Origin of the sequence: Staphylococcus sp. GDX8P54P (assembly GCF_017893165.1) — a bacterium.
In the GTDB taxonomy this organism is placed as follows: Bacteria; Bacillota; Bacilli; order Staphylococcales; family Staphylococcaceae; genus Staphylococcus; species Staphylococcus borealis.
Window position 1 is genome coordinate 1 of the sequence record NZ_JAESMM010000027.1, and the last position, 57,671, is coordinate 57,671.

General features: G+C 32.4%; 58 protein-coding genes and 2 pseudogenes (1 of these 60 running past the window's edge). 58 read left to right on the forward strand and 2 right to left on the reverse strand.

Annotation, left to right across the window (positions count from 1 at the left end; all coding sequences use genetic code 11):
• Window positions 1-381 precede the first annotated feature (381 nt).
• From KA909_RS09755 to holA, 33 genes and pseudogenes are all read left to right on the forward strand, one after another.
• Window positions 382-1,521, forward strand: a complete 1,140-nt coding sequence (locus KA909_RS09755) for a cysteine desulfurase family protein (RefSeq protein ID WP_053029559.1) — start codon at window positions 382-384, stop codon at window positions 1,519-1,521.
• Between the two features lie 2 nt (window positions 1,522-1,523).
• The gene (mnmA, locus tag KA909_RS09760) at window positions 1,524-2,636 is read left to right on the forward strand and encodes a tRNA 2-thiouridine(34) synthase MnmA (RefSeq protein WP_053029558.1); all 1,113 of its coding nucleotides are present in this window, start codon (window positions 1,524-1,526) and stop codon (window positions 2,634-2,636) included.
• A gap of 117 nt (window positions 2,637-2,753) precedes the next feature.
• On the forward strand, window positions 2,754-3,425 hold the full coding sequence (locus KA909_RS09765) for a tetratricopeptide repeat protein (protein WP_193839966.1): 672 nt from the start codon (window positions 2,754-2,756) through the stop codon (window positions 3,423-3,425).
• 1 nt (window position 3,426) lies between these two features.
• On the forward strand, window positions 3,427-5,859 hold the full coding sequence (recD2, locus tag KA909_RS09770) for an SF1B family DNA helicase RecD2 (RefSeq protein ID WP_193839263.1): 2,433 nt from the start codon (window positions 3,427-3,429) through the stop codon (window positions 5,857-5,859).
• 298 nt (window positions 5,860-6,157) lie between these two features.
• The gene (alaS, locus tag KA909_RS09775; RefSeq protein ID WP_210130161.1) at window positions 6,158-8,788 is read left to right on the forward strand and encodes an alanine--tRNA ligase; all 2,631 of its coding nucleotides are present in this window, start codon (window positions 6,158-6,160) and stop codon (window positions 8,786-8,788) included.
• 66 nt (window positions 8,789-8,854) lie between these two features.
• On the forward strand, window positions 8,855-9,115 hold the full coding sequence (locus tag KA909_RS09780) for an IreB family regulatory phosphoprotein (RefSeq protein WP_011275600.1): 261 nt from the start codon (window positions 8,855-8,857) through the stop codon (window positions 9,113-9,115).
• A 3-nt stretch (window positions 9,116-9,118) separates the two neighbouring features.
• Window positions 9,119-9,547: a Holliday junction resolvase RuvX gene (gene ruvX / locus KA909_RS09785; protein WP_075108353.1), complete on the forward strand. Its 429-nt coding sequence runs from the start codon at window positions 9,119-9,121 to the stop codon at window positions 9,545-9,547.
• Window positions 9,548-9,560: 13 nt separating this feature from the next.
• Entirely contained in the window at window positions 9,561-9,881 is a 321-nt protein-coding gene (locus KA909_RS09790; protein WP_053029554.1) for a DUF1292 domain-containing protein, read from the forward strand.
• Between the two features lie 415 nt (window positions 9,882-10,296).
• Window positions 10,297-10,932 carry an O-methyltransferase gene (locus KA909_RS09795; RefSeq protein WP_193839265.1) on the forward strand — a complete coding sequence of 212 codons (636 nt, stop codon included), beginning with the start codon at window positions 10,297-10,299 and terminating at the stop codon, window positions 10,930-10,932.
• Window positions 10,933-10,934: 2 nt separating this feature from the next.
• The gene (locus tag KA909_RS09800; RefSeq protein WP_075108355.1) at window positions 10,935-11,858 is read left to right on the forward strand and encodes a peptidase U32 family protein; all 924 of its coding nucleotides are present in this window, start codon (window positions 10,935-10,937) and stop codon (window positions 11,856-11,858) included.
• A 15-nt stretch (window positions 11,859-11,873) separates the two neighbouring features.
• Window positions 11,874-13,142 carry a peptidase U32 family protein gene (locus KA909_RS09805; protein WP_193839266.1) on the forward strand — a complete coding sequence of 423 codons (1,269 nt, stop codon included), beginning with the start codon at window positions 11,874-11,876 and terminating at the stop codon, window positions 13,140-13,142.
• Entirely contained in the window at window positions 13,142-13,765 is a 624-nt protein-coding gene (udk, locus tag KA909_RS09810; RefSeq protein ID WP_011275606.1) for a uridine kinase, read from the forward strand. The genes KA909_RS09805 and udk overlap by 1 nt, the downstream gene beginning before the upstream one ends.
• 86 nt (window positions 13,766-13,851) lie before the next feature.
• Complete coding sequence (gene greA / locus KA909_RS09815) at window positions 13,852-14,328, forward strand: transcription elongation factor GreA (RefSeq protein ID WP_053029550.1); 477 nt, start codon at window positions 13,852-13,854, stop codon at window positions 14,326-14,328.
• A 619-nt stretch (window positions 14,329-14,947) separates the two neighbouring features.
• On the forward strand, window positions 14,948-15,676 hold the full coding sequence (gene pxpB / locus KA909_RS09820) for a 5-oxoprolinase subunit PxpB (protein ID WP_193839267.1): 729 nt from the start codon (window positions 14,948-14,950) through the stop codon (window positions 15,674-15,676).
• Window positions 15,666-16,667 carry a 5-oxoprolinase subunit C family protein gene (locus KA909_RS09825; RefSeq protein ID WP_193839268.1) on the forward strand — a complete coding sequence of 334 codons (1,002 nt, stop codon included), beginning with the start codon at window positions 15,666-15,668 and terminating at the stop codon, window positions 16,665-16,667. The genes pxpB and KA909_RS09825 overlap by 11 nt, the downstream gene beginning before the upstream one ends.
• Window positions 16,668-16,674: 7 nt before the next feature.
• A pseudogene (locus tag KA909_RS13855) lies at window positions 16,675-16,795 on the forward strand (acetyl-CoA carboxylase biotin carboxyl carrier protein subunit); the annotation flags it as partial.
• A gap of 98 nt (window positions 16,796-16,893) precedes the next feature.
• A pseudogene (locus tag KA909_RS13860) lies at window positions 16,894-17,124 on the forward strand (acetyl-CoA carboxylase biotin carboxyl carrier protein); the annotation flags it as partial.
• Window positions 17,125-17,138: 14 nt separating this feature from the next.
• On the forward strand, window positions 17,139-18,500 hold the full coding sequence (locus KA909_RS09835; RefSeq protein WP_210130162.1) for an acetyl-CoA carboxylase biotin carboxylase subunit: 1,362 nt from the start codon (window positions 17,139-17,141) through the stop codon (window positions 18,498-18,500).
• Window positions 18,500-19,252, forward strand: a complete 753-nt coding sequence (gene pxpA, locus KA909_RS09840) for a 5-oxoprolinase subunit PxpA (protein WP_075108360.1) — start codon at window positions 18,500-18,502, stop codon at window positions 19,250-19,252. Before KA909_RS09835 ends, pxpA begins: the two co-directional genes overlap by 1 nt.
• A 12-nt stretch (window positions 19,253-19,264) precedes the next feature.
• A complete protein-coding gene (locus tag KA909_RS09845; protein WP_075108361.1) occupies window positions 19,265-20,521 on the forward strand; it encodes an NRAMP family divalent metal transporter in 1,257 nt (418 codons plus the stop codon).
• Between the two features lie 363 nt (window positions 20,522-20,884).
• On the forward strand, window positions 20,885-21,571 hold the full coding sequence (mtnN, locus tag KA909_RS09850; protein ID WP_193839270.1) for a 5'-methylthioadenosine/S-adenosylhomocysteine nucleosidase: 687 nt from the start codon (window positions 20,885-20,887) through the stop codon (window positions 21,569-21,571).
• A gap of 23 nt (window positions 21,572-21,594) precedes the next feature.
• Window positions 21,595-22,122 carry a YqeG family HAD IIIA-type phosphatase gene (locus KA909_RS09855; RefSeq protein WP_053029542.1) on the forward strand — a complete coding sequence of 176 codons (528 nt, stop codon included), beginning with the start codon at window positions 21,595-21,597 and terminating at the stop codon, window positions 22,120-22,122.
• Window positions 22,123-23,223, forward strand: a complete 1,101-nt coding sequence (gene yqeH, locus KA909_RS09860) for a ribosome biogenesis GTPase YqeH (protein WP_075108364.1) — start codon at window positions 22,123-22,125, stop codon at window positions 23,221-23,223.
• 12 nt (window positions 23,224-23,235) lie between these two features.
• Window positions 23,236-24,042, forward strand: coding sequence for a shikimate dehydrogenase (gene aroE, locus KA909_RS09865; RefSeq protein WP_193839271.1), 807 nt, complete (start codon window positions 23,236-23,238; stop codon window positions 24,040-24,042).
• A 1-nt stretch (window position 24,043) separates the two neighbouring features.
• A complete protein-coding gene (gene yhbY / locus KA909_RS09870) occupies window positions 24,044-24,334 on the forward strand; it encodes a ribosome assembly RNA-binding protein YhbY (protein WP_016930857.1) in 291 nt (96 codons plus the stop codon).
• Entirely contained in the window at window positions 24,335-24,913 is a 579-nt protein-coding gene (locus KA909_RS09875; protein ID WP_075108366.1) for a nicotinate-nucleotide adenylyltransferase, read from the forward strand.
• On the forward strand, window positions 24,903-25,487 hold the full coding sequence (gene yqeK, locus KA909_RS09880) for a bis(5'-nucleosyl)-tetraphosphatase (symmetrical) YqeK (RefSeq protein WP_193839273.1): 585 nt from the start codon (window positions 24,903-24,905) through the stop codon (window positions 25,485-25,487). Before KA909_RS09875 ends, yqeK begins: the two co-directional genes overlap by 11 nt.
• Window positions 25,488-25,841, forward strand: coding sequence for a ribosome silencing factor (rsfS, locus tag KA909_RS09885; protein WP_053029538.1), 354 nt, complete (start codon window positions 25,488-25,490; stop codon window positions 25,839-25,841).
• On the forward strand, window positions 25,842-26,567 hold the full coding sequence (locus KA909_RS09890; protein ID WP_075108369.1) for a class I SAM-dependent DNA methyltransferase: 726 nt from the start codon (window positions 25,842-25,844) through the stop codon (window positions 26,565-26,567). It abuts the gene before it with no gap.
• 52 nt (window positions 26,568-26,619) lie between these two features.
• Window positions 26,620-27,324, forward strand: a complete 705-nt coding sequence (locus tag KA909_RS09895; RefSeq protein ID WP_193839274.1) for a helix-hairpin-helix domain-containing protein — start codon at window positions 26,620-26,622, stop codon at window positions 27,322-27,324.
• A gap of 70 nt (window positions 27,325-27,394) precedes the next feature.
• A complete protein-coding gene (locus KA909_RS09900) occupies window positions 27,395-27,853 on the forward strand; it encodes a ComE operon protein 2 (protein WP_075108371.1) in 459 nt (152 codons plus the stop codon).
• A 117-nt stretch (window positions 27,854-27,970) separates the two neighbouring features.
• Window positions 27,971-30,043 carry a DNA internalization-related competence protein ComEC/Rec2 gene (locus KA909_RS09905; protein WP_245339375.1) on the forward strand — a complete coding sequence of 691 codons (2,073 nt, stop codon included), beginning with the start codon at window positions 27,971-27,973 and terminating at the stop codon, window positions 30,041-30,043.
• Between the two features lie 69 nt (window positions 30,044-30,112).
• Window positions 30,113-31,087, forward strand: a complete 975-nt coding sequence (gene holA / locus KA909_RS09910) for a DNA polymerase III subunit delta (RefSeq protein ID WP_075108373.1) — start codon at window positions 30,113-30,115, stop codon at window positions 31,085-31,087.
• 73 nt (window positions 31,088-31,160) lie between these two features.
• On the opposite strand, the gene rpsT is transcribed toward holA, so the two are convergent.
• A complete protein-coding gene (rpsT, locus tag KA909_RS09915; RefSeq protein ID WP_053029533.1) occupies window positions 31,161-31,412 on the reverse strand; it encodes a 30S ribosomal protein S20 in 252 nt (83 codons plus the stop codon).
• A 335-nt stretch (window positions 31,413-31,747) separates the two neighbouring features.
• On the opposite strand from rpsT, the gene lepA reads away from it, so the two are divergent.
• The 19 genes from lepA (at window position 31,748) to recO (ending at window position 49,797) form a co-directional block, all read left to right on the forward strand.
• Window positions 31,748-33,571 carry a translation elongation factor 4 gene (lepA, locus tag KA909_RS09920; protein ID WP_070854947.1) on the forward strand — a complete coding sequence of 608 codons (1,824 nt, stop codon included), beginning with the start codon at window positions 31,748-31,750 and terminating at the stop codon, window positions 33,569-33,571.
• 132 nt (window positions 33,572-33,703) lie between these two features.
• The gene (gene hemW, locus KA909_RS09925) at window positions 33,704-34,825 is read left to right on the forward strand and encodes a radical SAM family heme chaperone HemW (protein WP_193839276.1); all 1,122 of its coding nucleotides are present in this window, start codon (window positions 33,704-33,706) and stop codon (window positions 34,823-34,825) included.
• 101 nt (window positions 34,826-34,926) lie between these two features.
• Window positions 34,927-35,904, forward strand: coding sequence for a heat-inducible transcriptional repressor HrcA (hrcA, locus tag KA909_RS09930; RefSeq protein WP_075108699.1), 978 nt, complete (start codon window positions 34,927-34,929; stop codon window positions 35,902-35,904).
• Between the two features lie 31 nt (window positions 35,905-35,935).
• A complete protein-coding gene (gene grpE, locus KA909_RS09935) occupies window positions 35,936-36,562 on the forward strand; it encodes a nucleotide exchange factor GrpE (protein WP_053029529.1) in 627 nt (208 codons plus the stop codon).
• A 50-nt stretch (window positions 36,563-36,612) separates the two neighbouring features.
• Complete coding sequence (gene dnaK / locus KA909_RS09940) at window positions 36,613-38,448, forward strand: molecular chaperone DnaK (RefSeq protein ID WP_053029528.1); 1,836 nt, start codon at window positions 36,613-36,615, stop codon at window positions 38,446-38,448.
• Window positions 38,449-38,599: 151 nt separating this feature from the next.
• On the forward strand, window positions 38,600-39,733 hold the full coding sequence (dnaJ, locus tag KA909_RS09945) for a molecular chaperone DnaJ (RefSeq protein WP_193839277.1): 1,134 nt from the start codon (window positions 38,600-38,602) through the stop codon (window positions 39,731-39,733).
• A gap of 4 nt (window positions 39,734-39,737) precedes the next feature.
• Window positions 39,738-40,676 carry a 50S ribosomal protein L11 methyltransferase gene (gene prmA, locus KA909_RS09950; RefSeq protein ID WP_193839278.1) on the forward strand — a complete coding sequence of 313 codons (939 nt, stop codon included), beginning with the start codon at window positions 39,738-39,740 and terminating at the stop codon, window positions 40,674-40,676.
• A 1-nt stretch (window position 40,677) separates the two neighbouring features.
• Window positions 40,678-41,430: a 16S rRNA (uracil(1498)-N(3))-methyltransferase gene (locus KA909_RS09955; protein WP_053029525.1), complete on the forward strand. Its 753-nt coding sequence runs from the start codon at window positions 40,678-40,680 to the stop codon at window positions 41,428-41,430.
• A gap of 5 nt (window positions 41,431-41,435) precedes the next feature.
• Window positions 41,436-42,782 carry a tRNA (N(6)-L-threonylcarbamoyladenosine(37)-C(2))-methylthiotransferase MtaB gene (mtaB, locus tag KA909_RS09960; protein ID WP_210130164.1) on the forward strand — a complete coding sequence of 449 codons (1,347 nt, stop codon included), beginning with the start codon at window positions 41,436-41,438 and terminating at the stop codon, window positions 42,780-42,782.
• Window positions 42,783-42,911: 129 nt separating this feature from the next.
• On the forward strand, window positions 42,912-43,088 hold the full coding sequence (gene rpsU, locus KA909_RS09965) for a 30S ribosomal protein S21 (RefSeq protein WP_000048060.1): 177 nt from the start codon (window positions 42,912-42,914) through the stop codon (window positions 43,086-43,088).
• A 196-nt stretch (window positions 43,089-43,284) separates the two neighbouring features.
• Window positions 43,285-43,956: an NfeD family protein gene (locus KA909_RS09970; RefSeq protein WP_398577052.1), complete on the forward strand. Its 672-nt coding sequence runs from the start codon at window positions 43,285-43,287 to the stop codon at window positions 43,954-43,956.
• Window positions 43,957-43,968: 12 nt separating this feature from the next.
• Window positions 43,969-44,955 carry a flotillin-like protein FloA gene (floA, locus tag KA909_RS09975; RefSeq protein ID WP_053029522.1) on the forward strand — a complete coding sequence of 329 codons (987 nt, stop codon included), beginning with the start codon at window positions 43,969-43,971 and terminating at the stop codon, window positions 44,953-44,955.
• A gap of 18 nt (window positions 44,956-44,973) precedes the next feature.
• Window positions 44,974-45,663 carry a hypothetical protein gene (locus KA909_RS09980; RefSeq protein ID WP_075108705.1) on the forward strand — a complete coding sequence of 230 codons (690 nt, stop codon included), beginning with the start codon at window positions 44,974-44,976 and terminating at the stop codon, window positions 45,661-45,663.
• 278 nt (window positions 45,664-45,941) lie between these two features.
• Window positions 45,942-46,889 carry a PhoH family protein gene (locus tag KA909_RS09985; protein WP_193839281.1) on the forward strand — a complete coding sequence of 316 codons (948 nt, stop codon included), beginning with the start codon at window positions 45,942-45,944 and terminating at the stop codon, window positions 46,887-46,889.
• Entirely contained in the window at window positions 46,890-47,351 is a 462-nt protein-coding gene (ybeY, locus tag KA909_RS09990) for an rRNA maturation RNase YbeY (RefSeq protein WP_070854954.1), read from the forward strand.
• Window positions 47,347-47,691 carry a diacylglycerol kinase family protein gene (locus KA909_RS09995; protein WP_053029518.1) on the forward strand — a complete coding sequence of 115 codons (345 nt, stop codon included), beginning with the start codon at window positions 47,347-47,349 and terminating at the stop codon, window positions 47,689-47,691. Before ybeY ends, KA909_RS09995 begins: the two co-directional genes overlap by 5 nt.
• Window positions 47,692-47,710: 19 nt before the next feature.
• On the forward strand, window positions 47,711-48,115 hold the full coding sequence (gene cdd / locus KA909_RS10000; RefSeq protein ID WP_070854955.1) for a cytidine deaminase: 405 nt from the start codon (window positions 47,711-47,713) through the stop codon (window positions 48,113-48,115).
• Window positions 48,116-49,015 (forward strand): GTPase Era, encoded by a 900-nt coding sequence (gene era / locus KA909_RS10005; RefSeq protein ID WP_210130165.1) that lies wholly within the window; start codon window positions 48,116-48,118, stop codon window positions 49,013-49,015.
• Window positions 49,016-49,044: 29 nt separating this feature from the next.
• Window positions 49,045-49,797: a DNA repair protein RecO gene (gene recO / locus KA909_RS10010; RefSeq protein ID WP_075108708.1), complete on the forward strand. Its 753-nt coding sequence runs from the start codon at window positions 49,045-49,047 to the stop codon at window positions 49,795-49,797.
• Window positions 49,798-49,875: 78 nt separating this feature from the next.
• On the opposite strand, the gene KA909_RS10015 is transcribed toward recO, so the two are convergent.
• Window positions 49,876-51,267 (reverse strand): glycine--tRNA ligase, encoded by a 1,392-nt coding sequence (locus tag KA909_RS10015; protein WP_210130166.1) that lies wholly within the window; start codon window positions 51,265-51,267, stop codon window positions 49,876-49,878.
• 338 nt (window positions 51,268-51,605) lie between these two features.
• Between KA909_RS10015 and ccpN the strand changes: the two genes are divergently transcribed.
• From ccpN to KA909_RS10045, 6 genes are all read left to right on the forward strand, one after another.
• The gene (gene ccpN, locus KA909_RS10020) at window positions 51,606-52,229 is read left to right on the forward strand and encodes a transcriptional regulator CcpN (protein WP_193839968.1); all 624 of its coding nucleotides are present in this window, start codon (window positions 51,606-51,608) and stop codon (window positions 52,227-52,229) included.
• Window positions 52,230-52,240: 11 nt separating this feature from the next.
• On the forward strand, window positions 52,241-53,056 hold the full coding sequence (locus KA909_RS10025; protein ID WP_210130167.1) for a pyruvate, water dikinase regulatory protein: 816 nt from the start codon (window positions 52,241-52,243) through the stop codon (window positions 53,054-53,056).
• Window positions 53,057-53,115: 59 nt separating this feature from the next.
• Complete coding sequence (gene dnaG / locus KA909_RS10030) at window positions 53,116-54,921, forward strand: DNA primase (RefSeq protein WP_210130168.1); 1,806 nt, start codon at window positions 53,116-53,118, stop codon at window positions 54,919-54,921.
• Between the two features lie 307 nt (window positions 54,922-55,228).
• The gene (gene rpoD / locus KA909_RS10035) at window positions 55,229-56,335 is read left to right on the forward strand and encodes an RNA polymerase sigma factor RpoD (protein ID WP_053029511.1); all 1,107 of its coding nucleotides are present in this window, start codon (window positions 55,229-55,231) and stop codon (window positions 56,333-56,335) included.
• Between the two features lie 188 nt (window positions 56,336-56,523).
• The gene (locus KA909_RS10040; RefSeq protein WP_193839286.1) at window positions 56,524-57,213 is read left to right on the forward strand and encodes a tRNA (adenine(22)-N(1))-methyltransferase; all 690 of its coding nucleotides are present in this window, start codon (window positions 56,524-56,526) and stop codon (window positions 57,211-57,213) included.
• On the forward strand, window positions 57,203-57,671 hold the beginning of the coding sequence (locus tag KA909_RS10045; RefSeq protein ID WP_075108713.1) for a Nif3-like dinuclear metal center hexameric protein. The gene runs 632 nt beyond the window's last position; only the first 469 of its 1,101 coding nucleotides appear in the window; its start codon is at window positions 57,203-57,205; its stop codon lies beyond the right edge, outside the window. Before KA909_RS10040 ends, KA909_RS10045 begins: the two co-directional genes overlap by 11 nt.

Genomic DNA, 57,671 nt, shown 5'->3' on the forward strand with positions numbered 1-57,671 from the left:
TGACTGAACTGAAAAGGCGCTTAAAGCAAACTTTTCTCACTTCCAGTTATCCTTGCTTACGAGGCCCCAGCAAAGAGAATTTCACTAAGAAATTCTACAAGCAAAGCAAGCTGGGAGTGGACGACGAATTTAAAAGAATTCTGTCCCACTCCCATCTCACTTTATATATTTATAACGTGAATAGATAAAAATGTTGCGTCTATTCGTATTATTAATTCCATTTTTACAAATTTATTATTGAATGGGTTAAATTTGTTTCTAATTGAATGTTAAAATGAAAATTAATAGAACGTTATATGTTTATAAACAACTATATAGAAAAAATTGTTTACAGGTGCTATTATAGGAACATTGATAATATTGTGAGGAGTGTACTTAATAATGGAAGTATATGCAGATTATGCTGCAACTACACCGGTCAAACCAGAGGTTGTAGAAGAAATGATGGCAATTTACAAGTCACATTTCGGAAATCCATCATCTATTCATTCAATTGGAAGAGACGCACGTCGTTATTTAGATGAATCAAGAAGAACAGTTGCTAACTTACTAAATGCAAAGCCAAGTGAAGTTATATTTACAAGTGGCGCTACTGAATCAAATAATACTGCTATCAAAGGGTTAGTCTATGCCAATCAGCATCTTGGAAATCACATTATCACTACTAAAATCGAGCATCATTCAGTTCTACACGTCTTTGAACAATTAGAAAAAGAAGGCTTTGATGTGACTTATCTAGATGTCGATGATACAGGTACAGTGGATTTAGATCAACTTAAAGAAGCATTAACGAGTGATACAATCTTAGTTTCGATAATGTTTGTTAATAATGAAGTTGGAACTGTAGAACCAATGTATGATATTGAAGATATCGTTAGCGAATCGAATGCTTTGTTGCATGTTGACGCTGTTCAAGCAATTGGACATTTAGATGTCAGCTTTGAAGATTTTAAAATGGATACTTTGAGTTTAACGGCGCATAAATTTGGTGGTCCAAAAGGCGTGGGTGTACTATTAGTTAGAGACCAAACACCAATTGTGTATTCACAGTTAGGTGGGGAACAAGAAACTAAAAGACGTGCCGGTACAGAAAATGTGGCACAAATTGTAGGCTTAACTAAAGCGTTAGCACTAGCAAATGATAATAGAGATCAAAATAATTTACATTTAATGCAGTTAAAGGAATTATTTCTAGTTAGTTTGCAAGAACGAGCAATACCGTTTGAGGTCAATGGTTCAATGGTAGACACAACTGGTCATATACTCAATTTGTATTTCCCATTTATAGATGTGGAAACGATGTTAACACTTCTGGATTTAGCAAATATTTATGTATCGTCGGGTTCAGCTTGTACAGCTGGCTCAACTACACCTTCACATGTTCTAGCAGCAATGTATGAAGATGAAGAGCGTGCGAAACACTCTGTAAGATTTAGTTTTAACGAATTAACAACTGAACAAGAAATTAAATATATCGTTGCTGAAATTCATAAAATATATCATAAATTTAAGGAGGAATAAATGTGTCAAACAAAGATATACGTGTAGTTGTTGGTATGTCTGGTGGAGTTGATAGTTCAGTCACTGCCCATGTTTTAAAAGAACAAGGGTATGATGTTATTGGAATATTTATGAAAAACTGGGACGACACTGATGAGAATGGTGTTTGTACAGCAACTGAAGATTATAATGATGTCATCGCAGTATGTAATCAAATTGGTATCCCATATTATGCAGTTAATTTTGAACAGGAATATTGGGATAAAGTCTTCACTTATTTCCTAGATGAATATAAAAAAGGACGTACACCTAATCCGGATGTTATGTGTAATAAAGAAATTAAATTTAAAGCATTTTTAGAGCATGCACTTAAATTAGGCGCTGATTATGTCGCAACTGGACATTATGCAAGAATACGTCGTCATGACGATGGTCATGTGGAAATGTTAAGAGGTATTGATAATAATAAAGATCAAACCTATTTCTTAAATCAATTGTCACAACAACAATTATCAAAAGTGATGTTCCCAATTGGTGATATTGAGAAAAAAGAAGTTCGAAAAATTGCTGAAGAACAAGATTTAGCAACGGCTAAGAAGAAAGACTCAACTGGCATATGTTTTATTGGAGAACGTAATTTTAAAACATTCCTATCACAATATTTACCGGCTCAATCTGGAGAAATGCGTACATTGGATGGAGAAAAGAAAGGTATGCATAGTGGATTAATGTATTACACTATTGGTCAAAGACATGGTCTTGGAATTGGCGGAGACGGTGATCCATGGTTTGTAGTTGGCAAGAATTTAAAAGATAATATTTTATATGTTGAACAAGGTTTCCATCATGATGCACTCTATAGTGATTATCTTATTGCATCTGATTTCTCATTCGTTAATCCAGTTGATTTAGAAAATGGATTTGAATGTACTGCTAAATTTAGATATCGCCAAAAAGATACCAAAGTGTTTGTTAAACGTGAAAGTCAGGATGCCTTACGTGTAACATTTGATGAACCAGTACGTGCGATAACGCCAGGACAAGCGGTTGTATTTTACGATGAGGAAGTTTGTTTAGGTGGCGCAACAATCGATGATGTATTTAAAACAACAGGTCAATTGAGTTATGTTGTTTAATTAAAAAAACAAAGGGTGGAGTGTAATGAAATCATCTAAGATTTCACATACTACTCCATCTTTATTTTTACGTTTAAATCAATACAAACGATGATTAAAGAATTGGGTGAAAATATGATAACGAAACAAGAAACCATTTATAAATGGATTCAGGACGGTCAACTTGAAGATGCATTAAAAGCACTATTCGAAAACATAGAAGAAGAACCGAATACAATTGAAAATTATATTAATGCAGGAATCGTACTCGCTGACGTTAATGAAGTGGAAAAGGCTGAAAGATTTTTCCAAAGAGCACTTGCAATTGATGATAAAAATGGACCTGTATATTATAATTTAGCTAATCTATACTATGATCAAGGTAAATACCGCGATGCCATTAAGCTATATCAATTAGCATCTAAATACGATATGGATAAAATAGATACGAATTACATGATTGGGATGTCATTTAATCAATTAGATGCACCTAAAGAATCATTACCTTTCTTTATGACTGCAGCAGAATTAGAACCTAATCGTGATGCTGAAGTTCAATTTCAATATGGGTTAGCATTATGTCATTTAGAAATGTTTGAACAAGCTATTCAACAATTAAAGTTAGTGCTATCAATAAACTCACAACATGTAGATGCACTATATAATCTTGGTTTAGCTATATATATGCATACAGAAGATGTTGAATTAGCTATATCATATTTTGATAAGGCTATATCTATTGATCCAGAACACCTATTAAGCCAACATGCTAAGAAGACCTTTGAAGCAATAAAGAACGAGGAGGAGTAATATGTCAGACCCTACACTATTTGATTATTCAATGATTAAAGGTACTGTAGATGCTATTTTATTTCAGAATAATGATAATTTTTATACAGTGATAAAAGTGGATACAATTGAAACAAATGAATCATTTGGTAATTTACCAACTGTTGTAGGGTTCTTTCCAAATATTGTTGAAGGAGACGTATACACTTTTAAAGGTCAAGTTGTAGAGCATCCACGTTACGGTAAGCAACTGAAGGCTGATACGTTTGAGAAAGAAGTACCACAAACTAAAGATGCAATCATTACATATCTATCGAGTGATTTGTTTAAAGGTATAGGAAAAAAGACTGCTCAAAATATAGTGAACACGCTTGGTGAAAATGCGATCAATGATATTATGTCTGATGCATCTGTTTTAGAAAAAGTTTCCAATTTACCTAAAAAGAAACAAAAGCAGATTGCTGATCAAATCAATGCCAATCAAGAGTCCGAAAAAATTATGATTCGACTACATGATTTAGGCTTTGGACCTAAATTATCAATGGCGATTTATCAATTTTATCAATCTGACACCCTTCAAGTACTTGAGAATAATCCATATCAACTCGTATATGATGTTAAAGGAATTGGTTTTCAAAAGGCTGATATTTTAGCGCGAAATAATGGGATTGCCTTTAATGATCAAGAAAGATTAAAAGCTGGATTGTTATATACACTTGAAGAAGAATGCATTAAGCAAGGTCACACATATTTATCAAATGACTATATCATCGACGTAACGCAACAAATTCTAAGTAACAAACAGCAAGGTGAGGCCATAGAGCAACAACAATTAGAAGATGTTCTACAAAATTTATCAGAAGAAAGCAAATTAATTCTTGATAATCATCGTGTTGCTATTCCTAGTTTATATTATTCTGAATTGAAAAGTGTTCAAAATTTATATCGCATTCAAACCTATAAGAACAAGTTAAAAGAAATAGAACAATCTGATTTACAATTGCATATAGGGGAAATAGAAGATAGCAATAATGTCAATTATGCACCATCGCAAAAAGAAGCTTTGCAAACTGCTATTAATTCTAAAATTATGCTATTGACAGGAGGCCCTGGTACAGGAAAGACAACGGTAATCAAAGGAATTGTTGAATTATATGCTGAAATACATGGCCTATCGTTAAATTATTCTGATTATCAAGATGATGATTATCCAGTCGTTTTAGCTGCACCAACTGGTCGTGCATCTAAGCGTTTACAAGAGTCAACAGGACTTGAAGCGATGACAATACATCGCTTAATTGGGTGGAATCAGGATACTCAACCTGAAGATATATTAGATAATGAAATAAAAGCTAAACTTATCATTATTGACGAAATGTCGATGGTGGATACTTGGTTATTTCATCAGTTTCTAAGTGCAGTGCCATTAGATGCACAGGTGGTATTTGTTGGTGACGAAGATCAATTGCCATCAGTTGGACCAGGGCAAGTATTTAAAGATCTAATCGATTCTAAAGCAATTCCACGTGTAAATTTAACTGAAGTTTACCGTCAACAAGATGGCTCTAGTATCATTGATTTAGCACACCGAATGAAGCATGGGGAACCTATCGATATTTCACAACGTTATCATGATAGAAGTTTTATTAATTGTGGCGTAGAACAAATACCTTCAGTTGTTGAGAAAGTAGTATCAAGTGCTGTAAATAAAGGGTATGACATGAGTGATATTCAGGTGTTAGCACCGATGTATAAAGGTAGTGCAGGTATAAAACGATTAAATCAAGTGTTGCAGGATATATTAAACCCTAAGGAAGATGATACGCGCGAAATAGAGTTCGGTGATATCAAATTTCGTAAAGGGGATAAAGTATTACAATTAGTCAATCGACCTAACGATAATATATTTAATGGTGATATTGGTGTTATAGTTGGAATCTTTTGGGCAAAAGAAAATGCACTTAACAAAGATGTGCTTGTAGTAGACTTTGAGGGGAATGAAATCACCTTCACAAGACAGGATTTACTTGAATTAACACATGCTTATTGTACATCTATCCATAAATCACAGGGTTCTGAATTTCCGATAGTCATCATGCCAATTGTAAAGCAGTATTTTAGAATGTTGCAGAGACCTATTTTGTATACAGGACTCACTAGGGCAAAACAATCACTTGTTTTACTCGGTGATCCTAAGGCATTCGATATAGGTTTAAACACCCAAGGTCAAATACGTCAGACGCAACTTTGCCAATTAATTTTAAGCTATTTTGAAATTGATAATAATCATGCTAACCGTCATCAAAATAATGATAATTCATCAATAGATACAGATGAAAAGTTGAATTTAGAAGTAGAGGAAAAAGAAATTATTTTAAGCGAATCTACAATATATCAAATTAATCCAATGATTAATATGGGTGATGTATCCCCATACGATTTTGCTGAGCGTTGACATTTAGCTTGAAAATACTTAAAATAATCTTAAGTTCGCATGAAGATGAGTAGACAATACATACTTATATAGAGATGTACTGGTTGGTGTAAAGTGCAATGTATATTGTTGAACGCTACTTCATGTTATTTTCATATTGAATTTGAGTGATAATTGTCTTCTGCCTAACGATATTTTATCGGTTAAGGGTAGACCATTTATAACTAGGGTGGTACCGCGAGAACGTTCGTCCCTTTTTTGAGGATGAACGTTTTTTGTTTTATTTTCTTAATAAATTGGTGAAATAGGAGTGTAAATAATGAAAAATTTAAAGGCTAGTGAAATTCGTCAAAAATATATTGATTTCTTTGTTGAAAAAGGACATATGGTTGAACCTTCAGCACCATTAGTACCGATTGATGATGATTCATTATTATGGATTAATTCTGGTGTAGCAACGTTAAAAAAATATTTTGATGGCAGAGAAACACCTAGAAAGCCTAGAATTGTTAATTCTCAAAAAGCAATCAGAACCAACGATATCGAAAATGTTGGATTTACTGCAAGACATCATACATTTTTTGAAATGCTAGGTAACTTTTCAATCGGCGATTATTTCAAAAAAGAAGCTATTCATTTTGCATGGGAGTTTTTAACAAGTGAAAAATGGATGGGAATGGAACCAGAAAAATTATATGTCACTATTCATCCAGAAGATACAGAAGCTTATCGTATTTGGAATGAAGAAATTGGCTTAGAAGAAAGTCGCATTATCAGAATTGAGGGTAACTTCTGGGATATTGGTGAAGGTCCTTCTGGTCCAAATACTGAAATTTTCTATGACCGTGGAGACGAATATGGACAAGATGATCCAGCCGAAGAAATGTATCCAGGTGGAGAAAATGAAAGATATTTAGAAGTATGGAATTTAGTCTTTAGTGAATTTAATCATAATAAAGACAATACGTATACACCACTTCCAAATAAAAATATTGATACTGGTATGGGTCTTGAACGTATGGCATCAGTGTCTCAAAATGTACGTACTAATTACGAAACAGACTTATTCATGCCAATTATTAATGAAGTTGAAAATGTCGCTGGCAAAACGTATTTAGAAAATAGTGAGCATGATATAGCATTTAAAGTCATCGCAGACCATATTCGTACGATTGCATTTGCAATAGCTGATGGTGCATTACCTGCAAACGAAGGAAGAGGCTATGTATTACGTCGACTTCTACGTAGAGCGGTTCGATTCAGTCAAACATTAGACATTAATGAACCGTTTATGTATAAATTGGTTGATATTGTTGCAGACATTATGGAACCTTATTACCCTAATGTTAAAGAAAAAGCAGATTTTATTAAACGTGTAATTAAATCTGAAGAAGAACGTTTCCACGAAACACTTCAAGAAGGTTTAGCAATTTTAAATAATTTACTAGCTAAAGCCAAAGATTCAACAAACGAAATTAACGGATCAGATGCTTTTAAATTATATGATACGTATGGTTTCCCAATTGAATTAACTGAAGAATTAGCTAGTCAAGAAGGCATTTCTGTAGATATGGCTACATTTGAAGTAGAAATGGAACAACAACGTACACGAGCTCGAGAAGCACGTCAAAGTTCACAATCAATGCAAATTCAAAGTGAAGTGCTCAAAAATATTACTACAAATAGTAAATTCGTTGGCTATGAAACGACAGATTATCAAACAACATTAACAGATTTAATTTATAATGGTGAATCAGTTGAAAGTGCTGAGCCTGGAGAAACAGTTTACTTCATTTTGGAAGAAACACCATTTTATGCAGTTAGTGGTGGACAAGTAGCGGATAAAGGAACCGTAGGCAATGAAAACTTTGAAATAGAAGTAACCGAAGTAACTAAAGCACCTAATGGTCAAAATTTACATCAAGGTGTAGTCCAATTCGGCCAAGTTACTATTAATAGTAATGTAGATGCAAGTGTAAATAGAGATGAAAGAAAAGATATTCAAAAAAATCACAGTGCCACTCACTTACTTCACGCTGCTTTAAAAGAGGTACTAGGAGAACATGTTAACCAAGCTGGTTCTTTAGTCGAAAGTGAACGATTACGCTTTGACTTCTCACATTTTGGTCCTATGAGTCAAGAAGAAATAGATCGTGTTGAGAGACGTGTTAACGAAGAAATTTGGAGAGGTATTTCAGTTAATATTCAAGAAATGCCAATTGATGAAGCTAAACAAATGGGTGCTATGGCTTTATTCGGTGAAAAATACGGTGATATTGTACGCGTTGTAAATATGGCGCCATTTTCAATAGAACTATGTGGTGGTATTCACGTAAGTAACACTGCTGAAATTGGTCTTTTCAAAATTGTTAGCGAGTCAGGAACAGGTGCGGGTGTTAGACGTATTGAAGCATTGACTGGTAAGTCAGCATTCCTTTATTTAGAGAATATTCAAACGAAATTTAATGCTGTTAAAGATCAAGTTAAAGTAAAATCTGACAATCAAGTTTTTGATAAAATTGTACAATTACAAGAAGAAGAAAAACAACTTCATAAACAATTAGAGCAACGCAACAAAGAAATTACAGCACTTAAGATGGGTAATATTGAGGAACAAATTGAAGATATAAATGGATTTAAAGTATTAGCTACAGAAGTCGAGGTATCAAATGCTAAAGAAATCAGACAAACAATGGATGATTTTAAATCTAAACAACAAGATGCTATCATTATCTTAGCAAGTAATTTAGGAGATAAAGTGTCATTAATCGCAACTGTACCTAAAGAACAAACTGACAGCATCAAAGCTGGGGATATTATTAAAAATATGGCACCTATCGTTGGTGGTAAAGGTGGCGGTCGCCCTGATATGGCTCAAGGTGGCGGTACGCAACCTGAAAATATCTCAGAAGCATTACGCTTTATTAAAGATTACATTAAAAAACTATAACTTTGTAATCAACTAGTGTAAAATTGGTGTATGTAAGATAAACCGTTATAGAGGAGTGTCGCACCTATGGATAATATTGATAAAACTATGAAGTTTGACTATGAAGAAATTCCTAAAGATAATGTCGAAACTGTGTTAAATAATGTACACCGAACATTAGAAGAACGTGGTTACAATGCTGTCAATCAAATCGTTGGGTATTTACTCTCTGGAGATCCAGCCTATATACCTCGTCAAAATGATGCTAGAAATCAGATTCGACACATTGATCGTGACGTTATTATGGAAGAACTCGTTTCAAATTACTTAAAAGAGAACAAGAAATAGTCCATGTTAACGCATAAAATTTTAGGTTTAGATGTAGGTAGTAAAACAGTTGGCATTGCTATTAGCGATTTAATGGGTTGGACTGCCCAAGGATTGGACACTCTAAGAATTAACGAGGAACAAGAAGATTTCGGTATAGATCAATTAGTAGCTATCATTAAAGAACATCATGTTGGTTCTGTAGTGATTGGTTTACCAAAGAATATGAATAATTCTATTGGCTTTCGTGGAGAAGCTTCGTTAAAATATAAGGAGTTGCTTCAAGAAAGCTTACCTGATATAGAGATTATAATGTGGGATGAACGATTAAGTACTATGGCAGCAGAGCGTTCATTACTTGAAGCAGATGTTTCAAGACAAAAAAGAAAAAAAGTAATTGATAAAATGGCAGCAGTATTTATATTGCAAGGCTATTTAGACTCAATCCAATAAAGGAGATATAAAGATGACTGAACATAATCATGACCATAACCATGACGTAGAATTAGATATTAGCAATGAAGAAGAATTATTAACTTTATTTGATGAAAATGGTAATGAAGTTTTATATCGAAAAATGTTAGAATTTTACCATCCAGAATTCAAAAAGGAATATGTTATCTTAGCAGAAGAGGGCGCACAATCAGACGACGATGATATGATTGAACTTATTCCAATGATAAATGAACCTGATGAATCAGGCGATGGTGGTAAATTAGTACCTATCGAAACAGATGAAGAATGGGACATGATTGAAGAAGTAGTAAATACAAATATGGAAGAGTAAATGATGCATTCATTCTTCACATTTATAGATGAATGGAAGTTAAATAGTCAATTCGTAATTATGAATTGAACAATCTTAGTGCATATGTTTAGCTGAGTTAACTCAATAATGTTGTAGTGGGAGTGGATAAAGAATTCAAAGCGAATTCTTTTCTGCTCCTTTTTGATTGACAAAATCATGTTTTTTTACTTGTTACACCTTAATTTACAATCAAATATGTGATAAAATATTTAAAGTTAAATTCTTATAACTAGACAAGTATTTTAATAAATATTTAAATCAGTCATACAATTATACACATGAGTTGACGTCATTTGATTTAGGTTATTTATAAGTCATCGGTGATTAAAACTTAATTTAATAGAGACTGGTTTATTTTTTAATGTCATTTTGTCTTAAAAAAGGAAGTAAGTAAATGGAAGCTAATCAGCAATATTTATTGGAGATACAATCTAAAACAGATAATCAGATTGAATCATTAAGAAGCTATGCAGAAGAGAATGCTGTACCAATTGTAGACAGATTATCTCTAGAAATGATCAAACAATTAATTCGAATCCATGGTGCAAAAAATATATTGGAAATTGGTACTGCGATAGGTTATAGTTCAATGCATTTTGCATCGGTATCAGATGACATTCAAATTACAACAATAGAACGTGATGAGAAAATGATTACGCAAGCTAAAACAAATTTTGAAACTTATGGTTATTCATCACAAATACGATTAATAGAAGGCAATGCCTTAGAGCAATATAGTCAAGTCGATGACAAAGTATATGATATTATCTTTATTGATGCAGCTAAAGCGCAATCTAAGAAATTTTTTGAATATTATACACCATTATTAAAAAAAGGTGGACTAGTGATTACAGATAATGTTTTATATCACGGTTTTGTATCGAACATAGATATTGTTCGTTCCAGAAATGTTAAGCAAATGGTGAAAAAAGTCCAAAAATTTAATGAATGGTTAATGAATCAAAAAAATTACAGTACAAATTTTATCAATATGGATGATGGGTTAGCTATTTCAATTAAAGGAGAATAATTATGACGGAATTACTCGTTACTCCTAAATCTTTAACACATTTAGAAACACTAATCGATATTGGCGCGGATGCCTTTGTCATTGGTGAGCAAAAATTTGGGTTACGATTACCGGGAGAATTTAATCGAGAAGATATAAAAAAAGCAATTAAATTAGCACATGAACATGATAAAAAAATCTATGTCGCTGTAAATGGTATTTTCCATAACTATCATTTAAACGCATTGGAAGACTACATTAATTTCTTACACGAAATCAATGTGGATCGTATTATCTTTGGCGATCCTGCAGTTGTTATGTACGTAAAAAATCAACAAAATCCCATACCTTTAAATTGGGATGCCGAAACAATTGTTACCAACTATTTCCAATGTAACTATTGGGGTAAACGCGGTGCGAAACGTGCACTTCTTGCCAGAGAATTAAACTTAGATGAAATTATAAATATTAAAGAGAATGCAAATGTCGAAATTGAAGTTCAAGTCCATGGGATGACATGTATGTTCCAATCTAAACGGATGTTACTTGGAAACTATTATACATTTCAAGATAGACAAATGAAGATTAAACGTGAAAATGATGAACGTGAACTATTACTCTATGACGAAGAACGTGATAATAAATATCCTGTATTTGAGGATTTTAATGGCACACATATCATGTCTCCGAATGACATCTGTTTAATCGAAGAACTTGAACCATTGTTTGAAGCTGGTATTGATTCATTTAAGATTGACGGTATATTACAGAGTGAAGAATATATCAACGTTGTTACAGCTCAATACAGAGAAGCGATTGATTTATACAATGAAGATCCTGAAGCATATGAAGACGAAAAATTTATGCTAGTAGACCCAATTGAAGACATTCAACCAGAACATCGTCCATTTGACGAAGGATTCTTGTATAAACAAACCGTATATTAAAAGGAGGCGCTAAACTTGAAAACTTTAACTGACGTTCAATCTCAAGTAAAAAGTAAAATCAAAAAACCTGAATTATTAGCGCCTGCTGGTAATTTGGAGAAATTAAAAATTGCTGTTCATTATGGTGCAGATGCCGTATTTTTAGGTGGCCAAGAATATGGTCTACGTTCTAACGCTGATAATTTTACAATGGCTGAAATTAAAGAGGGCGTTGAATTTGCAAATCAATATAATGCTAAAATATACGTGACTACTAACATTATTGCACATGATGAAAATATTGATGGGTTGGAATCGTATCTAATTGAATTAGAAAAAACTGGAGCTACAGGTATTATTGTAGCAGACCCTTTAATCATAGAAACTTGTAAGCAAGTTGCACCAAAATTAGAAATACACTTATCAACACAACAATCATTATCTAATACTAAAGCTGTAGAATTCTGGAAAGAAGAAGGATTAGACCGAGTGGTATTAGCTCGTGAAACAGGCGCTATGGAAATGAAGGAAATGAAAGAGAATGTTGACATTGAAATTGAGGCTTTCATCCATGGTGCTATGTGTATTGCCTATTCAGGTCGTTGTACACTTAGTAATCACATGACAGCGAGAGACTCTAATAGAGGAGGGTGTTGTCAAAGTTGTCGTTGGGATTATGATTTGTTAGAGGTTGATAATGATGGTGATTTAGATCTTTATTATCAAGAGGGCGACGTTATCCCATTCGCTATGAGTCCTAAAGATTTAAAATTAATCGAATCCATACCACAAATGATGGATATTGGCATTGACTCCCTTAAAATAGAAGGTCGTATGAAATCGATACATTATATTGCTACTGTAGTTTCAGTTTATCGAAAAGTAATTGATGCCTATGCTGAAGATCCAGAGCACTTTAAAATAAATCCTGAATGGTTAATAGAATTAGATAAATGTGCTAATAGAGATACAGCGCCAGCTTTCTTTGAAGGTACACCAGGTTATGAAGAGCAAATGTTTGGTGTTCAGCAAAATAAAAAATCACCTTATGATTTTTGTGGATTAGTATTAGATTATGATGAGGCAACACAAATTGCTACTATTCAACAAAGAAATCACTTTAAACCTGGTCAAGAAATTGAATTCTTTGGACCTGAAATTGAAAGCTTTAGACAAGTGATTGATGCCATATACGATGAGGAAGGCAATCAATTAGATGCTGCACGTCATCCACTTCAAATTGTACAAATTAAGGTAGATCATCCAATTTACCCTAAGAACATGATGAGAAAGGAAATTAGATAATGGCAAACACAACAATTATTGGTATTGCCGGTGGCTCTGGATCTGGTAAGACAACAGTTACTAATGAAATCATGAAAAATTTAGAAGGACATAGTGTTGCACTTCTTGCTCAAGATTATTATTATAAAGACCAATCACATTTAACTTTTGAAGAGCGTCTTGAAACAAATTATGACCATCCCTTTGCCTTTGACAATGATTTGCTCATTGAAAATTTAAAGGATTTACGTAATGGTCATGCAGTTGAAGTTCCAACGTACGATTACACAAATCATACACGAAGTAATGAAACCATTGCATTTGAACCTAAAGATGTTATTATCGTAGAAGGTATATTTGCTTTAGAAAATAAAACACTTCGTGATATGATGGATGTCAAAATATACGTTGATACTGATGCAGACTTAAGAATTCTAAGACGACTCGTACGTGATACTAAAGAGCGTGGTCGATCAATGGAATCGGTAATTAACCAATATTTAAATGTTGTTAAACCAATGCACAATCAATTCATTGAACCAACAAAGAAATATGCTGACATTATTATTCCAGAAGGTGGAAGTAATAAAGTAGCAATAGATATTATGACAACAAAAATTCAAACATTGGTTAGTAAACAATAAGTAAGTTACAATGTATATTAAAAATAAATGTATTCAATAAATTTTAATTGACGCAAACATATTAACTGAAAAAGGAAGATGACATAATGGAAAATCAAAAACAATATCCAATGACTCAAGAGGGTTATGAACAATTAGAAAAAGAATTAGAAGAATTAAAAACGGTTAAACGTCCTGAAGTTGTAGAAAAAATTAAAGTGGCACGTTCATTTGGTGACCTTTCTGAGAACTCTGAGTACGATGCTGCTAAAGATGAACAAGGATTCATTGAACAAGACATTCAACGTATCGAGCATATGCTTAGATATGCATTAATCATTGAAGATACAGGTGATAATAATGTTGTTCAAATTGGTAAAACTGTAACTTTTATTGAGTTACCTGGAGATGAAGAAGAAAGTTACCAAATCGTTGGTTCTGCTGAAGCAGATGCATTTAACGGCAAAATCTCAAACGAATCACCTATGGCTAAAGCATTAATTGGTAAAAGTTTAAAAGATGAAGTACGTGTGCCTTTACCAAACGGTGGAGAAATTAACGTTAAAATCGTAGATATCAAATAATCTCTATTTATAACAATGATTAATTTGTGTCTGAGACAATAATATACAACTGCTTTTTTCAAAAAAGGCAGTAAATAACTAAACTGAGAGGGCATTTAAATTAAGCTTTTCTCAGTTTTAGTCATTCTTGCGAGAGTAGGACATTGAATTTAAAAAATTCTGTTCCACTCTCGTTTTTAATGTCAAATGCTGTATCATTTTTGGTTAAGTTCAACTTATTTTTAACAACTAAAAGGTTTATCCGACCGCGCTTGCTATATTGATTACATTTTTAACTATTTAAGCTATAAGTATCCTTAAAGTAACGAATATCTATTTATATTTTATCAAATTAATTTGAAAATCTGAACTTTTTCATGACAAATTTTGTTTTATATGCTTAAATAACATTGTGAATACAATTGAATGAATTGTTAAGTATACATAAAAGTAAGCGATTACATCATGCCTTACTTTTTTTATTATTCACAATTTGAAATACTTATTAAACAACTAAGATATGAAAATGTTATAATTTTTTTATACATAATAGAAAAATTTGAAAGTTGATACTTTTGTTAAATCAATACTTTTAGAAATACAATATAATCAAATGAAAGTATAAAAGGGAGGCAATAGGTTGGAAGTTAAAGTTATAAATGAGCAATCGCTATTGCTATATTTCAAAGAAGAGATTAGCGAAGATAATTATCAAGAAGTTAATCTAACTACTCAATATATTCTGTCTAAAAACATACCAGACATTAAGGATGTAATCCCGTCTTATCGAGCAATTATGATAAATTTTAATAATGATTTAATTGATTACAAGCAATTAATTGAAAAATTAGAATTAGATAATCTTAAACTTTCAAAAGTTGATTCAACTTCAAATAAGAATATTATATATATTCCTGTACTATATAATACTGAGATGGGCCCGGATTTAGAAGAGGTAGCAAATCATAATCATTTATCTGTAAAGGAAGTTATCCAAATTCATACAGAAAATGAATATCTTGTTTATATGCTTGGTTTTATGCCAGGTTTCCCATTCTTAGGTGGGTTAGATGAACGTATTCATACACCTAGAAGAGCTGAACCACGAGTTAAGATAAATGCCGGTTCTGTAGGAATCGCTAATAATCAAACGGGATTATATCCATCAGATTCACCGGGTGGTTGGCAAATTATTGGTAGAACACCATTAAAAGTGTTCGATCAATATGCTGAACCTATGACATTGTACGAAGCTGGTGATTATATTAAATTTTATGCAATTGACGAGCAAACGTATAACCAAATTAAAAAAGAAATCAACGACGGTCAATTTAATAAAGAAAAGTGGGTGAGGTGTAATGGGCATTAAAATTATAAAACCAGGACTGTTCACCACGGTACAAGACAAAGGACGTTTTGGATTTCAACATTTAGGTTTTTCAGGCTCTGGTGCTATGGATCAATTTAGTTATGACTTAGGACGACAATTGATTGCTAACGATGGTCCAAGTTTGGAATTTACAATTATCGGACCAACAATACAATTCACTCAAAATAACACGTTTGTATTGACAGGCGGCCAGTTCAATGCAAAATTAAACAACGCCAAAATAACAAATAACAGTGTTGTCTTGGCAAATAAAGGCGATATCCTTGAATTAGGACCTGTAATACGTGGTGCACGTGGCTATATTTTCTTTGGTCATTCACTTGATATTGAAAAAGTTGCAGATAGCTATTCAACGCATACTAGAAGTGGCGTGGGTGGTTTTTACGGAAGAGCATTGAAAAAAGATGATCATATTCAAGTCGTGCAAAATAGCAATTATAAAGTAAATCTTGGAAAATCAATTGATTATGATGCAGTTGAACAAGACAATATTATTCACATTATAGAAGGTCCGCAAGTTGATGCCTTTTCTGAAGAAAAACGAAAAAATTTAGTTGAATCTGAATATAAAATATCTGATCAATCTGATCGTATGGGATATAGACTTATAGGCAATCAAATTCCACCTGAAAATGGTGCGGATATCATTTCTGAACCAGTAGGATTAGGTAGTATTCAAGTACCTAACGATGGGAATCCAATCATTCTATTAAATGACAAACAAACAGTCGGTGGTTATACAAAGATAGCTACAGTAAGTCAATTGGACCTTAAGAAACTAGCACAATTCAAGCCAGGAGATATGATACAGTTCAAATGGACTTCTGTAGATGAAGCAAATGAGATGTTGCAGTCGTTTAATCAAAAGTTCAGTGACAAATTGAACTCTGTGACAAATGCACCAATATTTAATATGCATTCAATGCGACCAACATCACAAAAATTAGCAAAATTAATTGAAGAGGAGTAATAACAAGATGAATATTAAAAAAATTGAGGAAGTTATTAATTTAGTTAAATCAAATGGCGTAAAACGCTTTAAATTTAAAGATAATAAAAGTGAACTAGAATTAGACTTCACAGAGGGCGCTCAAGTAATCAGTGAATCTGCTAATCAAAGTGTAGCAAGTACAAGTGCTGTGAATAATGATAATCAACAACAAGTCGAATCTAGTTCAAATGAAGATGCTTCTAAAGAAATAGCTTCACCAATGGTTGGTACATTCTTTTTACAAGATAGTAAAGAATTAACTGATCCTCAAATTAAAGTTGGAGATAAAGTTAAATCTGGAGATATCATCGGTTATGTTGAAGCAATGAAAGTTATGAATGAAATTACAAGCGATGTAGATGGAGAAGTCGTTGAAATAGTAGCAGATCATGGTACAAATGTTGAATATGATCAAGTACTAGTTAAACTTAAATAAAGGGGGACAGCTAAATGTACCGTTGTTTAGTAGCAAATAGAGGAGAAATTGCAGTCCGTATTATTAGAGCCTGTCGTGAAATGGGTATAGAGACTGTTGCGATATATGCTAAAGGAGATGAGCAAAGTCTACATGTTAGCTTAGCTGATCAAGCAGTTTGTATTGGAGAAGCCAATCCTTTAGATAGTTATTTAAATATTGAACGTATCATTGGTGCAGCTGAAATAACAGGTGCGAATGCGATCCATCCAGGGTACGGATTTTTATCAGAAAGTACAACTTTTGCTGAAAAGGTAGAAGAAAATGATATTCATTTCATTGGTCCAAGTAAAAAAACAATGGAGCTGATGGGTGATAAAATAACTGCGCGTCAAACAGTAGACGCTGCGGGAGTACCCGTCATTCCTGGATCAACAGGTGCTGTCAATTCAGTGGAAGAAATTAAACAACTTGCAGATGAAATTGGTTACCCTGTCGTTTTAAAAGCAGCTAGTGGCGGTGGCGGTAAAGGTATCCGTATCGTTAAGAAACCTGAACAACTTGAAAAATCATTAAAAGAAGCAAAAAGCGAAGGGCAGAAGTACTTTAATGATGACAGAGTCTATGTCGAAGCTTTTATACCTGTAGCAAAACACGTTGAAGTTCAAATCATTGGTGATGGAAAAGGTAACTATGTACATTTAGGAGAACGAGATTGCTCAGTACAACGCAAAAATCAAAAGTTAATTGAAGAGTCTCCTTGTGCAGCATTAACAGAGGAAAGACGAAAACAAATTTGTGCAGATGCAGTTGCCGTTGCCAAAGCTTCAAATTATCGAAGTGCAGGTACAATAGAATTTTTAGTTACAAAAGATGCACATTACTTTATAGAAATGAATGCACGTATACAAGTAGAACATACTGTCACAGAAATGCGTGCTGATAGAGACTTATTACAAGCGCAACTGTATTTAATGCAGCATGATAAACTTCCTTTCGGTCAAGATGACATCGTATTCAATGGACACGTAATCGAAGCGCGTATCAATGCTGAAAATCCAGAGAAGAAATTCCAACCTACGCCTGGTAAAGTAAAAAAATTACATTTACCTCAAGGGTTCAATATTCGTGTTGATTCTTTACTATATCCAGGATACCAAGTATCACCATATTATGACTCACTTGTCGCAAAGGTTATAGTTAAAGATACAGATCGACAAACTGCGATTAACAAATTGAAAGTAGCGCTTGATGAAATGGTAATTGAAGGCTTTACAACAACTGCTGACTTTTTATACGCAGTTTTAAATTACCCATTATATGCAGATGATGATGCTAGTGAAGTAGATATTAAATTCCTTGAAAAACATCAAATTATTGAAGGAGTGGAGCTATAATGCGCATAGACTTGAATTGTGACTTAGGCGAAGCATTTGGAAATTATTCATTTGGCGGTGACAATCAAATCATTCCATTAATCACTTCAGCTAATATTGCTTGTGGCTTCCATGCAGGTGATGAAAATGTGATGTATGACACTATTAAACTCGCTAAAGACAACGGTGTAGGAATAGGTGCGCATCCAGGATTACCAGATTTAAAAGGATTTGGTCGCCGAAATATGGATATTTCACCTAAAGAAATTTATAATTTAGTTATCTATCAACTAGGCGCTTTAGATGGTTTCTGTAAAGTACATCAAACGCGTATTAATCATGTAAAACCACACGGCGCACTGTATAACATGGGGGCTAAAGATCAAAATATTGCGCGTGCTATTGCACAAGCAGTTTATGATTTTGATGCTTCACTTGTCTTAGTAGGATTGTCAAATACATTACTAATTACTGAGGCCGAAGCATTAGGTTTACGCACTGCATCTGAAGTGTTTGCTGATAGACGATATGAAGATAATGGTCAACTCGTTAGTCGTAAAGAGGCAGATGCAGTCATCACTAACACTGAAGAAGCGTTAGATCAAGTTTTAAAAATGGTTATTGAAAACAAAGTGGTTAGCAAAAATGGAAAAGAAATCAATCTAAAAGCGGATACGATCTGTGTGCATGGTGATGGTGCTCATGCTTTAGAATTTGTATCACAAATTAGAGAAAAATTAACGAAAGAAGGCATTGATATTCAATCCTTATAAGGGGGACCAATTATGGGAGAAAACTTTAATCAAAATCCAAATCAAGAAATAAATCCGAATGAGAAGGAATTTAAATTCACGAAGAACCACAGACGATTATTATATGGATCTGTGTTCCTAATGGCAACTTCTGCTATTGGCCCAGCATTCCTTACTCAAACAGCTGTATTTACAGCTGAGTTTTATGCTAGTTTTGCATTTGCAATATTAATTTCAATTATCATTGATATAGGCGCACAAATTAATATTTGGCGTGTCCTTGTAGTTACTGGTTTACGTGGACAAGAAGTGTCAAATAAAGTGATGCCTGGTTTAGGTACATTAATTTCAATATTGATTGCATTTGGGGGGCTTGCATTTAATATAGGTAATATTGCTGGTGCAGGCTTAGGCTTAAACGCTATGTTTGGATTAGATATCAAATGGGGTGCTGCAATTACAGCTATTTTCTCTATTTTAATTTTTGTTAGTAGAAGTGGTCAAAAGATCATGGACGTTGTTTCGATGATTTTAGGGGTTGTAATGATACTCGTAGTTGCATATGTTATGGTAGTTTCAAACCCGCCATATGGTGATGCATTAGTACACACATTCGCGCCAGAACAGCCGGTTAAATTAATTTTACCTATTATTACATTAGTCGGAGGTACTGTAGGGGGTTATATTACTTTCGCAGGTGCACATAGACTTTTAGATTCTGGTATGAAGGGTAAAGCGTTCTTACCATTTGTAAACCGCTCTGCAATTGCAGGTATATTAACAACAGGTATTATGAGAACTTTATTATTCTTAGCAGTATTAGGTGTAGTTGTAACTGGTGTAACTTTAAGTGCCGATAATCCACCTGCTTCAGTTTTTGAACATGCAATTGGACCGATTGGTAAGAATATTTTCGGTGTCGTTATCTTTGCAGCTGCCATGTCTTCTGTTATTGGCTCAGCATACACAAGTGCTACATTCTTAAGAACATTACATAAATCTTTATTAACTAAAAATAATCTAATTGTAATCGTCTTTATCGTAATTTCGACATTAATTTTCCTATTTATTGGTAAACCTATTAGTTTACTTATTATTGCTGGTGCAATTAATGGTTGGATTTTACCTATCACACTTGGAGCGATACTTATTGCAAGTCGTAAAAAAGATATTGTTGGAGATTATAAACATCCAACGTGGATGCTAATCTTTGGTATTGTAGCAGTTATTGTAACCATTGTAACAGGTATCTTCTCATTACAAGATTTAGCTGCACTTTGGAAAGGATAAATGGCTTTTATACGGTATAAGACATATAGCATTAGATTTGCTTAAAATTCTGGGTTATAGATTAATACTTTTATAAAAATATCTGATTAAATTCACTATGAAAAATTGAGCTGAGAAGTTAGTGGTAGTATGCTTTTCTCAATTTAAATTACACATAGGAAGGGTGAGATTTTGAATTCAAATTGAATTCCATCTCACTCTTTTTTTGTAGCATTTATTCTCTTTTTCACTTGTGAAATTTATAAAAAGAGATGAATGTGTAAGGAATTTATTATTTTAAATACGGAGTGATGAAACATTGTCGTGATGAATGAAATTATATGATAAAATAGCAATTGCTAAGATAAAGACTGAGGTGTAAATATGATAGGAATTATAGGAGCTATGGAAGAAGAAGTAGCTATTTTAAAAGATAAATTAACAGAGATGGATGAAATTTCTGTTGCACATGTTAAATTTTATAGAGGGAAATTAAATACAACAGAAGTTGTTTTAACGCAAAGTGGTATTGGTAAAGTGAATGCCGCTATTTCAACAACATTATTAATTGAGAAATTCAATCCTAGACTCATTATCAATACTGGATCTGCCGGTGCGCTAGATGAAAGCTTATCTGTAGGAGATATGTTGATTAGTAATGATGTAAAATATCATGATGTTGATGCAACTGCATTTGGTTACGAATTTGGACAAGTACCTCAAATGCCTTCTAAATTTGAGTCAAATCAAGAACTATTAAACTTAGCTGAACAAGTTATTAAACAACAAAATTATACTGCTAAAATAGGCCAAATTGTGAGTGGTGATAGTTTTATTGGAAGCGTTGAGCAACGTTTAACGATAAAACGACAATTTCCTAATGCTATGGCTGTTGAAATGGAGGCAACTGCAATTGCACAGACATGCTATCAATTTCATGTTCCATTTATCGTGACACGTGCAGTATCCGATTTAGCGAATGGTAAAGCAGATATATCTTTCGAGGAATTCCTCGGTAAAGCTGCTAAATCATCAAGTTCAATAGTTGAAGCATTAATTAAAGTTTTATAAATATTAATAAAGGTGATAAATAAATGGGACTAATAAAGAAATATTTTATGCCAAATGATTATGTTAAGTCTGTATTTCAAATCGATATTGAAAAATTAGCTAAGGCTGGTTTTAAAGGTATTATTACAGATTTAGATAATACATTAGTTGGGTGGGATGTAAAATCGCCAACTATAGAAATACAACAATGGTTTAAAAAAGCAAATGAATTAGGTATTACAATCACTATTGTATCTAATAATAATGAAGATAGAGTTTCAAGCTTTTCTAAAGACTTAAATGTAGATTTCATTTTTAGAGCAAGAAAACCTATGGGCAAAGCATTTAAAAAAGCTATCAAACAAATGAATATCAAACCTGAGGAAACCATTGTAATTGGAGACCAAATGTTAACGGATGTTTTTGGTGGTAATCGTAATGGCTTATATACAATTATGGTTGTGCCTGTGAAACGTACAGATGGATTTATTACTAAATTCAACCGTATTATTGAGCGTCGATTATTAAATTACTTTAAAAATAAAGGCTATATCACATGGGAGGAAAATTGATTGGATGACACATTAAAATGTATTGGATGCGGTGCACCACTTCAATCAGATGATAAAAGTGCACCTGGATATGTTCCAGAACATAACCTTTTTAGAGAGGACGTTATTTGTCAACGCTGTTTCAGATTAAAAAATTATAACGAAATTCAAGATGTCGGAATGGATAGTGAAGATTTTTTAAATTTACTCAATGAATTATCTGATCGACAAGGAATAATTGTGAATGTTGTTGACATTTTCGATTTTGAAGGTTCATTTATCAATGCCTTGAAACGAATTGTAGGCAATAAAAAAATAATATTAGCTGCTAATAAATTAGATCTTTTACCTAAGCAAATTAATAAACGTCGTGTAAAAGAGTGGCTCAAAAAAACTGCTAGAAAATATGGCTTAGAAGCTGACGACGTTATACTTATTTCTGCACAAAAAGGTTGGGGAATCGAAGATTTATTAGCATCGATTGATAAGCATAGACATAATCAAGATGTATATATTGTCGGTACTACGAATGTAGGTAAATCAACACTTATAAATAAATTGATTGAACAAAGTGTGGGCGAAAAAGATGTTGTAACCACTTCTAGATTTCCAGGAACTACATTAGATTTAATTGATATACCTTTAGATGAAAAAACATTCATGTACGATACGCCGGGTATTATTCAGTCTCATCAAATGACACACTATGTATCTGAGAAAGAATTGAAAATAATCGTACCTAAAAATGAAATAAAACAAAGAGTTTTTCAACTTAATGAAGGACAAACGTTATTCTTTGGTGGACTGTCTAGAATTGATTATGTATCAGGTGGAAAAAGACCACTCGTTTGTTATTTTTCAAATGATTTGAATATACATCGAACTAAAACGGAAAAGGCAAATGATTTATGGCGAAATCAAATTGGTAATGTTTTGACACCACCAAATAATCCTGACCACTTCGATATGAGTGATACAAAGGCTGTACGTCTTGAAACTGGTAAGGAAAAGAAAGACATAATGATATCAGGTCTAGGATTTATAACAATTGAAGCTGGTGCAAAAGTCATTGTACGCGTCCCTAAAAATGTTGATGTAATCCTAAGAAATTCAATAATGTAAGGTGGGTTATTTATGAAGTATGCAGTAATAGGTGATCCCGTATCGCATTCATTATCTCCAGTCATGCATCAAGTTAATTTTAAATCATTAAATATGGAAGACACATACGAAGCGTTGCATATTCCCACACAAGACTTCCATGATATTAGACAAATTATTGAAGATAACCATATTAATGGATTCAATGTTACGATTCCGCATAAGGAAAGAATTATTCCTTATCTGGATGAAATTGATGACCAAGCAAAAGCTGTTGGAGCTGTTAATACTGTGAAAATTATTAACAATAAATGGATAGGTTATAATACAGATGGTATTGGTTATGTGATGGGCTTGAAACAAGTTTATCCCGATTTAGAAAATGCTTATGTTTTAATCCTTGGTGCTGGTGGTGCTAGTAAGGGAATTGCAAATGAACTCAGTAAAATTGTACAACCAAAATTAACAATCGCTAACAGAACAATGCGTAGATTTGAGACGTGGGATATGGATATTAATCCAATTTCATTAGAACAAGCAGAACAATATTTAGATGAATTTGATATTATAATCAATACGACATCTGCTGGATTAAATAATAACGATGATATGGTTATTAGCTTAGATAATTTGTCATCAAGTACACTCGTTAGTGATATTATTTATATTCCATATAAGACTAAATTTTTAAAAGAAGCAGAACTTAAAGGCAATACGGTTTATAATGGCCTGGATATGTTCATAAACCAAGGCGCTGAAAGTTTTAAAATTTGGACCGGCAAACAGCCTAATATACTAGAAATGAAATACGCAGTACTAAACAAATTAAAAGGAGTTTAATATGTTAACAGGAAAACAAAAAAGATATTTAAGAAGTTTAGCTCACAATATAGACCCTATTTTTCAAATTGGTAAAGCAGGCATTAATGACAATATGATTGCTCAAATTGATGATACACTTGAAAATCGCGAGTTAATTAAAATACATGTGTTACAAAATAACTTTGATGATAAAAATGAATTAGCGTCAACATTAAGTGATGCAACTAATAGTGAAGTTGTTCAAGTGATTGGTTCGATGATTGTCATTTATAGAGAATCAGTTGATAATAAAGAAATCACATTACCGTAAATGATGAATAAAAAATCAATAGTGCTTTATGGTGGTCAATTCAACCCAATCCACACTGCACACTTGTTAGTTGCAAATGAAGTCTATCATCAACTTAAACCTGACAAATTTTATTTTTTACCAAGTTATATGGCACCATTGAAAACGCATGATGACTATTTAGATGCTAAATATCGAATCAAAATGATACAACTTGCTATAGAAGAATTAGGTTTTGGTGAAATATGTGAAATTGAACTTGAGAGAAAAGGTCAAAGTTACACTTATGAAACGCTAAAAGATATCGTTAATAATGAAAAAGATGCGAATATCTATTTCATTATCGGAACAGATCAGTATAAACAATTAGATAAATGGTATAAAATTGAAAAGTTAAAACAACTCATTACATTTGTAATTGTGAACAGAGATGTTAATTATCAAGAGGTCGACGAATCAATGATATCGGTTAATATACCGCGAATGGATATTAGTTCATCATTGATTCGAAATCGTGTAAAAAATAAACAACCAATAAATATCTTGGTTCCTCGTAGTATTCACGACTATATAAGAGAGGAAGGATTTTATGAAAATTGATAAAGCGATTGAACTCGTTAAAGATAAACTACCGGAGAAACGTTTTAAGCACTCATTGAGAGTAGCTGAAACCGCAGTAAAACTTGCAGAAATTTATGATGGTGATAAAGATAAAGCTAACTTAGCGGGTGTATTGCATGATTATTGCAAGTATGATGACCTAAGCACAATGTACCAAATTGTAAGACAACACGATTTAGATAGTGAACTATTAAGTTATGGTGGAGAAATCTTACACGGACCAGTCTGTGCTGCTCTCATGCAATCAGAATTTGGTATTGAAGACGAGGAAGTGCTTCTTGCAATCAAGAATCACACTACAGGTCGAAAAGAAATGACTAAAACTGAAAAACTTGTGTTTATTGCTGATTATATCGAGCCTGGAAGAAAAACCCCAGGAGTTGAAGAAATTAGAGATATGGCATACAATCAAGGTAGCTTAGATAAAACAATTTATGAAATTTCTAAGCGAACAGTACTGTTCCTAATTAGTAAGGATATAACTGTTTATGGCACAACGATTTCATGTTTAAACTATTATAATTATAGTGATCAAAGGATAAAGGATGATTAAATGAATTCAGAAGAATTATTAAATATTGCTGTCGATGCGACAGAAAATAAAAAAGCAGAAGATATTGTTTCTCTTAATATGAAAGGTATCAGTGACATGACAGATTATTTCGTTGTTTGTCACGGTAATAATGAGCGTCAAGTTCAATCAATTGCTAGAGCAGTAAAAGAGGCAGCACATGAACAAGCTATTGATGTGAAACGTATGGAAGGGTATCAAAGTGCTAGATGGGTGTTAATTGATTTAGCAGATGTTGTGGTCCACATCTTCCATAAAGATGAACGTAATTATTATAATATTGAGAAGCTATATCAAGATGCGCCAATAGAATCATATGGGCAGGTTGCGTATTAGATGGCTCAATATGGTGAGATGAGCTTAGTTTATGATCAACTTACGCAAGATCAACCTTATGACAAGTGGTTTGAAATCGTGAACCATTATACGCAAGATCTCAGTCATAAGCCGAAAATCCTTGATATCGGTTGTGGAACTGGCAGTTTAACTGCTCAACTAAGTACTATTGGTTCGGTTACAGGAATGGATTTAAGCTCAGAGATGCTCTCCATTGCTGCTAATAAATCTAATCAAGTAACATGGTTAGAAGGCGATATGACCGATTTTTCATTCAATACTAAATTTGATGTAATAACAATATTTTGTGATTCACTGAATTATTTACCTGATATCAAAGATGTAAATGAAACATTTATCAATGTTTTTAATCATCTATCAGAAACTGGTGTTTTTATATTTGATGTCCATACTATTCAAAAGATGAATACGTTGTTTCATAATCAATGTTACATTGATGAAAATGAGTCAATCTTTTTAGCATGGGAAGCTATTGTCGGTGATGAACCTTATAGTGTGTATCACGACATGAGTTTCTTTGTAAAAAATACTGATGATACTTATCAGCGATTTGATGAATCGCACTATCAAAGAACCTTTGAAAAAGATACTTACATTAGTTTATTAAAGACAATTGGATTTAAAGCATTCGAAACATTTATCGACTTTAATCGCAATAATCACGATGAAAACGGCGATCGTTTATTTATCGTAGCTTATAAATAAATAAAGTAAACTCATCTCCTTAAACGTTTATATATATAAGGAGATGAGTTTTTTGTTTAAAAATAAAATAGAATTATTGGCATTTATCAAGCAATGGAAATTTCAACTGATGATCACTTTGACCATTATAATAGCTATCGCATGTATACTAATGTTTCTTAAACCTGTTAAGGAAACAAGCAATGACATGCCAATCGTTTCATCGCAAAACAATTCAAAAGAAAAAAATAATACACGTCAATCATCTAGACAAATTAATGATGCAACTAAGAAAGATGAGTTGAATACTGGTATTGATGAAAATAAAACGGTAATTGTAGATATTAAAGGCGCTGTTGAGCACCCTGATGTATATAAAATGAAAGGATCAGATAGAATTAAAGATGTATTGGAAAAAGCTAAATTACAAAAAGATGCTGATTTGACACAAGTCAATTTATCTGAAAAATTAACAGATCAAAAATTGATTTACATACCATCTACCAGTGAAATGAAAAATACTATAGCACATAGTGATGATAATAATAAGCGTAGTAATACAAAACCTTTAAATTCATTAACTACTGACAAAATAAATTTGAATACTGCGAGTGAAACTGATTTGCTAAAGATCCCAGGAGTAGGACCGACAAAAGTCAAAGAAATTTTAGATTACAGGGCAAAGAATAACCAGTTTCATTCAATAGAAGATTTAAAAAATATCAAAGGCATCGGTGACAAAACTTTCGAAAAGATTAAGGATTATATTACAATCTAACTTTGTTGATTGGCTTAAATATAAAGATATTCTATAATAATGATAATAAATTTGAATCGGAGTGAATTTAATGGAAAGATTAAAATGGGACGAATATTTCATGGCGCAAAGCCATTTACTAGCTCTAAGATCAACTTGCCAAAGATTGTCAGTAGGGGCAACGATAGTAAAAGACAATAGAATTATAGCAGGGGGATATAATGGATCTGTTGCAGGTGAGGTGCATTGTATTGATGAAGGATGTTTAATTGAAGATGGCCATTGTATCAGAACCATACATGCCGAAATGAACGCTTTATTACAATGTGCTAAGCAGGGTGTATCAACAGAGGGTGCTACTATCTATGTCACTCACTTTCCGTGTCTTAATTGCACAAAATCTATTATACAAGCAGGCATTAAACAAATATATTATGCTGAAGATTATCACAATCACGAATATGCGCTGCAATTATTAAACCAAGCTGGTATTGAATACAAAAAAATACCTTTTTCTGCTCGAAATGTGGCTCAATATTTAACTGACTAATATATGATTTATTTTGCATTGTCCTTTCTCATAGGTATTCTATGGATACATTTAAAATTAATGTCGTGTTTGATTATTTTTTTATTAGTTATCATTTCAATACAAAGAAGAATTAAAATGCATCATATATTATTAATGATTATTTGTGTATTTTGTGGTGTGAGTTTTGAACATTTTCACAATCAAAACAGTGTAAGTAAAGATGATTTCTTCAAGATAAACCCTAACATATTTACCAAGGTCGAATTTGGATCTAATATCGAACGTCAAGGAAAGCAATTAAAAGGTAAATTTACTATCAAAGATCAATTGTACGTCTTTCACTTAAATACCAATCAATTAAGTGAAAAAGACATTGAAAATAAATCATGTGTTATTAAAGGTAAAATTGTTAATGTTTTAAATCACACCCCTTATGTTTCTGTTAACAAAGTAGTCACGAATACGTGCCAAATCACAAAAAATTCAAATGTATTTGAAAAGCATTCGTCGTATATTACTCAAAAATTGACTCACTCAAGCCTATCGCATCCTGAATATATTACTGCTTTAATTAGTGGTGATATTCATGGCATTAGTACTGAATTTATTGATAAGGTCAAAGACATAGGCATTTATCATTTATTAGCAGTGAGTGGGTCGCATATTGCTACTATTTCTTATCTTATATATCAACCTCTAGTTAGACTTAATATACCCAAAGTGATTATTAACGGTTTAATTATCATATTTCTAATTATATTCGCATATTATACCGATTTTGCACCAAGTGCATTGAGAGCAATTTTAGCTACAATAACCGTCATTCTCATTTCTAATAAGTCTAAAATGTCGACCATTGATATTTTAGGTCTAATCTTTATCATTATGATTTTAATAACACCTGACTATTTGTATGATATAGGCTTTCAATTTTCATTTATTATTTCATTTTTTATTCTAGTTTCCTTTCCACTTATAAGACAGTTATCTTTTTTTAATAATATTATTATCCTTACTTTAATAGCTCAGCTTTCTTCTTCAATCATTTCAATTTTTCATTTTAATCAATTGCAATGGATAGGCTTATTTTCTAATATACTATTTGTTCCTCTATATAGTTTTATTATTTTCCCATTAGCAATATTATTATTTTTTACTTATCATTTTGTTAATGATATACCTTTATTTAGTGCAATATTCAATAAAATATATATCTTACACGATAATCTCTTAGAATTATTTTTGAAATTTAAATTTTATCAAGTTTTTATTGCACCAAAATCATCTTTTGAATATGTGCTTTTTGTAGTATTGATAATACTAATATTCATCTTTTTATGCCATAAAAAAATAAAATCACTCGTATTACTATGTGTCTTGTTTATATCTTTATGCGTTTTTAATATCCAACCTAACACGAGTACAATTACTTTTTTTAATGTTGGGCAAGGGGATAGTTTAATATTTCAAACAAGCATGAAAGAAACTGTTATGGTTGATACTGGTGGCAAGGAAATTAGAGACGGTACGATAGATAATCATAATATAGCCAAATATCATATTTTACCTACATTAAAACGTAAAAGGATTACCTCAATAGATCATTTAATTATTACGCATCCACATGCAGACCATATTGGCGAGCTTCCTTACATCGTTCAACACATAAGAATCAAAAAGTTATATATTCATGTATATAGCTATTCAAAAGTAGAACTAACAAGACTCATACGTTTGTGTAAAAATAACAATATCCAATTAGTAGATGCTAAAGAAATAGATTCTATCCAATTCAATAACGGTAAAATTTCATTCCTTCACGGAGATATTTCTTCAAGTGATGATAAAAATGAGCATAGCATTATCTTACTTATTGAATATCAAAACTACAAAATGATTTTATTGGGTGACGCTACGAAAAATAATGAAGCTAAATTGATGAAATTATATCAACTTCCCACCGTTGATATATTGAAAGTAGGACATCACGGAAGTAAAACAAGTAGTTCGGAAGTATTTATAAAGTCTATTAAACCGACTATTAGTATTATTTCAAGTGGTAAAAACAATAAATATCATTTGCCAAATAAAGAAACGTTGCAGACGTTAACATCGGTAAACAGTAAAATTTTGAACACTCAAGACCTTGGAGAAATAACAATAGATTTGGATCACAATATGAATATTACATCTAATCAAATTGATTGAACTGGTGACGCTTTACCCAAGCATGATATAATTATCAATGTTTGATATTTTAAAAGGGAGTTCACAATTATGACAAACAATATTATGGCTATATATGGTGAAGTGCCTGAATTAGTAGAAAAGAAAAGTAATGAACTGACAAATGCATTCTTAAATGAGGACAGAGATGACTTTAATTTTATAAAATTTAACCTTTATGAAACAAATATTTCGACAATTATTGAAGAAGCCTTAACAATGCCATTTATATCTGAAAAGAAAGCAATTGTTGTTAAAAATTCATTTATATTTACTGGCGAAAAAGTTAATAAAGATTTACAGCCGAACAATGAGCAAGTTATAGAATTTTTAGAGAAGTATGATGGTGATAATTTAGTCATTTTTGAAATCTATAGTAATAAATTAGATGAAAGAAAGAAATTAACTAAATCATTAAAAAAGACCAGTAAGCTAACCAAAGTAGAACAAATGTCAGAACAAGAAATTAAATCCTGGATTCAAAATCAACTACATGAGAATTTCAAAGATATAAAGCAAGATGCGCTAAACCTATTTATTGAATTAACTGGTGTGAATTTCAATATCGTTTCTCAAGAGCTAGATAAACTCATTTTATTCTTAGGTGATAGATCTACTATTAATAAAAATGATGTAGGTTTAATTATTAACAGAAGCTTAGAACAAAATGTTTTTCTATTAACAGAATATATTCAAAAAAATGAAAAAGACAAAGCTATACAACTTGTAAAAGATTTAATCGTTATGAAAGAGGAACCCATTAAATTACTTGCACTTATTACAAGTAATTATAGATTGTATTACCAATGTAAAATATTAGCTCAAAAAGGGTATAGTGGGCAACAGATTGCTAAAACAATTAATGTGCATCCATATAGAGTTAAGTTAGCATTAAACCAAGTCCGTTATTATGAGTTAAAAGAATTATTAAATATAATAGATAACTGCGCAGAAACAGATTACAAACTAAAGTCGTCATATATGGACAAACAACTAATACTTGAGTTATTTATTCTATCCCTTTAAATTTGTAATCAATCCCTAGTTATATATTTAAATGCAAAAAAGCACGGAACATAGTTCCGCGCTTTTTTACACATTATTTACTTGATGACATTAATTGTGATTTAATGCGATCAGCTTTGTTTGAGTGAATTAAGTTACTTTGTGAAGCTTTATCAACTGATTTGATTGCGAAGTTAACTAATTCAGCTTTGTTATCAGCGTTATTGTTGATTGCTGTTTTAGCATTTTTCACAGCAGTACGCATAGCGTTTTTTTGTGAAATATTACGAGCTTCTGCGTTTTCAGTTGTTTTAACACGTTTAATAGCAGATTTAATATTTGGCATTACTGTCACCTCCTAAAAGTGATCTTAAGCATATCAAATTTTATTTTGATTACAACAAGAAATATTTTATCAAAACTAACATATTTGTGCAATCATTAATTAAATATAGCATAATTAAAATCTCAATTAAATCATAATTACTGTTGGAATGCGCACTTTAACACTTTATAATTAGGATATATTCTATAATTATATACGAATAACGCAAGTGATTTTATAATCACGTTTTAACATTTAATAGTAAGGATACGTTTGCAATTAATCATTAAAAACGATATCATATCAAAGATGTATACATATACGGGCTAATTTTATGAAAGCGAGAATGATAGGCTATGGATATGCAAGAACGCTATAACAGAAGAGAAAATATACGAAATTTTTCTATTATTGCTCATATTGATCATGGTAAATCAACATTAGCAGATAGAATATTAGAAAATACTAAATCTGTAGAAACAAGAGAAATGCAAGATCAATTATTAGATTCAATGGATCTTGAAAGAGAACGTGGTATTACAATCAAATTAAATGCCGTACGATTAAAATATGAAGCTAGTGATGGACAAACTTATACTTTCCATTTAATTGATACACCTGGACACGTAGACTTTTCATATGAGGTCTCTAGATCCCTAGCTGCATGTGAAGGTGCAATTTTAGTAGTAGATGCAGCACAAGGTATTGAAGCACAAACATTGGCAAATGTGTATCTAGCACTTGATAACGATTTAGAATTATTACCAGTCGTTAACAAAATCGATCTCCCTGCTGCTGAACCTGAAAGGGTTAAACAAGAATTAGAAGATGTGATTGGTTTAGATCAAGATGATGTCGTACTTGCTAGTGCTAAATCAAATATTGGTATCGAAGATATTTTAGAGAAAATTGTAGAAGTAGTGCCACCACCTGAAGGTGATCCTAGTGCCCCATTAAAAGCTTTAATTTTCGATTCTGAATATGATCCTTATAGAGGCGTTATTTCATCAATTCGCGTGATGGAAGGCGTTGTTAAAGCTGGAGATAGAATTAAGATGATGGCAACAGGTAAAGAATTTGAAGTTAGTGAGGTAGGTATTAATACACCTAAACAATTACCTATTGAAGAACTAACTGTAGGTGATGTTGGTTATATTATTGCAAGTATCAAAAATGTCGATGATTCACGTGTAGGTGATACGATAACACATGCAAACAGACCAGCTGAAGCACCGCTAAAAGGATATAAAAAAATGAACCCAATGGTTTATTGCGGTTTGTTCCCAATTGAAAATAAAGACTATAATGATTTAAGAGAAGCTCTTGAAAAGTTACAATTAAATGATGCGTCATTAGAGTTTGAACCAGAATCTTCTCAAGCACTCGGTTTTGGTTTTAGAACTGGATTTTTAGGCATGCTTCACATGGAAATCATTCAAGAGCGCATTGAAAGAGAATTTGGCATTGAATTAATTGCTACTGCGCCATCAGTTATTTATCAATGTGTAATGAAAGATGGTTCAGAAGTCACAGTAGATAATCCCGCACAAATGCCAGAAAGAGACAAAATTGATGCGATTTATGAACCTTATGTGAAAGCAACCATGATGGTTCCAAATGACTATGTAGGAGCAGTAATGGAATTGTGTCAACGTAAACGTGGTCAATTTATTAATATGGATTATTTAGATGATATTCGAGTGAATATCGTTTATGAAATACCACTTTCTGAAGTTGTTTTTGATTTCTTTGATCAACTTAAATCTAATACTAAAGGATACGCTTCGTTTGATTATGAGTTTATTGAAAATAAAGAAAGTAATTTAGTGAAGATGGATATTTTATTAAATGGTGATAAAGTAGATGCATTAAGCTTTATCGTTCATAAAGATTTCGCTTATGAACGAGGCAAAGCATTAGTTGAAAAATTAAAAACGCTTATTCCGCGTCAACAATTTGAAGTTCCAGTCCAAGCTGCAATTGGACAAAAAATCGTTGCAAGAACTAATATTAAATCAATGGGTAAAAATGTTTTATCTAAATGTTATGGCGGGGATATTAGTCGTAAGCGTAAATTACTTGAAAAACAAAAAGCAGGTAAAGCGAAAATGAAAGCAGTTGGTAGTGTTGAAATTCCACAAGATGCATTCCTAGCTGTACTAAAAATGGATGATGAATAGAACATAAAAGAGGTCGAGACGAATATAAATTGGTAGATACCATAACAATAATGAATATTATTGATAAAGAAACTACTAACTTATATTACTAAGTCTCAATCTCTTTTTTTAAGTTATAGAAGGGGTGTAACATTGGAAGTTAAAAGTGCGTATATACACATACCTTTTTGTGTCAGAATTTGTACTTATTGTGATTTTAATAAATATTATATTGATAAACAGCCAGTAGATGAATATTTATCCGCATTAATAAAAGAAATGTCGTTTAGTAAAACAAAACAACTTGAGACAATGTACGTTGGAGGAGGTACGCCAACAGCACTGAATGACATGCAACTTGAAAGATTATTACAAGCTATTACTTCAACTTTTTCAATCAATGGAGAGTTCAGTTTTGAAGCAAATCCAGATGAACTAACTTTTAATAAAGTAAAGTTACTTAAACAGTATGGTGTTAATCGTATTTCAATGGGTGTTCAAACATTTAAACCAGAGCTATTAAAAATATTAGGCCGAACACATCATACTCAAGATATCTACAATGCAGTAAATAATGCTAGGAAAGCTGGTATCAACTCTATAAGCCTTGATTTAATGTATCATTTGCCTGAACAAACGATAGAGGATTTTGCAGACAGTTTAAATCAAGCAATCAATATGGATATTGACCATATTTCAAGTTACGGTTTAATACTTGAACCTAAGACACAATTTTATAATATGTATCGAAAAGGGAAACTAAAATTACCAAATGAAGATTTAGGTGCTGAAATGTACCAATATCTAATGAAAGCATTAAGTCAAACTGACTTTAAGCAATATGAAATTTCTAACTTTGCTAAAACGAATCATGAATCTGAACATAATAAAGTGTATTGGTTAAACGAAGAATATTACGGTTTTGGAGCAGGTGCAAGTGGATACGTTGAAGGCGAACGCTATACAAATTTAAATCCGGTTCAACATTATATTAATGCAATTAATGATGGCAAACGGCCCATACTAACTTCTAATCGACCAACCTTGAATGAAAAGATGGAAGAAGAAATGTTTTTAGGTCTGAGAATGAATCAAGGTGTAAATCGCGAACGTTTCGAGTTGAAATTTGGTCAATCACTTGATGCAATATTTGGAGAAACGGTTAAAGATTTAAAATCAAGACACCTTCTAATTGAAACGAATGGAAATATCTCACTTAGCCCAAGAGGAAAGGTTATAGGAAACGAAGTATTTGAGGCTTTCTTACTAAACTAATAAAAAATTAAAAAAGTAAGGCTTTAACGTTGACTTACTTTGACCAATTTGATAAATTATAATTAGCACTTAGGACAAAAGAGTGCTAATGAGGTGAAAACATGATTACACAAAGACAATTAAGCATTTTAAATGCAATTGTTGAAGATTATGTTGATTTAGGACAACCTATAGGTTCTAAAGCTTTAATTGATAGACATCATTTAGATGTCAGTCCTGCAACAATAAGGAATGAGATGAAGCAACTTGAAGATTTGAACTTTTTAGAGAAGACGCATTCTTCTTCAGGGCGTTCACCTTCCGAAGAAGGGTTTAGACTTTATGTCGATCAATTGTTAAAACAAACCTCTCGTCAAAACAAAAATAAAATACAACGTTTAAATCAACTTTTGATTGAGAATCACTATGATATTTCTTCAGCATTAAGTTACTTTGCAAATGAGTTATCAATGAAATCTCATTATGCAACATTAGTTGTTCGTCCAAAACATAGTGAAGAAATGATTAATAATGTTCATTTAATTAAGGCAAATGATTCAATCATGATTTTAGTAATTATTTATAATTCTGGTCATGTTGAGCATTTTCACTTGAATTCTTCACTTGAGTTATCATCCGATAGATTAATCGCCATTTCTAATTTTATTAGTAATAATAATATAGAAATAAGCGCTAAACTATCAGATAAAATTCGTTCTTTCGCCAACTCAAATGAAGAAAATCAATTCATTAATGACATTGTTAAGATGATAAATTCTCATATTAGCAAACAAAGTAATAGCATTTTCTTAGGTGGAAAGGTTAAACTAATTGATGCGTTAAATGAATCTAATGTTTCGTCAATTCAACCAATTTTGCAATATCTAGAATCTGAAAGAATCACTGAATTACTACAGACAATTTCAACTAATGATATTAACGTTAAGATTGGAAAAGAGATTGATGAAAGCCTTAGTGATATATCAATTGTAACGAGTCAATATCACTTCGACAATTCATTGAAAGGTCAAATTGCGGTTATTGGACCTACAGCAATGCGTTATCAGAATGTGATTCAATTACTTAACCAAATATGGTGATTTTAATTGTAATTATATTGGAGGGTAAAAAATGACAGAAAAAGATGAATCAGTAAAAAGTAATTCTGAATATACTGAAGAACAAGAAGTAAAGAATGAAGAAACATCAACAGTTGAAAATGTTGAAGATACTACTTCTGATAGTGATAATTCATCTAACGACAGTTCGAACGAAGAAAGTTCTGAAGAAACTGCAGTTGATCCTAAAGATGAAGAAATTCAGCAATTACAATTAAAAGCTAATGAAAATGAAGAAAAATATTTAAGATTATACGCTGAATTCGAAAATTATAAAAGACGAATTCAGAAAGAAAATGAAACAAATAAAACTTATCAATCTCAACGTGTTTTAACGGATATTTTACCAACGATTGATAATATTGAACGCGCACTACAAATTGAAGGTGATGATGAATCATTTAAATCACTTCAAAAAGGTGTTCAAATGGTACACGAAAGTTTACTAAGAGCACTTAAAGATAATGGTTTAGAAGAAATTGAAACAGAAGGTCAAGCTTTTGACCCTAACTTCCACCAAGCAGTAGTTCAAGATGATAATCCAGATTTCAAATCTGGTGATATTACTCAAGAATTACAAAAAGGTTATAAGTTAAAAGATAGAGTATTAAGACCATCAATGGTAAAAGTAAATCAATAAATTGACGAAAATACCATTTATTAAATTTTTAAAATTGGAGGAATTTTATTATGAGTAAAGTAATCGGTATTGACTTAGGTACAACAAATTCATGTGTAGCTGTATTAGAAGGCGATGAACCAAAAGTAATTCAAAACCCAGAAGGTGCTAGAACAACACCATCAGTTGTAGCATTTAAAAATGGTGAAACACAAGTTGGTGAAGTAGCAAAACGTCAAGCTATCACTAATCCAAATACTGTTCAATCAATTAAACGTCATATGGGTACTGACTATAAAGTAGATATTGAAGGTAAATCTTATACACCTCAAGAAATTTCAGCTATGGTATTACAAAACCTTAAAAACACTGCTGAAAGTTATTTAGGAGATAAAGTAGATAAAGCTGTTATTACAGTTCCTGCATATTTCAATGATGCTGAACGTCAAGCAACTAAAGATGCTGGTAAAATTGCTGGTTTAGAAGTTGAACGTATTATTAACGAACCTACTGCTGCAGCATTAGCATATGGTTTAGATAAAACTGATCAAGACCAAAAAGTATTAGTATTCGACTTAGGTGGCGGTACGTTTGACGTATCTATCCTTGAATTAGGTGACGGTGTATTCGAAGTACTATCAACTGCTGGTGATAATAAACTTGGCGGTGATGACTTTGACCAAGTAATTATTGACTACCTAGTGTCTGAATTCAAAAAAGAAAATGGCGTAGATTTATCTCAAGATAAAATGGCATTACAACGTTTGAAAGACGCTGCTGAAAAAGCTAAAAAAGACTTATCTGGCGTTTCACAAACTCAAATTTCATTACCATTTATTTCAGCTGGTGAAAGTGGTCCATTACATTTAGAAATTAGTCTTACTCGTTCTAAATTTGAAGAATTAGCTGATTCATTAATCAGAAGAACTATGGAACCAACTCGTCAAGCATTAAAAGACGCTGGTTTATCAACTTCTGAAATTGATGAAGTTATTCTTGTTGGTGGTTCAACACGTATTCCAGCAGTTCAAGAAGCTGTTAAAAAAGAAATCGGTAAAGATCCTCATAAAGGTGTAAACCCAGACGAAGTTGTAGCAATGGGTGCTGCAATTCAAGGTGGCGTTATCACTGGTGATGTTAAAGATGTTGTATTATTAGACGTAACACCATTATCATTAGGTATTGAAATTATGGGTGGACGTATGAATACGTTAATTGAACGTAATACTACAATCCCAACTTCAAAATCTCAAGTTTATTCAACTGCAGCTGATAACCAACCAGCAGTAGATATTCACGTATTACAAGGTGAACGTCCAATGGCAGCTGATAACAAAACATTAGGAAGATTCCAATTAACTGATATTCCACCAGCTCCACGTGGTGTTCCACAAATCGAAGTAACATTTGATATTGATAAAAATGGTATCGTAAATGTTACTGCGAAAGACTTAGGTACTAATAAAGAACAAAATATTACTATTCAATCAAGCTCTGCGCTTTCTGATGAAGAAATCGATCGTATGGTTAAAGATGCCGAAGAAAACGCTGAAGCAGATAAAAAACGTCGTGAAGAAGTAGATTTAAGAAATGAAGCAGATAGCTTAGTATTCCAAGTTGAAAAAACAATTACTGACCTTGGCGACAATATTAGTGAAGAAGATAAATCTAATGCGGAAAGCAAAAAAGATGCTTTAAAATCTGCGCTTGAAGGACAAGACATCGAAGATATTAAAGCGAAAAAAGAAGAACTTGAAAAAGTAATTCAAGATTTATCAGCAAAAGTATATCAACAAGCTCAACAAGCTCAACAACAAGCACAAGATGGTGCTCAACAAACTCAAAACGATAGTAATGTTGAAGATGCTGAATTTAAAGAAGTTAAAGATGATGAAGATAAAAAATAATTGCTAAGCGTTTATAGTGTATGCTTATATTAGCAAACTATTATGAATGTGAGCCAAAAAGTCAAAGTCAATTGAACATTGGCTTTGACTTTTTCTTTTATAACTTCGTTCTTTCAAACATATTAAATAATTAAGTTAAGGAGAGATGGTCGTGGCTAAAAGAGACTATTATGAAGTCTTAGGTGTAAGTAAAAGCGCATCTAAAGATGAAATCAAAAAAGCATATCGCAAATTATCAAAAAAATATCACCCTGATATCAATAAAGAAGAGGGTGCAGATGAAAAATTCAAAGAGATTTCAGAAGCTTACGAAGTTCTAAGCGACGATAATAAAAGAGCAAATTATGACCAATTTGGCCATGATGGACCTCAAGGTGGTTTTGGTGGCCAAGGATTTAGCGGCCAAGACTTTAGTGGATTTGGCGGAGGTGGATTTGAAGACATCTTCAGCTCATTCTTTGGTGGTTCACGTCAAAGAGATCCTAATGCACCTAGAAAAGGTGACGATTTACAATATACGATGACTCTAGAATTTGAAGAAGCTGTCTTCGGAACTAAGAAAGAAATCTCAATTCGTAAAGATGTGACATGCCATACATGTAATGGTGATGGTGCTAAACCAGGTACTAGTAAAAAAACATGTAGTTATTGTAACGGCGCAGGTCACGTATCAGTAGAACAAAATACAATTTTAGGCCGTGTACGCACGCAACAAACATGTCCAAAATGTGATGGAACAGGTCAAGAATTCGAAGAACCATGTCCAACTTGTCATGGTAAAGGTACCGAAAATAAAACAGTTAAATTAGAAGTAACTGTACCTGAAGGTGTAGATAATGACCAACAAATCAGACTTGCCGGTGAAGGAACACCAGGAGAAAACGGCGGACCTCATGGTGACTTATATGTCGTATTTAGAGTAAAACCGTCTGACAAATTTGAACGTGATGGTGACGATCTTTATTACAAACTTAATGTTAGTTTCCCACAAGCAGCACTTGGTGATGAAATAAAAGTTCCTACACTTAACGGAAACGTAATGTTAACTATTCCTTCTAGCACTCAAACTGGTAAGCAATTCCGCTTAAAAGATAAAGGTGTTAAAAATGTTCATGGATATGGTCATGGTGATTTATTTGTTAATATTAAAGTAGTTACACCTACAAAATTAACAGATAGACAAAAAGAAATTATGAGAGAGTTTGCTGAATTAAATGGTGAGTCAATTGAAGAACAACCATCTAATTTTAAAGATAGAGCACGCAAATTCTTTAAAGGAGAATAACTAAATGAACTGGACAGAACTTTCGATTGTTGTAAACCATGAAGTTGAACCTTTAGTTACTGATATATTAGAAAATTATGGATCAAACGGCGTTGTAATTGAAGATTCTAATGATTTAATTAATCAGCCTGCCGATAAATTCGGTGAAATATATGAACTGAAACAAGAAGATTATCCTGAAAAAGGTGTTCGATTAAAGGCTTATTTCAACGAATTAAAGTTTGATGAATCTCTAAGAAATAAAATTGAAACAGATGTTACAAAACTTGAAAATATTGATTCATCTGTATTGGATTTTTCTGAGAAAACAATAGCTGAAGTAGATTGGGAAAATGAATGGAAAAATTATTTCCATCCCTTTAGAGCATCAGAAAAATTCACAATTGTTCCAAGTTGGGAACAATACACTAAAGAAGATACTTCTGAAATGTGTATTGAATTAGACCCAGGCATGGCATTTGGAACTGGAGATCATCCAACAACAAGCATGTGTCTTAAAGCAATTGAAACCTACGTTAAACCAGAGCATTCCGTTATTGATGTTGGAACAGGTTCAGGTATTTTAAGTATTGCCAGTCACTTACTTGGCGTAAAACGGATTAAAGCTCTGGATATTGATGAGTTAGCTGTTAACGTTGCTAAAGAAAACTTTGCTAAAAATCATTGTGAAGATGCAATTGAAGCTGTACCAGGAAACTTATTAAAAAATGAAACAGAAAAATTTGATATTGTTATTGCAAACATTTTAGCTCATATTATTGAAGATATGATTGAAGATGCTTATAATACTCTAAATGAAGATGGTTATTTTATAACATCAGGAATTATAGAGGAAAAGCATGAACAAATATTAAATCAAATGGAAGATGTAGGATTTGATATTATATCAGTAAATCATGACAATGGTTGGGTATGTATTGTAGGTCAGAAAGTGAGTGAATAATTTGCAAAGATACTTTATCGATCAAAACGCTGATGACAGTCAGCGTTTTTTTATAACAAATAAGGAAGATATACATCATATTACTAATGTGATGAGAAATACAGTTGGTAACCAGATTATTGTAACGTTTAAAGATAAAACCGTGTTTAAATCGGAAATCATTACTGTTGAGAATGAATCAATTGAAATTAAATTGATTGAGCACATTGATATCAATTCAGAGTTACCTGTACAAGTTACTATATGTAGTGGCTTAATCAAAGCAGACAAATATGAATGGTTAATTCAAAAAGCAACAGAATTAGGTGCTGATAGTTTCATAGCTGTAGAAATGGACAGATCTGTAGTCAAACTTAATTCAAATAAAGTTCAAAAAAAATTAGAACGTTGGCAAAAGATAATTAAAGAAGCAGCTGAACAAAGCTACCGTTTAATTATTCCTAAAATCAATTTTAAGTCGAATTTAAATGAAATTTGTGATACTATAAATCATTATGACTATATTTTGTTAGCATATGAAGATGAAGCAAAACGTGGTGAAGTTAGTCTTTTTAAAGAAACCTTGAAAAAATTTAAGACTAACGATCGTATTTTATTAATATTTGGTCCTGAAGGTGGCTTTTCAGAGAAAGAAATCTCTTTGCTTAAAGAAACGAGTGTTAATGTTGGTTTAGGACCTCGAATTTTACGGGCAGAAACGGCGCCACTTTATGCTTTAAGTGCTATCAGTTATGAAAATGAATTAATGGGGTGAATATTATGTCAACAGTTGCGTTTCACACATTAGGTTGCAAAGTAAACCATTATGAAACTGAAGCAATTTGGCAATTATTTAAAGACGCTGATTACGATAGAGTTGATTTTGAAACGAATGCAGACGTCTTCGTAATCAACACTTGTACAGTAACAAATACTGGAGATAAAAAAAGTAGACAAATCATTAGAAGAGCAATTCGACAAAATCCAGACGCAGTAGTATGTGTTACAGGGTGTTATGCGCAAACATCTTCTGCAGAAATTATGGAAATTCCTGGCGTAGACGTAGTGGTAGGTACGCAAGATAGACACAAATTATTAGACTACATCCAACAATTTAGAGAAGAACGCCAACCAATTAATGGTGTTGGTAATATTATGAAAAATCGTACATATGAAGAATTAGATGTACCTTATTTTACAGATAGAACAAGAGCTTCACTAAAGATCCAAGAAGGGTGCAATAATTTCTGTACATTTTGTATCATACCATGGGCTCGTGGATTAATGCGTTCACGTGATCCTGAAAAAGTGGTTGAACAAGCTACACAATTAGTTAATGCCGGCTATAAAGAAATTGTTTTAACTGGAATTCATACTGGTGGTTATGGTCAAGATTTAAAAGATTATAATTTAGCACAGTTACTTCGTAATTTAGAAGAAATTGATGGTCTTGAACGAATTAGAATTTCATCTATTGAAGCTAGCCAATTAACTGATGAAGTTATTGATGTTTTAAAACGTTCAAATAAAGTTGTTAGACATTTACATGTTCCATTACAATCCGGTTCTGATACTGTATTAAAACGAATGAGACGTAAATATACTATGGAACATTTTTCAGAGAGAATCACAAAATTACATGGTGCGTTACCAGATTTAGCTGTTACAAGTGATGTGATTGTAGGATTCCCAGGAGAAACAGAAGAGGAATTCCAAGAAACTTATGACTTTATTGTTAAACATAAATTCTCTGAATTACATGTTTTTCCATATTCAGCTAGAATTGGTACGCCTGCTGCGCGTATGGATGATCAAATTGACGAATCTATCAAAAATGACCGTGTGCACAAATTAATCGCGTTAAGTGATCAATTAGCTAAAGAATATGCATCTAAATTTGAAGACGAAGTTTTAGAAGTTATTCCTGAAGAAGCTGGCGAAGTAGAAGGCACATTAGTTGGTTATGCTGACAACTATATGAAAGTTCAATTTGAGGGTAATGATTCTTTAATCGGACAAATTGTAAAAGTAAAAATCGTTAAAGCTGATTATCCTATTAATACAGGTAAAGTTGTTAGAATTGTAGAACACGCAACAAACAAGTCTGAAGAAGACGTATTATTATAATTTTTAAAAATTATAATAATTTGGAATTGACCATAATAAATTCATATATTATACTAAGTAAAGCATAGTTGTATATTACTATGTATTGACTTTAAAGTTCCGTTGATATTTGGAGGGAGGGAAATACAGATGTCTAAAACAGTAGTACGTAAAAATGAATCACTTGAAGATGCATTACGTAGATTTAAACGTTCAGTATCTAAAAGTGGTACTATCCAAGAAGTACGTAAACGTGAATTTTACGAAAAACCAAGCGTAAAACGTAAAAAGAAATCAGAAGCTGCACGTAAACGTAAATTCAAATAATTAATAACTCTGTTGACTCCCTCAACAAGAATATTAATTATATATATGCTCTCGATTAGTTAAACTAGTCGAGAGTTTTTTTATATTAAAGCGTCTACTATCACTATTATAACTAAGTGTATTCATGTATAATCGGAATTGAGAGCGAGGTGAAATTGTGAACTATTTCAATGCGATACATACAGTTATCAATTCCATTTTAACTACTAATCATTTATTCAATAATCTATCTCAGATTGTAACGAGTCCATTAATATCACTTATATTAACATGTATCATTTTTTTAGGCTTTTTATATCAATTGTATTCGAAGCGTATTAATTTTGCGGGAATTATCGCGATGCTTGCACTTTTAATTCTCTTCCTCGGCTTTTTAATTAACGGTGATGTTAATCTTATTTCTGTATTGCTATTCTTCGTTGGAGCAATACTCGTTATTATCGAATTATTTGTCATTGGCGCAGTCATAGGTATTATTGGCATATTATTGATTATACTTAGCATCATTATGTTAGGAGATAACATTCTTTTAATGCTATTAAATGTTGTGATTGCATCAATATTGGCAATTATTGAATGGGTGATATTAGTGAAATGGTTTAAAAGGAAAATTCCGTTTTTAGATAAAGTTGTGTTAAAAGATTCTACTAATTCAGAAGCAGGATATAGATCTCACGATGATCGTTCTCATTTAGTTGGTCAAACAGCTCGTACTGTGACAGATTTAAGACCTGCAGGAATTATAACGCTTGATAATGAAAGAATAGATGCCGTATCAGATGGCGCTTTCATTTTAAGAAATAAAGAAGTTAAAATTCTTGAGGTAGAAGGATCTAGAGTTGTTGTTAGAGAAATTGAAAACACATAAAGGAGTGGTTAAATGTTTGGATTAGGCATTATAGTGATTGCAGTTATCATAGTTATTGCATTATTAGTGCTATTCTCATTTGTTCCAGTAGGACTTTGGATATCTGCAATTGCTGCTGGAGTTAAAGTAGGTATTGGAACATTGGTAGGTATGAGATTACGTCGAGTATCTCCACGTAAGGTAATTGGTCCATTAATTAAAGCTCATAAAGCTGGGTTAAACCTTACAACAAATCAATTAGAATCACATTATTTAGCGGGTGGTAATGTCGATAGAGTCGTTGATGCGAATATAGCTGCTCAACGTGCAGATATTAACTTACCATTCGAACGTGGTGCAGCGATTGACTTGGCTGGACGTGACGTATTAGAAGCTGTTCAAATGTCTGTTAATCCTAAAGTAATTGAAACACCGTTTATAACTGGTGTAGCAATGAATGGTATAGAAGTAAAAGCGAAAGCTAGAATTACAGTACGCGCCAACATCTCTCGTTTAGTTGGTGGTGCAGGAGAAGAAACAATCATTGCTCGTGTAGGTGAAGGTATTGTTTCTACTATTGGTTCTAGTGAGCATCATACACAAGTACTGGAGAACCCTGATAACATTTCTAAGACTGTCTTAAGTAAAGGGCTTGATTCAGGTACTGCGTTCGAAATTTTATCTATCGATATAGCTGACGTAGATATTGGTAAAAATATTGGTGCTGATTTACAAACTGAACAAGCACTTGCAGATAAGAATATTGCGCAAGCGAAAGCTGAAGAACGCCGTGCTATGGCCGTAGCTTCTGAACAAGAAATGAAAGCGCGTGTTCAAGAAATGCGTGCTAAAGTGGTTGAAGCTGAATCTGAAGTGCCACTTGCAATGGCAGAAGCTTTACGTGAAGGTAACATGGGTGTCAAAGATTACTACAATCTAAAAAATGTAGAAGCTGACACTGGCATGAGAAATGCGATAAATAAACGTACTGAACAAAATGAAGATGAATCACCAAAGTAAATGTTAAGGGGTGATTAGATGAATATTGGTATTATAATTTTTATAATATCCATTATTGTAACAGGTATTAGTGCGATGAGGGATAAGAGTCATGAGCAAAGAAAAAATCAGAGACCACCACAACATAAGCCAACAACGTCTGATAAAAAAGAGACGCAAGGGAAAGGTTTCTTTGAGCAAATAGAAGAAGCATTTAGTGAATTTGAAAAAGAATTTACTAATGATGATGAACCCTCTAAACAACAAAAGAAAACCGCACAACAAGAATCAAAACGTGTTTATCAAGATAAAGAACTTGAAAAAGAAATTATTGAGGAAAGTGTACCTGAAGAATTAGAGCGTTCTACTAGGCAACGTAATAGATTTGAAAAGGAAGCGCGCCAATCAACCAATACACGAGAGCGTACTAGAGATGTTAATCATCTCCAAAAAGAACTTGAAAAGCAACTCGTAGACGACTTATATAATGTACGCTCAGAAATTGATCGTGAAAAAGAAAAGCAACTTACAAGAATTGAAAATAAAGCAAGAGCGATTATTAATGATAAAAATTTATCTGAACGTACTAAACGTTATAGATTGAAGCAATTGTTAAATAGTAAGTTAATTGAACAAGATATGACACATCAAAAATTTCAATTCGATAATGATCCAGTCGTCAATGGTATTCTTTGGCAAGAAATTCTCAATAAACCTAAGCAATTATAATTAATATTTTAACCCGAAATTCATTTTCACATGATTTTCGGGTTCTTTTTCTAATAAATATTAGAAGCTTATACTACAATTTAATAAAAAAAGCACACTAAGCCAAATAAATTTGTATACTTTAACAGACTTTAGTAAAATTTAAATGAAAGTTAATTTACTAAAGTAACTTAAATCTTAGCTTTTTAAAGATTGATATATCATGTTTTATTTTTAAAACATAAGTGAACTAATATAATCTAAATATATACATTGTTTTAGTGAAAAGGAGCGCTTATATGCCAGGAATAATTCAAATAGACGACATTAATCATTCTCAAGCACTGTTAGGTAATAATGATGAACATATTAATGCGATTGAGGAAGCGTTTGATGTCGAAATACACGCTCGTGGCCAAGAAGTAGCAGTTAAAGGTCAAAAATTAGAGCTTGTAGAAAAATCAGAATTAGTTCTTAAAAATTTATTAAAAGTCATTGAAATGGGCAACACCATAACTTTAAAAGATGTTGAAGCCGCTATAAAAATGGCTGAAAATGATACTATACATCATCTCATTGATTTATATGATGAAGAGATTACAAAAGATGCTTTTGGAAAGACAATAAGAGCAAAAACGATGGGCCAAAGATTATACGTTAATGCTATGAAAAATAATGACCTAGTCTTTGGTATTGGGCCTGCAGGTACGGGTAAAACATTTTTAGCGGTGGTGTATGCGGCTAAACAACTTAGAAAAGGTGCGGTTAAACGTATTGTATTAACAAGACCTGCTGTAGAAGCTGGGGAGTCTCTAGGATTTTTACCTGGTGATTTAAAAGAAAAAGTAGATCCTTATTTGAGACCTCTTTATGATGGATTGAATACAGTATTGGGTAGAGAACAAACTGCACGATTTATCGAGAGAGGCACAATCGAAATTGCACCATTAGCCTATATGCGTGGCCGTACACTTGATGATGCTTTTGTCATTTTAGATGAAGCTCAAAATACAACACATGCGCAAATGAAAATGTTCTTAACACGATTAGGATTCGGCTCTAAAATGGTAGTTACAGGAGATCAAACTCAAATTGATTTACCTAAAGGCGTCAAAAGTGGATTAAAAGAAGCAGTCAAAAAATTACATGGGGTTAAAGGAATTAATATTATGCAATTAGATCAAAGTGATGTTGTAAGACACCCATTAGTAAGTAAAATAATTGATCGCTATGAAGGAGACATTTAAATGTTTACAATTGATTTTAATGATCATACAGACCTTGTAGAAGAAACTTGGTATCAACAAATTGATGACTTACTTAATTTTGCTAAAGAACAAGAACAAATCGAAGAAGACGCTGAGCTTTCTGTTACTTTTGTTGATAAGAGTGAAATTCAAGAAATCAATAAAACATATCGAGATAAAGATAAAGTAACTGATGTAATTTCGTTCGCACTTGAAGAAGATGAACCTGAAATTATTGGTTTAGACATGCCAAGGGTGCTTGGAGATATCATCATCTGTACAGATGTAGCTAAAGACCAAGCTGATTCATATGGCCATTCTTTTGAAAGAGAATTAGGTTTTCTAGCACTACATGGTTTTTTACATTTACTAGGTTATGATCATATGAACGAAGAAGATGAAAAAGAAATGTTTGGACGCCAAGAGACAATATTAAATGCATACGGATTGACTAGAGATTAAGCAATTAAAACGTTTCAAATATACGTTTGATGGGTTTAAGACACTTCTTCTAAAAGATCATAATTATTTACTACATATTGTAATTGCGATTATAACTATCATTTTAGGTTATATCTGCCAATTAAGTGCAACTGAATGGTTATTTATAATATTGGCTATCTTCTTAGTACTTACGATAGAAGCAGTTAATACTGCAATAGAATGTGTAGTTGATTTAGTCACAAGTGACTATCATGAACTTGCTAAACAAGCTAAAGATATAGCTGCGTTTAGTGTTATGTTAGCATCAATTTTCGCATTAATAACTGGATTAGTTATTTTTTTACCACATATTTTCTAATATTAAAGGGGATGTTTTGATGAGTTATCAATCACATTATTTTCAAGAGGCACGAGAAGCGCAAAGTCGAGCATATGTGCCATATAGTCAATTTAAAGTAGGTGCTTATTTAAAGACTAAAGATGGTCGAACATTTTATGGTGCCAACGTCGAAAATGCAGCCTATCCTGCTACAATTTGTGCTGAACGTTCAAGTTTAGTAGCAGCCATATCTGAAGGTTATCGACCTGGTGACTTTGAATCAATAACTGTAACGGTTGATGCTGAAAAGCCATCATCACCTTGTGGAACATGTAGACAAGTTCTTAAAGAATTATGTGATGATGATATGCCAGTGTATATGACGAATCATAAAGGGGAATTACTTGAGTCAACTGTGGGCGAACTGTTACCACATGGCTTTTCAGGAAAGGATTTAGAATAGATGACAGCACATAAGTCAGGATTTGTATCAATTATAGGAAGACCCAATGTAGGTAAATCTACATTTATGAATAGAGTAATCGGACATAAAATTGCAATTATGTCTGATAAAGCACAAACTACACGTAATAAAATCCAAGGTGTAATGACTCGAGACGATGCGCAAATCATCTTCTTAGATACACCTGGCATTCATAAACCTAAACACAAATTAGGTGATTATATGATGCGTGTAGCTAAAAATACATTATCTGAAATTGATGCAATCATGTTCATGGTTAATGTAAATGAAGAAATTGGGCGTGGCGATGAATATATCATGGAAATGCTAAAAAATGTTAAAACACCAGTTTTCTTAGTGCTAAATAAAATTGATTTAGTACACCCAGATGCTTTAATGCCTAAGATAGAGCAATATCAACAGTATATGGATTTCACTGAAATCGTGCCAATCTCCGCATTAGAAGGATTGAATGTCGATCACTTTATAGATGTACTGAAACGTTATTTACCTGAAGGTCCAAAGTATTATCCGGACGATCAAATTTCAGATCACCCTGAACAGTTTGTTGTAAGTGAAATTATACGTGAAAAGATTTTACATTTAACGAGTGAAGAAATTCCTCATGCAATCGGCGTTAATGTAGATAGAATGATTAAAGAAAGTGAAGAACGTGTCAGAGTAGAAGCTACTATTTTCGTTGAGAGAGATTCACAAAAAGGTATAGTCATCGGAAAGGGTGGCAAAAAATTAAAAGAAGTAGGTAAAAGAGCAAGACATGATATCGAAATGTTATTAGGCTCAAAAGTGTATTTAGAACTTTGGGTAAAAGTTCAGAAAGATTGGCGTAATAAAGTTAATTTCATCCGTCAAATGGGATATATTGAAGATCAAGATTAATGGATCGAAGTTAGAAGGGTCGTGATACTATGCTCGAAAAACAAAAGGGAATCATTATAAAGTCCGTAGATTATGGAGAATCTGATAAAATTATTACAATTTTAAACGAGCATGGTGCCAAAATACCATTGATGGTTAGACGAGCCAAAAAATCAAAAACAGGTTTACAAGCCCATACGCAACTCTTTGTGTATGGCTTATTTATTTATAATAAATGGAAAGGTATGGGGACTTTAAGTTCAGTAGATGTAATTAATCAATATTACGATTTACGGTTGGATATATTTAATAGTAGCTATGCAACATTGTGTGTTGAGGCCATTGAGCGTTCAATGGATAGCGATGACATTTCTCCATTCCACTATAAACTGTTACACTTTGTACTCGAAAAAATTTCATCTGGTAATTCAGCGCAACTTATGTCCATTATAGTAATGTTAAAATGTATGAATCGCTTCGGTTTTACAGCATTTTTTAATCATTCAGCTATTTCAGATAGTTATGATCAATCACAATTAGCTGCATATAGTTTTGTTTATGATGGAACAATTCTTGAATCAGAATTATATAAAGATCCACATGCTTTACGAATATCTAACAAAACATTATATTTATTAGATGTCTTACAAAAATTGCCTATAGATAAAATGAATCAATTTAATATTAGTCAAGGTATTCTGGATGAAATGTCGGAACTGCTTCTATTAATATACAAAGAATATGCAGGTATGTACTTTAAAGGTCAAAAGTTAATCAATCAATTGAAACGAATTGAATATTGATAAATCTTCCAATATAAACATAAAAAACCCACCTCAAAAAATGATTTGAGGTGGGTTTTGTACTTTATATAATTATAGTTAGAAAGCAACTTTTTCAGCTAAGAACGTTTCCAATTCAGAGATAGGCATACGTACTTGTTCCATAGAGTCACGGTCACGCACTGTTACTTGATTATCTTCTAATGAATCAAAGTCAAATGTAATACAATATGGCGTACCAATTTCATCTTGTCTACGGTAACGTTTACCAATTGATTGAGATTCATCGAAGTCTATTGCAAATTTAGAACTTAATTGTTCGAAGATTTTAATCGCATCTTCAGATAATTTTTTGCTTAATGGTAAAACTGCAGCTTTATATGGTGCAAGGGCAGGGTGGAAGTGCAATACTGTTCGTGAATCTTTACTTCCTTCAACGCCTTCTTCTTCATATGCGTCACATAAGAATGCTAATGTAACACGGTCTGCACCTAATGATGGTTCAATACAATATGGCACATATTTTTCATTTGTTTCAGGATCATGGTATTTGAAATCTTCGCCTGAATGTTCACTGTGTTTTTTCAAGTCAAAATCAGTACGGCTTGCGATACCCCATAATTCACCCCAACCAAATGGGAAGCGATATTCAATATCTGTAGTTGCGTTTGAATAGTGTGATAATTCTTCTTCATCATGATCACGTAGACGCATATTATCTTCGTTGATATTTAAATCTTTTAACCATTGGCTAGCAAATGTTTTCCAATAATTTTGCCATTCAATTTCTTCACCTGGTTTACAGAAGAATTCCAATTCCATTTGTTCAAATTCTCTAGTTCTGAAGATGAAGTTACCTGGTGTAATTTCATTACGGAATGATTTACCAATTTGACCAATACCAAATGGTAGTTTTTTACGCATTGAACGTTGAACATTTTTGTAATTTACAAAAATACCTTGTGCAGTTTCAGGTCGTAAGAAAATTTCATTTGTAGAATCTTCGGTAACACCTTGGAATGTTTTGAACATAAGATTGAATTGACGAATATCTGTCCAATTAGCAGTGCCACTTACAGGACAAACGATACCTTCATCGTCAATAATACGTTTCATTTCATCAAAACTTAAACCATCGGCGATAAAGTTTTCATCACCTTTTTCTTTTTGCATGTAATCTTCAATTAACTTATCGGCACGATAACGGATTTTACTATCTTTATTATCAATCATAGGATCATTAAAGTTACCTAAATGACCTGATGCTTCCCATGTTTTTGGGTTCATTAAAATCGCTGCATCAATACCTACGTTAAATGGTGATTGTGTGATGAACTTTTGCCACCATGCTTTTTTTACATTATTTTTTAATTCAACACCTAATGGGCCGTAATCCCACGTATTTGATAATCCACCATAAATATCACTACCAGGAAAAACAAATCCTCTGTGTTTTGCTAATGATACAATTATTTCCATATCTTTAACCATATAATCTCTCCTTATTAAATACATAAAAACGCCCCAAGACAATAAATAAATGAAAATATCACATTTATCATTATCTTGGGACGAGTTAATTTATTTCACTATATCAATTAAATATAGTTGATAACTTAATAACCCGCGGTTCCACCCAAATTAGTGTAGCCACTCACTTTTATCAAATTTTACGATTAGCCAAATTGAAGTTGTTAAGCTTACACCATCCTTAACTCGCTTACCATTAGTTTAATAGATTGATTATTTAATAGCAAGAAATTATATGTATTTGTAGGTACATTAATAAATAGGTATAATAGACGTGAACAATAAAGGGGTGAAGACCTATAGAACTTAGTAAAAGACAAGAACAAATTATTGAGATAGTCAAAAGTGGAGGACCTATTACCGGGGAACACATTGCCGAAAAACTAGACTTGACACGTGCTACATTGAGACCTGATTTAGCAATTTTAACAATGTCAGGATTTTTAGAGGCTAGACCTCGAGTGGGGTATTATTATTCTGGCAAATCTAAAAATAAGTTAATGACTGATAAATTACGTCAATATGTTGTTAAAGACTATATGTCTCCACCAGTCATTGTAAAAGAGGATATGTCTGTTTATGATGCTATTTGTACGATTTTCTTAGAAGATGCTAGTACATTATTTATTATTAACGAACACAATGATTTTATTGGTGTTTGTTCTAGAAAAGACTTGTTACGTGCATCTATGATTGGTGAAGATATTCATACCATGCCAATCAGTGTTAACATGTCGAGAATGCCAAATTTAACTTATCTTGAAGAAGATGAACTTATCATTTATGCAGCAGATCAAATGATAGAAAAAGAAATTGATTCAATACCAATTGTTAAAAGTAAAGGTAATCATAAATATCAAGTAACAGGTAGAGTATCAAAAACAACAATCGCAAAATTATTTGTATCATTATTTAAAGAATAGGTGGTAAAACGATGGAAAATATAAAGATAATCATCGCATCTGATTCAATTGGAGAAACTGCTGAATTAGTAGCTAGAGCGTGTATTTCACAATTTAATCCAAAAGAATGCAAACATGATTTTTTAAGATATCCATATATTGAAACTAAGGAAGATATAGATGAGGTTATTCAAGTAGCTAATGATAGAGAGGCAATTATCGTTTATACATTAGTAAAACCAGAAATGAAAACGTATATGGAACGCAAGATTGATTCCAATCAGTTACGCTCTATTGATATTATGGGACCATTAATGGAATATTTGAAAGAAGCATTCGAAGAAAATCCATATAATCAACCTGGTAGAGTACATCGTTTGGATGATGCTTACTTCAAAAAAATTGATGCGATTGAATTTGCCGTAAAGTATGACGATGGCAAAGATCCTAAGGGTCTACCTAAAGCTGATATCGTATTAATTGGTGTTTCTAGAACCTCAAAAACGCCGTTATCACAATACTTAGCCCATAAGAGTTATAAAGTGATGAATGTTCCAATAGTACCTGAAGTAACACCTCCAGACATGTTATTTGAGATAGATCCAGCGAAATGTATCGCGTTAAGAATTAGCGAAGAAAAGTTAAATCGTATAAGAAAAAAGCGTTTAAAACAACTGGGACTAGGAGATTCAGCGAGATATGCAAATGAGTTGCGTATTAAAGAAGAGATTAAATATTTCGAAGACATCGTAAACAAAATCGGTTGCACTGTGATTGATGTTTCCGATAAAGCAATTGAAGAAACTGCTAATGACGTTATTAATATAATAGAACGTCAATCAAAATAGTTTCAATTTAAACTTCAAAAATGTATAATATTATGATAAATATTTATGGGTGATGTACTTTGCGCATTGAACAATCAGTAATTAATGAAATTAAAGATAAAACAGATATTTTGGATTTAGTAAGTGAATATGTAAAATTAGAAAAAAGAGGACGCAATTACATCGGTTTGTGTCCTTTTCATGATGAAAAGACACCTTCATTCACTGTTTCTGAAGATAAACAAATTTGCCATTGTTTTGGGTGCAAAAAAGGTGGTAACGTCTTTCAATTTACACAAGAAATTAAAGATTTATCATTCGTAGAAGCTGTTAAAGAACTAGGTGAACGTCTAAATATATCTGTTGACATTGGTAATTCAAGTGACTATACAAGTCAAATTGCGTCTGATGACTTAGCTATGATAGAGATGCATGAATTAATGAATGAGTATTATCAGTATGCTCTACTTAAAACGGTTGAAGGTGAAGACGCCTTAAACTATTTGACAAATAGAGGCTTTACTGAAGAACTTATTAAAGCGCGTGGAATAGGTTATGCACCGAATCACACGCATTTCTGTCATGACTTTTTACAACAAAAAGGTTATGATATTGAACTCGCATATGAAGCAGGCCTTTTATCTCGAAACGAAGAAAATTTTAGCTATTTTGATCGCTTTAGAGATCGCATTATGTTTCCATTAAAAAATGCGCAGGGTCGTATCGTTGGCTATTCTGGTAGAACTCACAATAATCAAGAACCTAAATATTTAAACAGTCCGGAAACACCGATATTTCAAAAAAGACGATTATTGTATAATCTTGATCAAGCTAGAAAATATATACGTAAAAATGACGAAGCCATTTTACTTGAAGGATTTATGGATGTTATAAAATCTGATTCCTCCGGCTTAAAACCTGTTATTGCTAGTATGGGTACAGCGCTATCAGATGAACACATTACCGTTCTCAAGAAATTAACATCTCATATAACACTAATGTTTGATGGTGATTTCGCAGGGCAAGAAGCAACGATTAAAACAGGACAACACCTTCTTCAACAAGGGTTAAATGTTTTTGTGGTTCAATTACCTAAAGACATGGACCCAGATGAATATATTACAAAATATGGTAATGAAAAATTTCTAGAATATGTTAATAATGAAAAGAAATCATTTATTTTATATAAATTAAATAGACATAAAGACGAAATTACTAATAATGATTTAGCTTATGAACGTTACCTTAAAGAAGTTACACAAGACATTGCAATGATGAATTCACAAATATTACAAAATAAAGTCATCAAAGATGTTGCTAATATATTTAACGTAGATCCTAGTACATTAAATGGTAATGTATTAGGCCAACAGCAATATGTTCATAATGATCCTTATTTTAACGATTATCAATCGTATAATAGTGAGATCCAACAAAACGTAAATGCAATGTTCTCAAATTTATCAAAGCAAGAGAGTGCTGAGAGAGCGCTACTTAAACATTTTATGCACGATAAAGATTTGTTTTTAAATTATCATAAGCAACTTGAAAGCGAAGATTTTAGCAATCAATTTTTCAAGCGCATCTATAGTATTTTAGAAGAATTTTACGCAGAAAATGACAAATATTCGATAAGTGATATGATATTATACACAGACAACGATGATTTAAGAGATGCGATTATTGCATTAGACAATTATGATTTAAATGAAGAGCCTTATGATAGCGAAATTGAAGATTATATGAATGTTATAAATGAAGCTAAATATGGTGACACAATTGAAGAATTAAATCACAAGTTGCGCGAAGCATCGCGACTAGGTGATGTAGAATTACAAAAATATTATTTAGAACAAATCGTTAATAAAAATAAAGCAAGAATGTAACATCATTATTAAAATAAATGCGTATTTGAAGCATACAGGTTTAAACAAATCATATAAATTGTATTTCTATTTAATAACCATTATTGTATAATGGTTATTATGCGTTTTTAACGGGTAGAAATGGAACATAAGTAATATTTAATGAATGTAGTAGTTTTGAAACCAATTTAGTATTTAACATTCAAATATTGAATATGAAATGTTACCATTGTTATGAATTTTTATTAATACTTTTCTTATTATATTGAAATATTATATAATTAAATATCTTGTTTGAAAGCATATATTACTATTGGGAGGCCTTTTCATGTCTGATAACCAAGTTAAAATTAAAAAACAAACAATAGATCCGACATTAACATTAGAAGATGTTAAAAAACAATTAATTGAAAAAGGGAAAAAGGAAGGTCACCTTAGCCATGAAGAAATAGCCGAAAAATTACAAAATTTCGACATGGATTCTGATCAAATGGACGATTTCTTTGACCAATTAAATGATAATGATATCAGTTTAGTAAATGAGAAAGATAGCTCAGATACTGATGAGAAATTAAATCCTAATGATTTAAGTGCCCCTCCTGGCGTTAAAATAAATGACCCTGTCAGAATGTATCTAAAAGAAATCGGGCGAGTAAATCTACTTAGTGCTCAAGAAGAAATTGAACTCGCGAAACGTATTGAGCAAGGTGATGAAATTGCTAAGTCTCGTTTAGCAGAAGCTAACCTACGTCTTGTTGTAAGTATTGCAAAAAGATATGTAGGCCGTGGCATGTTATTCCTTGATTTAATTCAGGAAGGTAACATGGGATTAATCAAAGCAGTAGAGAAATTTGACTTTAGTAAAGGGTTTAAATTCTCAACATATGCTACTTGGTGGATTAGACAAGCAATTACTAGAGCGATTGCCGACCAAGCCCGTACAATCAGAATTCCAGTACACATGGTTGAAACTATCAATAAATTAATTCGTGTTCAAAGACAATTATTACAAGATTTAGGTCGTGATCCAGCACCTGAAGAAATTGGGGAAGAAATGGATTTACCACCAGAAAAGGTACGCGAAATTCTTAAAATTGCTCAAGAACCGGTATCTCTTGAAACACCAATTGGCGAAGAAGATGATAGTCATTTAGGTGATTTCATCGAAGACCAAGAAGCACAAAGTCCATCTGATCATGCTGCATATGAACTATTAAAAGAACAACTTGAAGATGTATTAGATACACTTACGGATCGTGAAGAGAATGTTCTACGATTACGTTTCGGCTTAGATGATGGTAGAACGCGAACACTTGAAGAAGTGGGTAAAGTCTTTGGTGTTACGCGTGAAAGAATACGTCAAATTGAAGCGAAAGCTTTAAGAAAGCTTAGACATCCAAGTCGTAGCAAGCGACTAAAAGACTTTATGGATTAATAAATAAAATAATTCGAGTTTAAATTGATTTATTTTTCATTGCTCATTATAGATTTAACGCTTATATACGAGTCGAATTAGTAATGATTACACTTTGTTATAGGTGTTACTATAATGTGCTTTAGAAAAATGCTAGACTGAGACACTTAACTTTGTCCCAGTCTCTTTTTATAGTAAAGGAGATATCTATGATAACTTTAAACCAAAGATTAACTACTGTGTGCAACCATCTTGTTCCAGGAAGCTTAGCCGACATTGGTTCAGACCATGCCTATCTTCCCATCTATGCGATTCAACATGGTCTAATTACACATGCTATTGCAGGTGAAGTCATAAAAGGACCTTTTGAAGCAGCGAAAAAGAATGTGTCAGAAAATCAGCTCAATGATGTTATCGATGTTCGATTAGGGGACGGATTAAGTGTACTTCGTCAGAATGAATCTATTCAAAATATAACCATTTGTGGCATGGGTGGTCCGCTTATAGCAAGAATATTGAATGAAGGACGCATTCATTTAGCAAATGGTCCTAGATTAATCTTGCAAAGTAATATTCAAACTGAAGTATTAAGATACACGCTCATGACACTGAATTACCAAATCATAGAAGAAGTCATTATGGAAGAGAAAGGACATATCTATGAAGTTGTGGTTGCAACGCATATGGATCATCAGGATCATTTAGACAAAAAAGAATTAAAATTTGGGCCGAAATTATTACAAAATAAAAATGAAATATTTTATAAAAAATGGCGTCATGAATTAGAAGCTTTAAATCACATTCGTAATCAATTGAATTCAGAGTTACATCATGAGAGACTTAAAGAGATAGATAATGATATATCATTAATTACAGAGGTGTTAAATAATGAAAATTAAACAATTAATGTCTATTATCGATACACATGTGCCATTAGAGACAGCTGAGAATTGGGACAATGTTGGATTACTTATAGGTAATCATGAATCTGAAATCAATGGTATATTAACGACGTTGGATTGTACAGATGCAATTGTTAACCAAGCTATCGACAAAGGCTATAATACGATTATCGCTCACCATCCTTTAATTTTTAAAGGGGTTAAATCAATCATTGATGATGGCTATGGTCAATTAATTCAAAAAATAATTCGTCACAATATCAACCTTATTGCGTTGCACACAAATCTTGACAATTACGTTTACGGTGTTAACCAAATGTTGGCTAATAAATTAAAATTGCAAGATATACAATTTTTAAATCAAGAGAATGAAACGTATTATAAAGTTCAAACATATATACCTAAGGATAATGTAGAAAACTTTAAAAATAGTCTTGATAAACATGGACTTGCCA

Excerpts from the sequence above, each read along its gene's own strand:
- KA909_RS09755 (WP_053029559.1), top strand. The coding sequence starts at position 382 with ATGGAAGTATATGCAGATTATGCTGCAACTACACCGGTCAAACCAGAG.
- recD2 (WP_193839263.1), top strand. The coding sequence starts at position 3,427 with ATGTCAGACCCTACACTATTTGATTATTCAATGATTAAAGGTACTGTA.
- alaS (WP_210130161.1), top strand. The coding sequence starts at position 6,158 with ATGAAAAATTTAAAGGCTAGTGAAATTCGTCAAAAATATATTGATTTC.
- KA909_RS09780 (WP_011275600.1), top strand. The coding sequence starts at position 8,855 with ATGGATAATATTGATAAAACTATGAAGTTTGACTATGAAGAAATTCCT.
- ruvX (WP_075108353.1), top strand. The coding sequence starts at position 9,119 with ATGTTAACGCATAAAATTTTAGGTTTAGATGTAGGTAGTAAAACAGTT.
- KA909_RS09790 (WP_053029554.1), top strand. The coding sequence starts at position 9,561 with ATGACTGAACATAATCATGACCATAACCATGACGTAGAATTAGATATT.
- KA909_RS09795 (WP_193839265.1), top strand. The coding sequence starts at position 10,297 with ATGGAAGCTAATCAGCAATATTTATTGGAGATACAATCTAAAACAGAT.
- KA909_RS09800 (WP_075108355.1), top strand. The coding sequence starts at position 10,935 with ATGACGGAATTACTCGTTACTCCTAAATCTTTAACACATTTAGAAACA.
- udk (WP_011275606.1), top strand. The coding sequence starts at position 13,142 with ATGGCAAACACAACAATTATTGGTATTGCCGGTGGCTCTGGATCTGGT.
- greA (WP_053029550.1), top strand. The coding sequence starts at position 13,852 with ATGGAAAATCAAAAACAATATCCAATGACTCAAGAGGGTTATGAACAA.
- KA909_RS09825 (WP_193839268.1), top strand. The coding sequence starts at position 15,666 with ATGGGCATTAAAATTATAAAACCAGGACTGTTCACCACGGTACAAGAC.
- KA909_RS09835 (WP_210130162.1), top strand. The coding sequence starts at position 17,139 with ATGTACCGTTGTTTAGTAGCAAATAGAGGAGAAATTGCAGTCCGTATT.
- pxpA (WP_075108360.1), top strand. The coding sequence starts at position 18,500 with ATGCGCATAGACTTGAATTGTGACTTAGGCGAAGCATTTGGAAATTAT.
- KA909_RS09845 (WP_075108361.1), top strand. The coding sequence starts at position 19,265 with ATGGGAGAAAACTTTAATCAAAATCCAAATCAAGAAATAAATCCGAAT.
- mtnN (WP_193839270.1), top strand. The coding sequence starts at position 20,885 with ATGATAGGAATTATAGGAGCTATGGAAGAAGAAGTAGCTATTTTAAAA.
- KA909_RS09855 (WP_053029542.1), top strand. The coding sequence starts at position 21,595 with ATGGGACTAATAAAGAAATATTTTATGCCAAATGATTATGTTAAGTCT.
- aroE (WP_193839271.1), top strand. The coding sequence starts at position 23,236 with ATGAAGTATGCAGTAATAGGTGATCCCGTATCGCATTCATTATCTCCA.
- yhbY (WP_016930857.1), top strand. The coding sequence starts at position 24,044 with ATGTTAACAGGAAAACAAAAAAGATATTTAAGAAGTTTAGCTCACAAT.
- KA909_RS09875 (WP_075108366.1), top strand. The coding sequence starts at position 24,335 with ATGATGAATAAAAAATCAATAGTGCTTTATGGTGGTCAATTCAACCCA.
- yqeK (WP_193839273.1), top strand. The coding sequence starts at position 24,903 with ATGAAAATTGATAAAGCGATTGAACTCGTTAAAGATAAACTACCGGAG.
- rsfS (WP_053029538.1), top strand. The coding sequence starts at position 25,488 with ATGAATTCAGAAGAATTATTAAATATTGCTGTCGATGCGACAGAAAAT.
- KA909_RS09890 (WP_075108369.1), top strand. The coding sequence starts at position 25,842 with ATGGCTCAATATGGTGAGATGAGCTTAGTTTATGATCAACTTACGCAA.
- KA909_RS09900 (WP_075108371.1), top strand. The coding sequence starts at position 27,395 with ATGGAAAGATTAAAATGGGACGAATATTTCATGGCGCAAAGCCATTTA.
- KA909_RS09905 (WP_245339375.1), top strand. The coding sequence starts at position 27,971 with ATGCATCATATATTATTAATGATTATTTGTGTATTTTGTGGTGTGAGT.
- holA (WP_075108373.1), top strand. The coding sequence starts at position 30,113 with ATGACAAACAATATTATGGCTATATATGGTGAAGTGCCTGAATTAGTA.
- rpsT (WP_053029533.1), bottom strand. The coding sequence starts at position 31,412 with ATGCCAAATATTAAATCTGCTATTAAACGTGTTAAAACAACTGAAAAC.
- lepA (WP_070854947.1), top strand. The coding sequence starts at position 31,748 with ATGGATATGCAAGAACGCTATAACAGAAGAGAAAATATACGAAATTTT.
- hrcA (WP_075108699.1), top strand. The coding sequence starts at position 34,927 with ATGATTACACAAAGACAATTAAGCATTTTAAATGCAATTGTTGAAGAT.
- grpE (WP_053029529.1), top strand. The coding sequence starts at position 35,936 with ATGACAGAAAAAGATGAATCAGTAAAAAGTAATTCTGAATATACTGAA.
- dnaK (WP_053029528.1), top strand. The coding sequence starts at position 36,613 with ATGAGTAAAGTAATCGGTATTGACTTAGGTACAACAAATTCATGTGTA.
- prmA (WP_193839278.1), top strand. The coding sequence starts at position 39,738 with ATGAACTGGACAGAACTTTCGATTGTTGTAAACCATGAAGTTGAACCT.
- mtaB (WP_210130164.1), top strand. The coding sequence starts at position 41,436 with ATGTCAACAGTTGCGTTTCACACATTAGGTTGCAAAGTAAACCATTAT.
- rpsU (WP_000048060.1), top strand. The coding sequence starts at position 42,912 with ATGTCTAAAACAGTAGTACGTAAAAATGAATCACTTGAAGATGCATTA.
- floA (WP_053029522.1), top strand. The coding sequence starts at position 43,969 with ATGTTTGGATTAGGCATTATAGTGATTGCAGTTATCATAGTTATTGCA.
- KA909_RS09980 (WP_075108705.1), top strand. The coding sequence starts at position 44,974 with ATGAATATTGGTATTATAATTTTTATAATATCCATTATTGTAACAGGT.
- KA909_RS09985 (WP_193839281.1), top strand. The coding sequence starts at position 45,942 with ATGCCAGGAATAATTCAAATAGACGACATTAATCATTCTCAAGCACTG.
- ybeY (WP_070854954.1), top strand. The coding sequence starts at position 46,890 with ATGTTTACAATTGATTTTAATGATCATACAGACCTTGTAGAAGAAACT.
- cdd (WP_070854955.1), top strand. The coding sequence starts at position 47,711 with ATGAGTTATCAATCACATTATTTTCAAGAGGCACGAGAAGCGCAAAGT.
- era (WP_210130165.1), top strand. The coding sequence starts at position 48,116 with ATGACAGCACATAAGTCAGGATTTGTATCAATTATAGGAAGACCCAAT.
- recO (WP_075108708.1), top strand. The coding sequence starts at position 49,045 with ATGCTCGAAAAACAAAAGGGAATCATTATAAAGTCCGTAGATTATGGA.
- KA909_RS10015 (WP_210130166.1), bottom strand. The coding sequence starts at position 51,267 with ATGGTTAAAGATATGGAAATAATTGTATCATTAGCAAAACACAGAGGA.
- KA909_RS10025 (WP_210130167.1), top strand. The coding sequence starts at position 52,241 with ATGGAAAATATAAAGATAATCATCGCATCTGATTCAATTGGAGAAACT.
- rpoD (WP_053029511.1), top strand. The coding sequence starts at position 55,229 with ATGTCTGATAACCAAGTTAAAATTAAAAAACAAACAATAGATCCGACA.
- KA909_RS10040 (WP_193839286.1), top strand. The coding sequence starts at position 56,524 with ATGATAACTTTAAACCAAAGATTAACTACTGTGTGCAACCATCTTGTT.